The organism is Oligoflexus sp. (assembly GCF_035712445.1).
Taxonomy (GTDB): Bacteria; Bdellovibrionota_B; Oligoflexia; order Oligoflexales; family Oligoflexaceae; genus Oligoflexus.
In genome coordinates, this window is record NZ_DASTAT010000022.1 from 1 (window position 1) to 57,671 (window position 57,671).

Sequence of the window (57,671 nt, forward strand, 5' to 3'; positions counted from 1 at the left end):
GTCTCATCGCCGTGAATGCCGGCGTCTTCGCGCTCAGCTTCAGCGCGAGCTATGGTTTCCTCACGCAGGCGGTCACGCAAACGACTCTCTTCACCAGCCTGATCCTTATTTCCTCGGGTCTTGCTGCCGCCTGGCGCGGCTATCGACCGGCAATTTTCTATACGCTTGGCTGGACCTGCCTCCTCATGGGCAACATGGCTTTGGCACTCATGTTCAACGGTCTCTTCCCTTTCAATTTCTTTGCGCAGTGGGGCAACCTTCTGGGTGGAGCCATGGAAGTGGCGCTCATGTCGCTTGCCCTTGGCAGTCGCGTCAACGATATGCAGGCTCGCTCGGAGCAGACGATCAAATCATTGAACGCGGCCCTGACCAAACAGATTCAGGAAGTGGAAAGCATAGTCGCCGAGCGCACGCAGACCATCCGTTCGATCATTGATCATGTGAAGAGCGGATTTTTCACGATCAACAGCCGACTGGAGGTCGAGGCCGGCTTTACCCGCTCCTGCCAGCGTCTTCTGGGCGATCGCATTCAGGATCAGGCTTCCCTTCTTGATGTCCTGGGACTCAGCGGGGAACGGCGCAGTATCTTTCAAATGACCGTGCAGCAAGTGTTTGCGGATAGCATGCCCGAGGAAGTCAGCCTCGCTCAAATCCCAAGGACCTTCCGCATGGGCGAGAGCGTCCTGATCCTTGAAGGCGGCCTCATCCGTGATCCCGATGGCAGGCCCAAGGCCATCCTCTTCACCGTCAACGACATCACCAAACTCCGCATGAAGCAACGCGAGGCGCATCGCAGCGCAATGCTCATCAAGATCCTGCGCAACATGGATGCCTTCCGTTCCTTCATCAAGATCACGCGCGAAAATCTGCAGCACCTCGCCCATTCCGAGGTCCGCAGCAAAAGGAAGATGGTGGCCTTCATCCTGCATACGCTCAAGGGCAATTGTCTCATCTTTAACATGAAGGCGCAGGCTGATCACATCCATAAGCTGGAAGGCAAAGGCGAGCTGAGCGTCGACGACATCCAGGCGCTTGAACGGAGTTTCCAGCACTTCCTTACACGCCATGCGGATATTCTGGGCCTGGAGTGGGACGAGGAGCATGATGAGGACGTCGTCCTTAAGCATTCGAGCCTTCTGGAGCTTCGCCAGGAGCTGATGCGACTCGGTGTCTCCTTCGACTTCGTCAAGTTCTATGATGCCTGGGTCCGCAGCATTACCGCTCGCTCCGCGAACAGCCTCCTCGGTCCCATCGTCGATGACGTGCAGCTCCTGGCGAGGCGCTGCGGTCGCAAGGTGGATTTTGAACTGCAGGGAGCCGCGGTCAAGATCTACTCGGATCAGGAAAAGCATCTCATCAAAAACCTCGTTCACCTCGTTCGCAATGCCGTGGTTCATGGCATTGAACAGGACCGTGGCACCAAGCCGGCCTCGGGCAAGGTCACGCTGCGCTTCAAAGAAACGAACCAGGGACTGGAAATCCTCTGCATGGACGATGGTCGCGGCATGGATCGCCGACAGATCGTGCAGATGCTCATTGAAAAAGGCCTGGCAGGATCGGGGGACATCGAAACGAAGAGCATCTCGGAGCTTATCGAGATCCTTTCGTCCGAAGGCTTCACCAGCACGCGTGAGGTGGATCTCTACTCAGGCCGTGGGGTCGGCGTGGCTTCCGTCTACGCCGCTGTTCGGGAGTGCCAGGGGGATATCGAGATCAAAACGGTCCAAGGGCAAGGAACTGAGTTTGTCATTACCTTGCCAAGAGGCAAGGAGTCTGAAGGCAGGAATCGCAAGGTCGGATGAATTACAGTTTACGTCTTCGTTCGCATGGGGACAGCTTTGACTCCGTAAGCTCGGGTGGAATCAAATTTCGCTTCAAAGCTGTCCTGCACTTTAAAACCATGAGCCCCCAGTACTTCCGGGAGGCGACTTTTAATCTTATTCAGCTGGTCGAGATCAGGCGGCGTGTAAAAGAAAAAAGCCAAGGCTCGGGGACGCAGCAGTTCCCGCAGACGCTCCAATTCTTTCCCGGGTTTCAACCAGAAGACATTGACATTGAACGCCAAGGCCTTATGGAACAGCTCTCCATTCCATTCAAGATCAGACAGTGCAACCGCACGGAACAGGACCTGGCCGCTCTCCATCGGCTTTCTGTTTTTCATGATAGCTTTTTGAATCATCGTCGACGAGGCATCGATGGCCAGCAAGTGACCACTCTTTAACTTCTCGCAGACCCAAGGAACAGCAGAGCCTGTGCCGCAGCCAATTTCAAGAACCTGGTCCCCCGGCTTAATCGCCATGCACTCCACGGCCCACTTTTGCCGCTGCAGGCCCTTATCCTGACTCATGGCCTCGCCCCCCTCTTTGTGGCCGACCGCCGCCTGGCCTTGACTGTCGAATTCTAGCACAAAGGCGAGGTCGGATTCACAAAAGAAGCTCAGTTGTCACGATGCCTGAACCCTGAGACGAGACATTGTCTCTGCGCTGATTCCCAACTCCCGCTGATCGGACGAGCCCACGTCGATAAGAATTTCCAGAGGCATTATCATTTCGACAGCAAAGGAACGATAGCCAGTGACGGACACTTCCCCTGTCCAAACCAACTGCACGGCACCTCCCAAAGATTCCACTGTCTCACGTACGGCGCTGGTGCCAAGCCCGCGGCCAGATATCTCCGAGGCTTCGTCCCGTTTAGGAATCATGGATAAGGACTCCGACACCTCGTTTTCCAGGATCGTTCCAGGGCTCGCGCCCTGCACCAGGACGCGCACGCGTGATCGGTTGTGATCGGTCCATCCTATGCGAGGCGCGCCAATGCTTGAGGTTGGCGAGGCGCTATGGATGCACGCAGGTTCACCTGGTACTGGAACGAGAAGGTGACAAAAGTATCCGGCTCGGCCTTCGATTTGATCCGCTTCAGAGTCACCTCATCCACCTCATGATCCAGCACCACGCGGAAAGTCCCGCCGAGCGAATGGCAATAGTGCCGAATCGCATCCATGCCTATGCCACGCCCTGATATCAACGTGGTTTTCCTGGCTGTTGAAAAGCCCAGCTGGAAGATGACTTCCACCATATCATCGACGGTCGCCGCTTCGGTCAAGAAGCCTTTTTCCAGCCCGAGCTGATAGACCCGGGACAGGTTCAAACCCCGTCCATCGTCGCGATAGATGACTGTCGCATTCTTCGCGGCATCAATGCTGACGTCGACCGTGATCTCGCCGAAGGTCCGCTTGCCGAGACGGCTTCTTTCATCAGGGCTTTCAATGCCATGATCAACGGAATTGCGGATCAGATGATGAAAGACATTCTGAGCAATATCTTCAATCTCATCACTCAAGATCATAAAACCCTGCGGGTTCCGAATGGTCACGACCGGCACCAGCTTGCCCGTGTCCTTGGCCACCTTTTCCAAGGAAGGGGTAATCAAATCCGCGAAGAAGCTTTCCAACAGCCGACCCTTCTGCTTTTTACTGGTATCAAAGAAGCGGGCGAACTTATCCATGAACACCGTCTGATAGGACTTGACCAGGTTTTGGCAGGAGTCCGATGCGGCGATCAGCTTCTGCAATTTGTCTTCGCGCGGTCCTTCACCAAACTCTTTCAGGAGACTTTCCACATCATGCACGGCATCAGCGATGCGGGCAAAGCCCAGCGACCTTGAGTTGCCCTTGATGGTGTGATACGCCCGGAAAAGGACGGGATACGCCAGATCCCGATCCGTAGCCAGACGCTTCAGGTTGGCATCGATTTCCAGCCAGGCGCTGACCGTCCGGTTGATGAATTTCTGCGTCTTCTCGATATCATTGGCCAGAATTTCCAGCAGCATGGCCGCTTCCAGCTCATTCTTATGGGCGCGGGCCCGGAGTTCTTTCAGCTCAGTGACATCGCGCAGCGCCACCAGCACCTTGTCCACTTCACCATCTTCATTCGCAATCGCGCCCCATTCCGCTTCGATATGCATGGTGCGGCCTTCGTCCCGCAGCTGGAATTCACGAATCAATCGGGATTTATTGGCTTCCCAGCCCAGTTCAATATCCTGGCCGAACGAGAATTCCAGACAGCTCAAAATCTGGGAGACCTGGTTGGCGGAAAGGTCGGTGTGGGCAAAGATCGCCTCGTTCAGGGCCTGTCCTGAAAGGTTGCCGCGACCGATCATCTGCACGAGGTGGTCGGAGACTTCCGCTCCCAGCTTCATGTCCGCGCGGAAGGTGAAGATGCCCTGATTGATGTTGGCGAGGATCTCGCGAATGTCGCGTGTGCGCTCGCGAACCTTGCCGTCCAGGGTTCGGATGTTTTCCTCCTGCGTGGCGATCAGGGTCGCTTGCAGCTGCTTTTTCTCCTCAGCCTCTTTCAGCATCTGCCGCTCGGCTTGAAGCTTCTGATGCTTGATCAGGTTGATGCGCGCACCCAAGGCAAAGGATAGAAGGATCATTTCCACGTTGGCGCCGATCAGCTGGCTCCAGGTCGTCAAGAAGTTGCGCTCCAGGACACCGGCTCCGGCCATCATCACCATGATGTTGCCTCCGATCACGAAGACCCAGGCCAGGGTATAATAGGTGGCCGGAATATAGCCCTTCAGAATCATGCGAAAGCCAGCCGCGATCATTGTGATCCCGGACACCAGCGAGAACGCAAGGGTCAGGCTCAGCAGCTGATGATACCGTCCATAGAGGACGAGCAGGTTGCTCATGGAATTAAGAACGGCGATCGTCGCCATACCTGCGAGCAGGTAGAAGAATACCGGCGATTCCTTCTTCAGATTCAAAAAGCCAATGGCGAAGAGCGAGGAGCCGATCGTGATGAAGTCGATCATCACATAAAGATCCCAGCCTGTCAGCGGCGCTCGGGCCCAGGTCGTGAAGACGATATAAGGGGCGATCCCGTAGTAGGCCATGGCAAAGACGAAGTAACTCGCTACGTAGATGACATAAAGCCCGTAGTTCCGGTCCCTTGTTGTGACGAAGAGAAAAAGGTTATAGAGAAAGATCGTGAGGATACCACCCAACAGCAGACCGACCATGATGAGTTCTTTCATCTTGGCATTCTTCAGAAGGGTTTCATTGTAAAGCGTCAGATCGAAGACGACGCTGGACGTCGTTTCCATCTTGATCAGGAAATGGTTGACGCCTGGGTCCAGCTGCAGCAGATAAATTGGGTGACGGTACTGAATAGGGCGGTCCGAGAACGGCAGCATATCCCCCAGCTTTTGCTCGCTCAGGATATCACCAGCCTCGCTGACCTTCATCACGGTCAGGAAATCAATCGCACTGTAGCTGGCTTCCATATAAATCTTCTGAGGAGCGGGACCAGGGTTGGTCACCGTGAAATAACCCCAGTGCGGCCACCGGCGGTTATACCCATAAGATAGGGTTTTCTTATCACCATGGGCTTCAAAACGGCTATCGAACTCACCCCGCATGATCGTGGAAGGAGTCATCTCTGAACGATCATCCGAAGCTGTGATAACAAAGCGGCCGATAGGTTCCTGTTTTTGAAGGAATTCATCGCTCAGAATGATGCTGGGGCTGGTCAACGCAAAGAGGCTTTGGCTGGAAAGAACGAGCAGCAAAGCCCAACATCGAAAGAAAACAACTCTTATATCATTCATAAAAACCACCTTATCCAATATCAAGTCTCCCTATCGACAGGAGCAGTGGGGGATTGAACCTCAACTTTCAAGGCTTCAATTTCACTGCGGGACTTGACTCTATTGGATGGGAGGCAGCTTCAGGGAACGATGCCTTTCAGCTTCCAGCGACCGATTTCACTGATCGCCGCTATCCATTCATCAGCAGGGTGTTCCAGGAGGGCGGCCTGCGCGGTGCCGAGGCTCAGGGGGGTGCCGCATAGGGTGGTGGCGGCTTCGGACCAGCCGGGATTGTGACCAATCATGAGGATGGTTTCCATCGCATCATCTTCATCACCGCAGGCCTGGATCACGGAATGATCATCGGCCAGATAAAGGTCGGCCTGAATCTTGGTTGCGACGCCCACAAGGCCTGCGCTTCGCACGACAGCATGCATGGTGGCCACGGCGCGTTCCGCATCGCTGCAAAGGATAATTTCCGGGCTGAATCCCAGCGCCCTGATCTCCTGACCACAGCGTAACGCGGCGGCTTGTCCCGCGGGAGTCAGACGACGGCGTCGGTCGTCGGCTCCCGCCAGTGCATTTTCCGCTTCGCCATGTCTCATCAAAATCAATCGGCGCATTAGCTGGCAGCCTTATCCTGGGAACGGGCTTCGATTTCCTGCAATTTGCGTTTGGCAGCTTCAAAGTCCGGATGTTTTTCAATGCAACGCTTCATCAACTTGATCGCTTCATCATGCTGACCCTTGGCCGAGAGCATCACACTCTTGTTGTAGAGTGCCGCTTTGTTCGTCGGGTCGAGCTTGATGACTGCGTTATAGGTTTTCTGGGCCTCATCAAATTGATCGGATTCCTTATAACAAATTCCCAGTTGATTAAGGAAGGTTATATTTTCCGGTTCCACCGAAAGGGCGGACTTGATGTGGCGAATGGCCTTTTTATAGTCTTTCAGCGAATAGAAGGCCTGGCTCAGATAGTTATGCAGACTCGGGAACGACAGGTTTTTATCCAAGGCCATGGTCAGTAGCGTCGCGGCTTCCTGATAGCGCTGCTTCTTGAACAGGAGTTCCGCCGCTTCTTCATAGCGCAAGGGATTGAGCGGAGACAGCTCAATCGCATGCTTGAATTGGTCGATGGCCTCTTCAATTTTATTTTCCTTGGTAAAAATCCGTCCTCGTTCGACATAAGCCAGAACGTAGAACTTATTCCGCTTCTCCGCTTCCGCCAGAAGCTTCAGGGCTTTCTCGGTATCCTTCTTCTCCGACGCGATACGGGCCAGGCCCACGACGGGCCTTGCAGCACCTTTGGCCGATTGCGCGAGGCGAATGAAGATATTCTCTGACTTATCAAGGTTTCCCGCCCGCAGCTCAGCCTTGGCCAGCTCATACACCTGCTCGGGATTGTTCGGGTTATAGAATTTCTTGTAGGCATTGCGTACTTTGGGCACCAGATCTTTGAGCGTAAAGGGCTTGACCAGGATCTCATCCACGCCGTTTTCCGTGGCGAGCATGATATCTTCCTTGTCCGGATTGACCAGCTCTATGGTGAATGATCCGCGGGAGAAGGCGGGGTTTTCCTTGATCTCGGTAAGGAAGTCATAACCTCCGAGGACCGGCATCTCCTTGTCACAGATGGTGACGGGGAAAACGAGATCGGGGTTGTCTTTCATGAAGTGCAGCGCTTCATGGCCATTGGCGAATTGTTTAATGGTCGAAAAACCCAGCTTGCCCAGATGATGAGCCACGATCAGGCGGAGATCCTGCTGATCTTCGATCAGCATGATAGGATCTTCATGCTCAAGCTGCTTGCCTATCTTGATACCGTATTCTTCGGCCAGACTCTTCTTATCGCTCATGTATGCGACTCCCGGTTCTGCGTACCGAGTCACCATCGGCACCCGACAAGCAAAGTTAACGCGTTTTTGGGCGAGTCTGGCAAAGGCGTTTTAAAGGCAGAAGTTGCGGGAGCTTGCCGCACATGGGCCGGACACTCTTACCGAAAAGTCAGAGTGTCCGGGCTCATATCAAAGACGGGCCATGGCTTTCAGGAAGATATCATTTTCTTCGGCTGTACCGATGCTTACCCGCAAGCAGCCTTTCAATCCGGGACCGCTCGAAACATTGCGCAGAAGGATGCCGTGTTCTTTGAGTCCAAGATAAACGCGATCGGTATCCTTCTGATCCGGCCAGCGCATCAAAAGAAAGTTGGCCTTGGAATTGATCACCTGCATGCCGTGGCAGGGAAGGCCTTTCAGGGCCTGGAAAACCCGCTCGCGCTCCCGGCGCGCGTTGTCGATGTTCCGCGCGACGAAGGCCTTCATCTCGGGATCGGTGAGCATCACGCGTGCGGCTTCCATCGTGAAGTGATTCAAAAGATAGGGAAGGCGCAGCTTGGTCAGAAGGCTGATGAGTTCCGGCGAGCCGATCGCATAACCGAGGCGCACACCTGCGGCGCCCATGGTTTTCGACAGCGTGCGCAGGATCAGAAGGTTTGAGAATTCGCCCAGGAGATCGGTATAGGGTTCGTCATCGAATTCATAATAGGCTTCATCGGCCAGGAACATGACCTTCGGAAACTCTTTCAGGAGAGCCCGGAATTCCGCCTTCGGAAGTCCCGTCCCGGTCGGGTTATTGGGCGACGCGAAGACCACGAGGGATCCATCTGGCAAGGCCGGCAGACGATCGCGGCGATAATGGAAATTTTCATCCAGATCCCAGGTCTCGAAGGGAATGCCTGCGTAGTGGCAGTGCGATTCAAAAAGTGCGAAGGACGGACGGGCGATCACGACCTTGCCGGGCAGTTTACGGCCCAAAGCATCGAAGATCAGCGCGATCAGATGATTGGAGCCGGGACTCGTGATCAAACATTCAGGACGGACGCCGACGTACTGAGCGAGGATTTCCGTCAGCGAAGCCGCCATGGATTCGGGATAACGGTTCCATTCCTTCTGTTTCAGGCTGGCGAGAATCTTATCCTTCAGCTGCGCGGGCCAATCCCATGGGCTTTCGTTCTGATCGAGCTTGATCGTGATGCCCTGGGGCGCATCAATTTTATAGGGTTTGGCGGCCAGAAGACTCGGCTGAAAATAACTGCCGAGCCAATTCATGTCAGGGCTTTTGGGTTGCAGCACATTCGGGGATACCATGACTCACCTTTTCTCAAGCAAAGAGGCCGCGGCGCTGCAAGAGATCGTAAACCACGATCGAGCAGGCGTTGGCCAGATTCAAACTGCGCACATGAGGATGGAACATCGGGATGCGGTAAAGCTGGTCTTTGAAGCGCTCGTGAAATTCCGGCGGAAAGCCCGATGTCTCACGGCCGAAAACCAGGACCTCCGTATCAACGGGCATCTCGTTATAAAGTTTGGTGGCAAACTTGGAAAAAAAGGCCACGCGGCCGGGATAAGCCTGCACCAATGGATCTATGCTGTCATGGATTTCCAGGTCCAAAAACGGCCAGTAATCGAGCCCCGGGCGCCGTAGATTTTTATCGCTGGTGCCAAAGCCGAAGGGCTTGATCAGATGCAGGCGGCACGAGGTGGCGGCCGCCAGGCGACCGATGCTGCCGGTGTTCTGGGGAATCTCGGGTTGAAAAAGACAGATCTGCGGGTGTCCTGGTTTCATGCTTTGTTGGCTTTTTGTTTGCTATGGGTTGCCACAAAGCGGCGGTATTGGATTCGAAGGGTCAGCATGGAAACCGCGTTCACCAGGAAGTGGCAAATGAGGGAAGGCCAAAGGTTGCCCGTGGAATCGAACATCCAGCCCAGCATCAGACCCGAGATGATCGCCCACAAGGTCCACACCGAAATCAGACCCTGCGGTCCCAGGTGCAAAAGACCAAAGAGCAGCGAGGTCCCGATCAGGCCAAGGACGGGCTGCACCGCCGCGCGGAATAAAAGTTCCTCGCCGATGGCTGAAATAAAGGCTAAATAAAGCGCGACAGGAATCGTCGCGCTGCCGATCATCTGCATCAGCACATGACGAAAAATCTTGAAAGATGGAAACTGCTCTTCGAACAGATAATTCGCAATCAAAAGGACTGCGGCACCCAAAAATCCAAGACCCACGAGGGTCGCCAGAGCCGGCATCTCGGCTGGCAGCGTCAGGATCTTTTTCAGAGAATGATGGCGGTAAAGACTGACCATCGCGCCAACGCCGGCCATTCCCACATAGAACACCGAGGAGGACAGTACAAAGTTACCCATCTGTTCGATGTTACTGGTCTCGTTGCCAGCGTCATTTTGATCTTGCATAAAGTGCCTTTATGACCTTGAGTGCGGCTATCTGCAGGCTGCCCCCTGGTTTAATCAAAGTCCCTGGCTTTTTTCCAACGAAAAATGCCGTAAGGCCGGGTAATATCCGGCGTCCAACAATGTCTGGAGGTCGACCTCATGCATTCCGCCCCACTGACTCGAATTCTCGCAACGATCTGGCTTCTTTCCGCGGCCGACCTTAGGGCTGTGTCCAAACCCCAGCCTTTGACCGAGGCCGCAGGCGAGGTCATCACCTGGATTGAAAGCGTCGACCCGTCGACCCAAACGCAAAAGGAAGTCTGGGATAAGATTCGCAAGGCCCTCGAAACCGCAGGTCGCGAAGCGGAATCCGAAGCCGGCCTGAAACTGAGCGTCAGCAGCATCCTGGAGCACTGGAATGGCAAAAGCTTCCGCATCCTCGACGAGGCCGATCCCCAAAGCTGGGCCCTCTCGTCGCAAGACCAGGCCTTTCCTGACTTAGGTGCCGCATGGAAGGCCCGCGGCAACAAATGGACCGTGCAGTATGTCGGGCGTCACGGTCAAAAGCTTTTTCGTCGCGGCGATGCGGTGAAAACTGTCGGCTTTCATCCTATTCAAAGTGCCAGGACTCAAAAGCTCAGTCTTGAGGTCCAGAATAATCCTATGAGTGCGCCGCGCAAGCTGGAATTGAATGTTCGTCCTCAGCCTTTTGCGGATTACGTTCTGGCGGAAACTCAGGCCGCGGGCACCATGATGACCCAGGAAAAAAATCGCATCTGCCTGCAGAAGGCCTGGTTCTGGATGAACGATGCGGTGAATGCGCATCTGCTCTCGCGCGTCAGCTTTCAAACGGCGAACTGCACGGCCCAGCTCATAGATCTGCGCGATGCTTTTGGCCTGGAGCCGACCGGCCCCTTGAAAATCTCGAAAAAAATCCCGACCGTCGTGCTCATCAACCACGACACGCGGGAAGGTGCCGCCCGTTTTGCTCTGCGTTTGAAAAAGGAGCTGAATGCTCGGATCATCGGTGAACCCACGGGCCAAACCGTTCTGCCGGAAAAACTCCAGACTCTTAAAAGTCTTCCCTGGACGGTGATTGCCTATGCCGGCACGGGCGCTCCGGTGGAACCGGATGCCGTGGTCAAGGATTCGCTGGTTTATGCGGATGGACTGGACGCCGCTTTCGAGGAAGGCCTGCGTTGGATCCGCGGCGAACTCGGTCTGCGTTAAAAGACAGGACCTTCATCCTGCCTCGATAAAGGCATCCGGCTGCTCGCGGCCGGATCTTTCGTTCGCAGCGTATAAATCCTCGCGATCATCGTAAACAGAGCCGCCCAAAAAAGCCCCGCGCACCAGCCCGCGATCACATCACTCGGATAATGCACACCCAAATAGATGCGGCTCAGGCCGACGATAAACGATAAAAAGAGTCCCACCAGAAGAAAATAACTCTTCAATCTCTTGCGCGTGACGAGTTCGGTCAGGAGTGCGCCCAAAGTCAAATAGACAACGGCGGACAGCATGGAATGCCCACTCGGAAAACTATAGGTCAGGACATTCGTGCCATGCGAAACGATATCCGGGCGCGGCCTCGAAAAAAAGAGTTTCAGCGAATGACTCACCAGCACACCGCTGCCCGCGGCGCCGAGCACGAAAAGTGACGCCTTGTAGCGGCGAATCAGGATCAGAAAGATCATAACGAAACTGACAAAGAGCATCAGAACCACAAAGCTGCCCAAAGCGGAAATATCCCGAACCGCCCCTTCGAGCCACAAAGGCCCGATGGGATCGTTAAGGTCCTGAGGTTCCCGCAGACTGACAATAATGCGTTCATCGAGACTCTGGGTTTCGCCTTCCATCACCTCGTCAGCGATTTCTAAAAAGACGAAAAGCGAAGCCGCGGTCAGTAGAGTCGCAAGGAGCAGCCGCGCGTCGAATTCCCGAAGCCAGGATAAGATGCGGCGCCCGGTTTGATAAGAAGTTTTCAGCATGCGTTTCCCGCTTATCGAGGCCTGACCACCAGGACCGAGTGAGGTGTATGCAGCACCTGATGCGCGGTGACGCTGCCCAGGCTCAACCCTTCGAGCATGCCATGCCCCTGCGCTCCCAGGATCACAAGGCCTGCTTCATGCCGTTTCACGCTGCTTTCAATCGCCTCATGAATCGGTTCTCCACGCACCTCCGCCACCGCATGGAAGCCTTCCTGCTTCAGGCGGCGCACGACCCCTTCATTTTCCTGATGAAGTTTTTCTTCAATCCAACGACTGACGTCCAGTCCCAGCTGCGTGACAAAAGGCGCCAGAGCCGACGTTAAATTCTGGGGATACGCAGTCAGGACTGTAATATGCTCAAGACCCAGCGGCCTGAGGCTGATCAGACGATCCAGGGATTTTTGGGCAAAGGGGGAATGATCCGTCGCAAACACCGCACGTTTCAATGCTGCCGGAGCCGTGGTCGGTTTATAGACGAAAAGATTGGTGGGGCACTGAAAGATCATTTTGCGACCGACCGAACCGAAGAAAAAATGCCCCAGGGTTTCCTGAGCCTTCAGGCTGACGACCACAAGTTCGGCTTGGGATTCCTGCGCCTCGGCGATCAGCTCGTTGACGACGTGCCCTTCGCGCAAGGAGGCCTTGCTGGTCAGACCACGCTCCTGAAGTTCCTTGTCGAAACTCCTGAGGACTTCGTTCGCCTTCGCCTCTTCCGTCTTGATGTATTGGGCGTAATATTCCGTCTCGGTCACGGTCAGAAGATATTTGCCGAGGGTGCTCCCCACATGTTCCATCACATGGGTCGGCCGCAGCTCAAGATCCTTGAAACCTAGCTGGAGTAGTGCCTTTAGCGCCTGATGTGCGGATGGTAACTGGTGAACTCCTAGAACTGCACGCATAAAAACCCCCTTGCTCATCACCCTTAAGCTATACCTGATAGCCGTCGGGATCAAGCAAGGCGGTTTATCCAGGGTTTTTACCCAATAGTCTGCTTGGCGCGGTTACTCGTTATTGATCTTGATCTGGTATAGCGAGAACTGCACCTTGGCATTGCCGCTGACGCCCGTGCGGAACTCAGGATTAAACTTTTCAATGGTATTGATCGTATCGACGTAGTCATCATCATCGGTGAGCGCTCCGGACGGCAGCGCGTCAATCACCTTGGTCGCCAGTTCCGAAACGATCCCGGCCACCGCAAGGGTCGTGGTCTGCGTGGGGTTCACCACCGCGCTCACCACGCTGGCGGCCGCGGTCACGAAAATCTTGCTCAAACCCGCATAATTATAGCCCGAATCATGCTCAAAGAAAGCGATGTTCGCAATCTGATACTTGTTCTCGGGCCACAGATGAACGATCTGACGAAGGTCATATTTGGTATTTTTCCTGTCGACCGAAGGCAGCTCCACCAGCGCCGTGGCGCCCTTGCCATCCTTGCCGAAGAAGCTCACCACCGCATACATTTCCGCGGCGCCTTTGATCCAGGGCTCGTGAACATTGCTGAATTCCACGGTGTTCATCATCAGGCCGCCGTCAGCAGGGGCTTCGGCGAGGCGCAGGACGGTCGCGCCTTCAATACGCTCGGAATAAGACAGGGTGATGATCGGATAATCAATGTGCTCGGGATCTTCAATACCGTCGATGCTCTCGGTCTGCCCGCTCTTGTCGACGACTTCAATCGTGCGAAGGGCATCGGCCTTGTCATCAGAAACATTCGGGATGAAGGCCCAGCGCGGCTGCGCGCGTCCGCGGAAATTATTAGGATCCACGAACTTCAGGACGAGGCGGGAATATTCATCCTCGGTGAAGGACTCGCGAATGATTTTCACTTCCTTCTCGCTCAGCCCATAATATTCCTTCTTCGCGATGACATCGCTCAGCTTCATTTCTTTTTTCTGGCCGTCGATATCCTTATCCATCGCCTCGACATCGGCGATCAACTTGTCATTCGCGGTCGACGCAATGCTCTGCACGACGCTGGTCTGATTGGAGCCTTTTCCGCAGGCGGTGACGGCCAGGACGAGGATTCCGGCAAAGATTGCTTTCATGGTTCTGTTCCTTATGCAGGGAGGTCTTCTGCACATCGGATGAGCAAGGACCATGCCCTGCAAAGGGAGCGTGATTTCAGGAAATTAGGGGGAGCCGCAGTGTCGAATATCATGACAGGGATTTCAAAAAGACTTCGCTAGTTCCAAATAGAAGTCGGCATCGACCGTGTAATCGGGATTGCGGCGACGGAATTCCCGATCGTTAGCCGTCTTCGCAACGAAGTTGTTCGATGTAACCGTATAGGACCCCGAGAGTCGAATCCATTCGGCAAAGGAGATCACGGCCCCGGCCTGGTAGATGATCTGCTCCACGTCGGTGACGTAATCCTGCACGGGAAGACCTGTGGTATCGAGTTCTGTATAATGATAATCCGTGAGCAGATGGTAAGCCGCCGATCCTGTGATGCTCGCGCTGTCACCCAAAGGTATATTCAAACTGACCAGCGATTTGCCAGCCCCATAGGCGACCGACTCCACGCTATCCACACTCCGCAGGCGATTCAATCGCGCGCCATTCAATGGCTCCCGCTCCAAGCCTTCGAGTCTCAGCTGGATCGTGGTTTCGCTGAAGACGTTCAGAAGCAGGCCCGCTGCGGCGCCCACTTCACTGACAAAACCCGTGCGATAACGGAGCGTGGGATCAGCCAGGATCAGGCGGAAGCGGTTCGGGCTCAAAAAGCTCGCGTGATCGGTTTGCCAGCCGTAGGCCTGGAAGGTAAGGCGCAGATCACCGAACTGCTGTTCGACGTCGGCGCGCCCGGCCAGATCCAGGGCTTCTTTTTTCTGCTGTTCATCAAAGGGCTGCAGGGCCGTTAACTCAAGGCCCAGTTCGGTATCCGCCCCTTCATAGCGCAGACCAAGCTCCTGGGAACCCTGACCCCAGGCCTGCTGATAATCATACTCAGGAAAGTAGCCGCGCACCCCGACGGTCAGATCCAGGCGCAGATTCTCGCTGAGATAAACACCAAGGCTCGGTTCGAGACTGACAAAGCCGCTCGTTTCATTCTGCTCGGAACGGGCCTGGGAAAGAAACACACCCGAGGTGTCTTCCAGCGTGAAATACTTCACCTCTTCCAGCTGCGCGGCAAAACCAATATCGCCCAGGCTATACGAAATGCCGCCGACGAGGCCGCCGCTCTTCCGCCCGGAATCATAATTCAGAAGACCACTGACACCCTCGCGATGGGCGAAGAGATTCACGTTGTCATGATTCAGCCCATGATTATCCGCCAGCTGAGTCTGCTGGGCCAGCATCAGGGAAGGCCGAAAGCTATGGCGCCAACCCTTGGCATCATCGCGTTCCACCTGAAGGGCATTGGCCAAGGGCGCCGTCAGATCCTCTTCCGTTCCGCTATCCTTGGGGGGCATGGGCGTGGCCACAGGCACCTGGGGACCGGACAGATCCTGACCGCTTTGACTCGCGCCCCCGATGATGGATTCGAGCAGCTTATCCTGCTGCTTTTTGATATCCGCAAGATAACGGCGTCGATTGACGCGCAGCGATACCGTCAGGTCTTCAGGATTCACCTTCTGAAAATATTTGCGGGCCTTCTGCCACTGTGCGGCCTTGTAGGCGATCACGCCCAGATAATAGGTGGCAAAGGGACGAAAAGGTGCCCTGTTCTTGATGATGTAGCGAAAACCCAGGACGGCTTTCTTATCCTCATCGAATTCCAGATAAGTCGATCCCCAGGCAAAGGCGTTGTCCGCATTCAAAAGGCTCGCATCGCCCTTCTCAAAAAGGTAGTAGGCTTTTTTCAGCTTATGGTTTTGATAGTAGATGGTCCCAAGGAGCATGGCCGCTTCCCGGTTTTTCGGCTCTTTCAAAAGGATCGCCTTCAAAGCCCGGGCGGATTCCCGGATGCGGTTGGCCCGAAAATCATTCAACGCGGACTCATAGGTGATTTCGCTTTCCGCGTGCAGGGCAGGCAGGCCCGCTGTCAGCACGAGGGTCAACCATACCAGCAGTTGAATCAGCGCATGTTTCATCGCTGCATCCTAATGATCAAAATTAATGGCAGGATATTTCTGCTGGATCAGATTCCGCGCTTCCCCGAGATTACCCTTCTGCTGCAGGATTTCCTGATAGTATTTCAGCTCGGGTTCACGCGGCAGGTAGTAGGACGGTGCCCGATTGCCAAAGTCATTGACCAGAGCTTCAAAGCTCTTCATCGCTTCATCATCAAGGTTTTTGTTGCCGGTCAAAGCCAATTCGATCTTCCGATGCAGGACGCCCACTTCAAAGGCCTCGCGCCAGCCCTGCTTGGGATTCACCGAACCCAGGCAGTTTTTAAGGGCGCTGTCTTCATGCGCATCTTCGATGCAGCTCAAAGCCCAAAGCGTGCCGGACATTTCAAAATCCTCGTCCGGCACCTGCGCATTGATCACGCCCAGCTGCCAGCGCATCCGCGAGACGAAGATCTTGGCTTCGAAGGACATATTATCGCCGGTCAGGCGCTGCATGGCCTTGATTGCCATGCGCAGACAGCCTTCGGCATAGCTGCCCGGATTCAGCCAGCCCGGGGCCGGCGAACGGCTCTTGATCCATAAGGGATCCATGGCCAAAAGATAAGCCCACTCTTCCCGCGGGAATTCACGGCCATCAAGGAAGCGGGCCCATTGATCCTTGCTCTGCGTCCAGCGCTGTTCCCACGCGCCCATGGAACAATCCTGAGGCAGAAAGCCCTCGGCCTGGCCGCGCAGTTTCTTGGCGGAAAGACCTTCCCAGCGACCATCCTTTTCAAAGGCCACGGCCCGCACATACGGCAGCCATTGGGCGCTGCTTTTCTTCTTTTTCAAAGCCCCGTTGATAAAATCGCGGTTGCGATCCATGTAGGCTTCGAACTTCGCGTTGTAACGATCACCGTATTGAACTTTCGCGCCGTGCAGCTGACGATCCTTGACCATCCCGATCACATTGCTGAGTTCCCCGTCCTTATAAAGGGAGAAACCCACCGCGCCCACGACGGCCACCATGAGCAAGAAGAGAATCAGGAAGGCCGGTGGACCACTGCGCCTGACTTTAGGCGCTTTCACCTTGGCAGGAAGCGGCGAGCTTCCCATGGTGGAATGCGTGCTCATGCCCCAGCCGGACAGCATCTCGCGCTGCACGAGCTGCACCAGCTCCGGGTAATGTTTGCGAATGCTTTCGAAGTCATCAAAGGCCACCCACTGGCGCAGGCTGCCTGAAATCTCATCCTGGAGTCCAAACTCCATGCGACCATAGGCTTCCTTAACCTGCTTGAGCGAATAGGGCCCAAGGAAGCGTTCCATGTCGACTCGTATGAGATAAAGTTTATCCACTTAACCCCGCATGATCGAAGAAATCACGACCGTTACATTATCCTGGCCACCAGCTTCGTTGGCCTCCTGGATCAACCTCTGCGGCAGCTCATAAAGCTTGTTTTCATATTCCTTGATGATGCGCAGGATGCGGCGATCATTCACCATACCCGTGAGCCCATCCGAACAGGTCAGCAGTATTTCACCCGGCTGCAGCTTGAGTTCGTAGATATCCACTTCACATTGGGCGGAAAGTCCCAGGGCCCGCACCAGAGCTCCCGGCTTGGGATTCACAGCCAGGGAACCATCCGGCAGCCAGCCGCGTTCCACGTAGTTTTCAATGTTATGATCGAGCGTCAATTGCCAAAGGTGCTGCTTGAAATAAAGGTAGGTGCGCGAGTCACCCATGTGGCAGATGAAAGCCTTTTCACCGACGAAGAGGATGGCATTCAGAGTCGTCGCCATGCCTTCGAGTCCTGGCGTTGCGACGCCTTTGGCAATGATATCCTTGTTCACCTGGTCGATGCTTTTGATCAGGAAGGGTTCCACTTCCTCGTGCCTGAGACTGTCACAGTTCAGATAGGCTTCCTTGATGCCGTTGACGGCCGTCGCCGAGGCAACCTCACCGCCTTTTCTTCCACCAATGCCATCAGCAACGATCAAAAGCCCCAATTCAGCATTGAAGAAGAGACTGTCCTGATTGTTTTTGCGGACTCGACCCATGTCGGTCGCGCCATGCATTTCGATACGCAAAGGCTACTCCTGAGTTGACTCGTTTCGTTATCGGCCAATTCTTGCAAAACCTAAGGATTCTCAATAGGTGGGTGGATGGAGGGTATGAAAAAATGCGAATTTTCTGGCCCTTTTTCCCGAAATTGATCACACTACCCAAAGCGTGATCCGGGGAGGTTCGAAATGCTGCCATGGATGGATGCACACTGTCACTTAACCAGCCGCTTTCATCCCGAGCCTTTGCCGGGAGTACTGGCATCGCTGCATGAAGCGGGCTGCCAGGGCTTTATCCTGGGAGGCGTCGATCCCCTGGATTGGCAGGAGCAACTCGATATCCCCGCCTCGCCTTTGCGGATGATCTATGGCTTTGGCATGCATCCCTGGTCCGTGCAGGCCCGCGAGGACGCGCAGCTCGAAGAGGATTTCAAAACCCTGGAAACCATGCTCCCCAAGGCCGGCGCTTTAGGGGAATGCGGTGTCGATTTTTTTCGCTGCAAGTCCGAGGACGAGCGGCAGAAGCAAAGTCATTGGTTCGAGCGTCAGCTGGAACTGGCGGCCGCTCAGAATAAACCGCTTATTCTTCACATCGTAAGGGCCCATCACGAAGCCCTGCGTCTGATGAAACCCTATGCGGGCCGCCTGACGGGAATGGTCCATAGCTTCTGGGCCAACCATCAGACGGCTCAATCGTGGCTCGACCTTGGCTTTTATTTATCGGTGCCACCGCGCATCATGAAGCTCGATAATCACGGGCTGCTTCAGTACGTGCCCCAGGATCGCATCCTCTTCGAATCGGATAGTCCCGAGGTCTTCGAAAACGGTTCGGCGTCGGATCCCCGCCTCGCCCTGGATGTGATGAAGCATGTAGCATGGACGCAATGTATACCTGTAGACAGAATTCTGGAGCAGCAAAATCAGAACCTTTTCCGCCTCTTCCCAAGCCTAAATGACATCCATAAATCCCTGTAGGACCTCGGAATAACTAAAGAAATCAGCGAATCCCACTTCATAGATATTTTCTATAGCATTATAAAAACATTAGATTTTACTTATTGAGGCAAAGGCCCGATACTCTCCCTTGTCAGCGGTGATGAGGGTGAAATGATGACCCCCCTCGCCGGACTCTCAAACGATTAAGGAGTAATTCATGATTACACTCATCAATTCGAAAGTTCCAGATTTCAAAGTCCAGGCTTATCACAATGACAAGTTTGTTACCGTGTCGCAGAACGATCTGAAAGGCAAATGGTCGATCTTCTTCTTCTATCCAGCGGACTTCACCTTCGTGTGTCCTACCGAGCTGGGTGACATGGCTGACAAATACGCTCAATTCAAAGAACTGGGCGTGGAAATCTATTCGGTGAGCACCGACACGCATTTCACCCACAAGGCGTGGCATGATGCTTCGGATACCATCAAGAAAATCAAGTTCCCCATGCTGGCCGACCCCACCGGTCACCTGTCGCGCGCTTTCGGTGTGCACATTGAAGAAGAAGGCCTCGCTTACCGCGGCACCTTCCTTGTGAACCCTGAAGGCCAAATCAAACTGGCTGAAGTCAACGACAACGGCATCGGCCGTAACGCTGACGAACTCTTCCGCAAAGTGCAAGCGGCTCAGTATGTCGCTTCCCATGACGGCGAAGTCTGTCCTGCGAAATGGACACCAGGCGAGAAAACTCTGAAGCCTGGTCTGAACCTCGTCGGTAAAATCTAAGTCGACCCTTGGGCGACAAGCTGGGGGCTTCGGCCCCCTGACACGAAGGAGCAAGAGTCATGCTGGATAAAGATCTAAAAGAACAACTTCAAGGTGTTTTCGCTGAACTGAAACCTTCCATCGAACTCGCTGTGGATGCCAGCGATCACAATCAGCAGGCTGAACTTTTGGACTTTTTAAGGGACCTTGCTTCCACCAGTCCGAAGATTTCGGTCAAAGTCGGAGCTGAGAAATCGCCTGTGCCGCGCTTCCGCATTCTGCGCGATGGAAGCTCCACGGGCATCAGTTTCCGCGGGATTCCCGGCGGCCATGAGTTCACCTCTTTGGTCCTCGCCATCCTGAATAGCGCCGGTCAGGGCAAGCTGCCTGACAGTGGTCTGACCAACAGGATCCGAAGCCTGCCGGACGGAACGCACATCCGCACCTATATCAGCCTGAGCTGTGAAAACTGCCCGGATGTGGTGCAGGCTCTGAACCAGATCGCCCTCGCACATGGCAATCTGAGCCATGAAATGGTCGATGGCGGAATGGTTCCCGAGGAACTGGAAAAACTGAAGATTCAAGGCGTGCCCAGCGTCGTCGTGGGCAATGAACTGATCCATTCGGGTCGTTCGAATCTTGCCGAGCTTCTGACCAAGCTCGAAAGCAAACTCGGCACCCAGAAAAAATCGGTCAAGCCGGTGAACCTGGGACACTATGATGTCGCCGTGATCGGCGCTGGCCCAGCCGGAGCGTCCGCGGCGATCTACAGCGCGCGCAAAGGGCTGAAAACGATCGTGATCGCCGAAAAAATCGGCGGCCAGGTCCAGGAAACCAAGGATATCGAAAACCTCATTTCGGTGGTCAAAACCGAAGGTCCGATCCTGGCTGCGGCCCTTGATAAACACATGGCCGCGTATAACATCCAAGTTTTGGAACACCGCCGCGTGGAAGAAGTGAACACGGGTAAGAAGCGTGAACTGATTTTCAACAGCGGCGAACGTTTGACGACCGACACCCTGATCGTGGCCTCAGGCGCCAAGTGGCGGGAACTGAATATTCCTGGCGAAAAGGAATACATCGGCCGCGGCGTGGCCTTCTGCCCGCACTGTGATGGTCCTTATTACAAAGGCAAGAAAGTTGCGGTCGTCGGCGGCGGCAACTCCGGTGTCGAAGCGGCGATTGACCTCGCGGGCATCTGCTCTTCGGTCGTGCTCTATGAGTTCCTGGACAAGCTCAAGGCTGACCAGGTCCTCATCGATAAGCTGAAATCGCTGCCCAACGTCAAGATCGTGATGGAAGCGCGCACCACTGAAGTCGTCGGCAACGGTGAAAAAGTCGTGGGCCTCCGTTACGAGGATCGTCAGACGAAGAAAGAGCACGAGGAAAAACTCGATGGCATTTTCGTTCAGATCGGTCTTTCGCCCAACAGCGGCTTTATCAAGGACATCGTGACTGTGAACCGCTTCGGCGAAATCATCGTCGATGAAAAAGGCCGCACCTCGATGCCTGGCATCTATGCCGCTGGGGATGTGACCACGGTCCCCTACAAGCAGATTGTGATCGCCATGGGCGAAGGAGCCAAGGTTGCTCTGGCCGCATTTGAAGACCGCATGCGCGGTGAAATATGACCCTGACGCAGCTGAGTTACATCGTTGCGGTGGCCACGCACGGAAGTTTCGGAATGGCCGCTCGCAAATGTCATGTGACCCAGCCGACGCTCAGCATGCAGATCCAAAAGCTTGAGGATCTGCTCGGCGTCCTTATTTTTGATCGTTCCAAGCAGCCCGTGGTCCTGACTCCCATCGGGGCCCGGCTGGTGGAACAGGCTCGTATCATCCTGAGAGAGGCCGAGCGCCTCCAGGAAATCGTACGTGAAGAGTCCGGACAGATTCAGGGGGACTTTCGCCTGGGAATCATTCCGACGATCGCCCCCTATCTGCTGCCACTCTTTCTGCAAAAATTCATGGATCGTTATCCGACCGTGAACCTGACCGTCGAAGAACTGGAAACCGCCGCGATCGTGCAGCGTCTGAAAGAGGACACGCTCGATGCCGGCATCCTCGCCACGCCGCTGCATGACAACAGCATCCTGGAAAATCGGCTCTATGATGAACCCTTCTTCGTCTGCTTCTCCAAAAAGGACGAGCTGGCCCAGAAAAAAGTCCTGCATGAGAAAGATTTGCCATTGGAACGCATACTGCTGCTGAACGAAGGCAATTGCCTGCGGGATCAGATGATCAACCTCTGTCAATTCAAAGCGCAGTCCCAGGAGAAAACGCAGCGGCTGCATTTTGAAAGCGGAAGCTTGACCACGCTGATCCGTCTTGTGGAACAGGGGTCAGGCTTTACCATCGTCCCTTATCTGGCGCTGGATACCGTCCCTGTCGGCAACTGCATCACCCGGCCTTTTGCCGAGCCCCAGCCGATGCGGGAAATCAGTTTGATCGTACGCCGCACTTATGTGAAACATAATATCCTCGAAGCTCTGCGCAAAGAGGTGCTGGCCCATCTTCCGGAGCAGCTTCTCGAATATCAGAAGCACAAGGGTCGCCTGATCGAATTCCAATGGGCGTGAGGCCCCTTGACGGGCGACAGCCTCAAACCTCGGCCTCTTCGCGCGGCCAAGGGCAGCAGAGCTCCGGCAGGTACACCCATCCCTGTTCCAAAAAGAAGGCGTTATCCGGCTTCGATGTGAAACCGTAGAGTTCCAAAGCGGCAACTATAGCCGCGATGGCTGCGGAAAAACTTTCCACGCTGCTCGCGACTTCATCAATGTCGTCCTCTTCCAAAAAACCATGCTCGTGCAAGGCTTCCAGAAAAGCGGTGCGGCGATCCCGTCCGACTTCAAACGCACGATACTGATAGGCCAGTTCGCGATCGAGTCCAAGCTGATCGACAAGACAACTCACCGCATGCGGCACTGAAGTTTCCCACAGGCGAATCGGCCGCGGCAGACTGTTCAGACGCCGCTGCAGAGTCATGGCGCGAACCACGAGTGGTGCCTTGTTCGCGCTGTAGGTCGGTTCCTGAAGGGACGGTGCCCATTGGAACCATTCTTTGACATCCCAAATCCGCTGGGTCTGCGGATTCATCACACGTTTCCGTCGGCGTCCGGCGCCGCTCTCGGCGAGTTTCTGCATATAAGCCACCGCTATGTCCTCGCAGGCATTCACACCTGGGCACACAGGGCGGGTGCAGGCCACGCAGGGTGGAACAGTCAAAGGACTGTCGATCATCACCCGATCCGGTGCCTCCATTCGCAAAAAATCAAAGAGTCGATCGTCCGAAAACAGCCGATGGAGGGCTCCCATACGGTCCAAAACCGCGTTGATCTTTAGGTTGCCTTCCCATGGGCGACCTGTCATGATCACGACTGTTGTTTTGGTGGAGTTGGGCCCTGCAAGGTGTATCCCAGCTACTTTGACAGTTTTTTCTGCTTGCATAACAGGCCCCCAGCCTTGGCGCTACTGTTGAAAGATAAAGGTCGAGATTGTTATTTATGGGTATCCGTCGCCATCATTTCACCTGCCTTCTCCTGATTCTTGGGTCACTTGCCTTAGGGACGAATCACGGTTGGGCGCAAAACGCTGAGCCGGGCAAACAGGATTCTAGCGTACTCGTGAAGGCACAAGAAGAGTTTTCCCAAAGACGTTTCGTTGAAGCCTTGCAAATCTATCGCAGCTATCTGCGCGAGCATCCGGAAGATCAGGATACCTGGACACGATTCGCAGCCACCTACTATCACACAGGCCAGGCGCGTCAGGCACTGGATTATTTGCGGCGCTCGAAACCATCCAATCGCCTGCGTGGCTTTAATCTTTATTATCAGGCTCTGTGTTTCGATGCGACAGGGGATCGCATGCGCGCCAAACGTTATTTGGCGCGGGTCAGTAAATTGGACGAGCCTCTGGCCGAGGATGCGCTCTTCGAACTCGCCGCGATGGAATTTGAAGATGCCGATACCACCGCCGCACGGGCCGCGGCCGAAGAGTATATGAAACGCTTCCCACAAGGTCGCTTTCGCGCGCCTGTGGATTTGATTCTGAATCGCATGGCTGTGGCCGGTAAAATCGAAGTGCCGGGAACGCAGCATGCGCGTTATCGCACCAGCTTCTTCGAACAGCATCCGCTCTCGCTCCTCTCGGTTCCGCATTTTTGGTATTACCAGCTCGGTTATTACTACGAGCGCAGCGAGCGTTCGAATCCTGGTTACGAACGCGAAACGCCTGTCGTCAAAACCGGCATCGCTTCGGAAGCTTTTAAGATCGTCGCCAATGCCGGACTCGGGCTCGGGCCTTTCAAAGGCAACGGCACCGAAAGTTACGTGGGTTACATCTATGAGCAGGATTGGTTGAGCGATGGTGATCGGCTCAAGGTTTGGACCGAGGATCCAGGTGATGTGCAGTACTTTCCCTTCCGTCCGGATCTGATGGAGCGGCGTCATCGGTTGTTCGTCGAAACATCGGGACAGTCGGGCGACTTTCTCTTCGGTGTCTATGGTCACTGGCAGTTTTACCGCTCGGGCTCCGAATATTTTCCGGCGCCTGAACGTCCTGAAATTCGCCAGGCCTTTGATGTCGGCACGGAGAATCTGCTCGCGCCCTGGGTGGAATGGAGCTATCACCCCCAGCACAGCGCTCGCTTTTATCTCCTCTTCAGAAAGTATCTCGATCGGCGCGAAAGCGATTCCAGCTTCAAGACCTATAGCCTTTTCGGTTCGAGCATCGACCCCTTCGTCAGTGGAGCGCTGGAGCATAACAGCAACTTCCCGAAACTCTGGGGCATGAAGCTGACCGCCGAACTCTTCCAGCATCAGTACGCCTTCAACGACTTCTTTTACAGCTATACGAGCCGCGGGGTCGCCGGCCTCGTCCGCGTCAGCCCTTGGCCCTTCCTGCACCTCAGCGGGCGCGCTGCCTACTCGCAGGAGGACTATACCTATGACACGATCCAGAGTCTCGGCTGCGGCCGGACCGCTGGGACCGCGGCCGTCTGTCAAAGACTCGAAAAAACGATAAATTTCGGGGGTTCGGTCAGCTATATCAATAACAAGCAGCAGGCTCTCAGTTTGATAGGTCACTACCGCGACCACAAAAATGATACATTGAAGGTATACAATGAAAGCCGGTTCGATGTGCTCTTCCAGTTTACCCAGGCCTTCCCAACGCTGAATCAGGCCGGGCCGTACATCGAGCCGTTCCGCGGTATCGCTGACTCCAGGGGAGCCTACTGATGTCCATTGATGAAGCTTCGCTAGAATTGATCCAGGAATGCGTCCAACGCAAGTCGCCGGTATTTTTTTCGGCCAGCGAAGTGAACATCGTTTTCCAAACCCATATCATGGTGATCAAAAACCGCTCGATCGTCCTGGCGAATACCGTTCCGCCCGAACACATCACGGCGGTGGCGCAATCCCAGCAGTATTTTCTGAAGATCCATGCGGTCCGCTTCGTTTCGGATCGCATCACGACCGATGGCGTTCATATCCTTTTCCCACTGGAAGGCTTGCGCCTGATCGAAGACAGCCGCAGCGCCAAGCGTTTCATGTTTGATGCGAGCGAGCGCGTGGTGATGGAAGTGGTCAATCCCATTGACCAGGAAACCGTCCTGCGCAAAGCCATCCTCGATATGTCCACCACCGGGCTGTCCATCCGCACGCCCATGCAGTCCAAGCTCTATTCACCCGGCCAGCGCTTTGAGAAGATGAAAATCATCATGGATGGCAAGGTGTACAATGAAGTCGACGGCCACGTCGTCTATCAGCAGACCTTCCTGAATCAGAAGGGCAAGAGCTATTGCCAGGTGGGTTTCAAGTTCGATAACGCTCCCTGATCGCCAAGGCCAAGACACAGCATGCAAAAACTAAAGAAACATCAGAAAATTTACGTCAACCGTTCCCTGAATATGGCATCCATCAAGTCCATCGGCTTTGATATGGATCATACCCTCGTGCTTTATAACCGCGAGAATTTTGAAAACCTCGCCTTCCATGAAACCGTGAAAAAATTCGTGGCCAACGGTTATCCCGAGGAACTCCTGAAGCTCAAGTTCGATCCCGACTTCGTGATCCGGGGCCTTTTGGTCGATCGCGATCGCGGCAACCTCCTGAAAGTCGATTCCCATAAATATGTTAAGGTCGCGTTCCACGGTCATCGCAAACTCGATAAGCAGGAACGCTACGAACTCTACAACGCCAAGAGCTTCAAGGCTGACGATTACCTGACCGTCGACACCTTCTTCGCCCAGAGCGAAGTGCAGCTCTTCACCGAGATCGTCGACTACATGCGGCGGCATCCGGGCCAGATTCAAAAAAGCTATCGGCAGGTTTACTCCGATCTGCGCGAATGGATCGACCTCTCGCATCAGGATGGTTCGATCAAATCCCGCGTGCTCGCCGAGCCGGAAAAATATATCGACCGGGATAAAAACCTGGTGGAAACCCTGGTGAAGCTTCTGGATGGCGGCAAAAAACTGTTCGTGATCACCAACTCGGACTGGTCGTACACCAATGCGGTCATGACCTATCTGCTCGACGGCCTGCATCCCGACTTCCCGAGCTGGCGCGATTATTTCGAGCACATCATCGTGAGCGCGGGCAAGCCCAATTTCTTCACCGGCAGCAATCCCTTCTATGAGGTGGTGACCGAGAAGGAAGGGCTCCTGAAGCAGCATCGCGGCAGCTTCCTGCCGAAGCAGGTCTATCACGGCGGCAATGCCATCCTCTTTGAACGGCTGACCCAGCAGAAGGGTGATCAGATCCTTTACTGCGGTGATCACATCTACGGCGATATTCAGCGCTCCAAGGAGCTTTTCAACTGGCGGACCCTTCTGGTCGTCCAGGAGCTTGAGGATCAGCTGAGCAAGCAGGAAAAACTGCAGCCGGACTTCGAGCGCATCATGGAGACCATCCATCGCGAAGAGGAAATCCAGGACGAGGCGCAGTCCCTGCGCTCCGAAATCGGTAACCTTCAGCGTCGTCTGAAGATGGTCGGCAGCGATAAGCAGAAGGAAGTGAAGCAGCAGCAGAGGCTCAAGGATTACATCGAGCAGCTCGCTAAAAAAGAGCAGCAGCTTGAGGAAATCCATAAGCAGATCAAAATGCAGATTGAAGCGCGGGAAAAGGCCCTGCATCCCATCTGGGGTGAGCTGATGCGGACGAGCCTGGAGAAGAGCCGTTTTGCGAAGCAGGTCGAGTCCTACGCCTGCCTTTACACCAGTCGTGTGACCAGCCTGCGCTTTTATTCATGCAGCCAGAAATATCGCTCCTATCGCGATATGATGCCCCATGACATGTAAGCGGGAGTCAGAAGTTCCTGGAAGTGCTCGATGAGCATGACCATGGCCAGGGTATCGAGTTCACAGTAGCGCAAGAGACCCTGGCGCAGACTTTCAAACTCCAGATCGTTCATTTCACTGAACTGCATCCGGGCGAAAGCCATCATCGCCGCACCACCGTCGGCCACCTCATCCGCATCCGATAAAAACGTATCCAAAAGCTCGGGATCCACGTCCGTGAACAGCGGCGGCAGCTGCTTATAGGGATCCAGCAGACGGCCTGCAGCGTCCTTCTGCAGCCAGGTGTGGTTTTTGAAATTGCGGGACGCGATAACGCCGCCATAGATCGGCTGGCTGTATTTTTTCTGCAGGACCTGGGAATCCTCCAGGACCGCGGGCAAAACCTTTTTGATGCTGTTGGAACCCTTGGTCAGGGGATTGTAATAGGCCTTCTTCACGATCTCCAGAAGGTCGATCATGCAGCGCGCGCCGTGCCAGGAATCAGCGATTTTTTCCCCGGATTTGGTGATCGTGCGGATGAACTGCATCAGCTCATCCTTGTCCGCCTCCTGACTGTCCCGCAGCTGCTCGTGAATCGCGCAGAGTATCGTATTCTCATGATTGGAATAGCGAAAGATGCTGCCCTGGTCGCCCTCCAGTTCCTTTTTCAAAGCGCGGACGAATGCGAAGTTGGGAAACTCGCCTTTTTTCGCGTGCAGATATTCGCCGGCATGAATCACCTGGCCGTCTTCATGAATGATGTGATGCGAAAATTGAAAGGCGATCTGCTCATAAGGCCGGCGCCCTTCATGAAAGGGAATGGCCACCGCCGTGGTTTCAAAGTCGATGCAATGCAAGGGATACTTCCAGGCGTCCATCGCCTGCCGCAGGTACTCGTGATCCGCAAAGGCTTGACCTTCCACCTGCAGCCACTGCCTTTGCCCGGTCGTAAGTCCCTGATCGTCGCCGTCGATCTTCAGATCCTCCTCGGTGATCTCATGAAGCCAAAGGCGTCCTTCGGCGATCAGCCGATCAGCATCGCGATAGTTCCAAAGATCTATAACAAGGCGTCCCGGCTCCGGGTCTTTTTTCAGGCGGGCCTTCCAGCATTCATGAAAGCCGCTCTTGAGCCCCTTGCTGCCATCGCTCCTGTATTCGCAGGAACTGCAGGCCTTGCTGAGTTCCGCCTCCAGCTTGGTTTGCGATCGGTAGGCCGCAGCCCAGGCATCTGCTTTCTTTTGAAAGTCCGCATCCGCGAGGAGCCTCGTCACATGCTCGGACATGGATAGGGTATAAAGTATCTTCTGCCCGACATTCGCCAGCGAGGTTCCCTCAGCGACCTTGATTTTGTTGCGGCCGTTGCCTTTAGCGATCAGAAATCTTTGATTGAGTCCCGAAACGCTCGTCAGTTTGCTTTTATCGGCGAAGATCAAATGCGGAACGATTTTGTATGAAGGAAAGGCCTTTTGACAAACCATGGTTTGAAAAGCGATATCCTGGAAATAAGAATCCCACTTCGATTTCAGCTTATAGATATTCTTTTTCAAAAGGCGCTTATCGTAAAAGTCGTCTTCATCATCGGGATGAATCGACTTCGCTTTCACTTCATAGAGCCGCAGGGTCGAGCCGCTTTTCACCAACACATCCGCGCGAATCAAAAAGGGTCCGCTGCGAACAGCCGCTTCAAAAAGCGTCACCTCATCCTTCTCCAGGTGCTTTTCGGTTTCCGCCACGGCCGCATCCGGCGACAGGGATTCCACTTCAATTCCACCAGGGAAATAGATGCGCGCCAGCTCTCCGACCTGAAATCCGCCATAGGCCAGCGCCCGCAAAAAGGGGTCATCCAGGCTCCGGTTTTCATACACATCGGGCTGGGCGTGATAATAAAGTTTGGTGGGACATTCCAGGGCTTTTTTATGCAAGGACTTCGTGAAATAACGCTGCTTGGTCATGCGCGGAGCCACATATAAAAAGGTGAGAACGATTCTTTTTTCAGTGTAGCACTGCGCTATTGACGGGCCCTAAGGGTGGGCATAGAATGCCTACTGGGCCCCGATTTGGGCCTTTGTCCATTTTGGGAAGGAAGGTGAATACGTGCTCGTGCATCAACGCAGCGAAATCGAAAAAAGAACGGCCGCACCGGAGTATGTTCGCAGTGTGGCCACAGACATCATTCTCACTCTCATCACCTGCGGCCTATGGAATATTTGGGTTCAGGCGCGGCAGATGCGGGCCGTGAACTTCATGATCAATAAAGAGAAGTATAAATTTTGGATCTGGGCGGGACTGACTCTCATCACCTGCGGTCTCTGGCACATCTATCATGAATTCCGCTTGAGTCAGGATATTTCGCTGGCCATGGGCAAGGGGCCGTCGGACATCAGCCCGGTCGTGCATCTGCTCCTCTCCATTTTTGCGCTCAGCATTATCGCCGATGCTCTGCAGCAGGCGGAGATCAACAGCTACTTCGGCAGCCATGAACTCTAAGCGTGTGCTCGCGGGCAGCGGCCTCCTGCTCTTCTGGATCGGCATCGTCTCGGTCCACGATGTCCCTTTATCCACGCAGGGCTGGGCCTCTTTGGTTCCCTTGCGCTGCCCCCTCAGCTTTTTTTTCGATATCCAATGCCCCACCTGCGGTCTCGGTCGGTCCCTGGTCGCCGCCGCGCTGGGCCACGGACAGGAATCCTTCCGTTACCATCCTCTGGGTTTGCCACTCTTCTGGGGAAGCCAGGCTCTGCTTTTATGCTGGATGTTCTGGTCGCGTGGGTGGGAAAGAGTCCGGCGGTTCGGACAAACGTTCATCCGTAACCGGCCGGTGATTTGGGCTGTGATCGCGTTTTACACGATCTGGGGCTTTTGCTGGCGCGCGCCAGTCTAAAAAACCCTGTTCAGTTCCACGCGGAAACGTTCATCCTTCGCATCCAGTTTCACGCGTCCAAAATGCTTTTTAAAACGATAGGACTGGGCCGCGTCGCGTGGAATCTCGGTATCAAAGGCTTCCAAACGGCTGCAGTGAAGATGCGTGGCGGGACCATAGCTCGCGTTATAGGGGATATCAAAACGTATGACAGGTCCTTTCTCGCCTTCCTCCTGATAGTAGCCGATATAATTGTTGCGATTGCAGGTGAGGACAAGGCTCAGCGGCTGAAAGTCGAGCGTTGGCAGTTCGACGAGCACGGTTTTATTCTGAAAGAGCACCCAGGCCGGACGGCGACTTCGCTCGTAGCTTCCCTCGATGGAATTCGTCTCCTGATAGGAAGGCTTCAAGGTGAAGCTGGTTTTCAGGTATTCTCCGCGCGCCGCAGGATTTTCAATGCTGATACCATCGCAGACAAGGTTGGAGGCCGGCTTCATTTCAATCGGAAACGTTTTGTTCGTGACGAATTCGCGCAGCTGATCCCCGTCCAGGTAAAATTCCCAGCCGAAGCTGCGGAAATTTTCATAGCGGCAGGCGAGTTCCAGATTCAGCCAAGGTCCGCCCGTATCGTCCGATGAAGCGGACTTCATGACTTCATAGTCCGCGCCCAGATAATCCTTGAGCAGCTCATCGCTCAGGGTATCCAGACGCATCGAATAATCCTTCTCGCAGTAATGATAGGGACGCGAATCAAAAGCTTTCAGCTGATCATGCTGAATCTCGCAGCAGGACGCCAGATCATCCTCGCGCCACTGATGGCCGTCCCGTTCACAGGCTTTTTTCCCAAGGGAAACATCGACGGCGTAGTAAACGCGAAGGGCCAGCACATCCCAAAAGCTCAGCTCGGGCCTTTCCTTGCTCAGAAGAATCTGCAGATCGTTGGCACAGTAATTCATCACGGAATCCTTGTCATAAGGCGTGATGGGCAAGGCTCCTGCCTCACCAAGACCGGCGGACTGATCCTGGGCGCAGAACGAATCGATGCGGCTTTGCTCGTGCCTTAAACCCAGAGCATGACCAAACTCATGCAGCGCATCCTCTTCCACGCAGCGGATGATATCGTCCCCCGTGCAGCCATAGAATGAGGTGTCTTGAAAACTCAGATTCAGCTGCAGGCCATTCGGAACACCATCCAGCCTTGCACCAAACGCGAGCACCTGCCGCACATCGGTATCGGCTTGAAAGACGCGAATGCCTTTGCTTTCCGCAGTGCAGGTTTCCCAGCCGGTAAAATGAATGCCGGCCCTCGCGTACTCCTTGACCACGATGTCCTGGGCCGCTTTTTGAGCCGCAGCCGTGGCTTCCGTGGGATTTTCCCAGCAGACGGGAATGAAAGGACTCGGCCAGCGGTAGCTGAGACCATCGCTGATCGTGCCCTGAGTCGTCGATGGAGCAAGGCGTCCATCACACGAACTGGCCAGGCCGGCAAAACATAGCAAAACGAGGAGATGCTTCATGACCAATCCTTATGACAGTGAATGGTTGCCTGCGAAAAGCCTGCTTTGCAATTCCTGCAACCCATGCTAACTATGGCGTCTGGATCCTATATCATAATCAATATCCCTCGCAATGAAGCAGGACAGCATGAGCCCACTTCCTTATCCCCGATTCTGGCGCCTGGCTCTTTTGGGTAGTCTCCTTGGACCAGGTTTCGCGGTCGCTGAACCCGGGCCGACAGCGGCCGACAGCAGCTGGCAGGACCTTCAGCAGCAGCTCCGCAGCACACGGTCTTTCCGACTCGGTGCGCCCTTTAACGTACGTATTCTGGATGGGGGCGAACGCGTCCTTTATCAAAAAGCGATACCCCCTTCGACCGCGGCCGCGGTTTATGAATTCAATCGCATCACCGGCGTCGAAACCAAGGTTTTGGATGCTGAGATGTTGGGTGCGGGCGAAGGGCCTGTGTCCGCCGAAGAGAAAGCGCTGCGCGAACGCCTGCGTCTTCTGACCGGCGGCATCAGTTTTTATGACAATCATCCCAAAGGCGATTGGATACTGACGCCGGTCAAAGGCAAACTCTTCCTTTATGATCGCACGACGCAAAAATCCCGCGAGATCGGTGCAGGCAAAGGCCCTGCTTTCGGCCCTAAAATCTCGCCGGATCATAAGCAGGTGGCCTTCGTTCGCGCCAGCAATCTTTATGTGGCGCCTGTGAGCGGGGGTCCTGCTGTGGCTGTGACGCAAGGCGGCACCGAGGAAAAAAGTTTTGGCGTTGCCGAATTCATCGCGCAGGAGGAATTGAATCGGAAGGATGGCTTCTGGTGGTCACCCGACAGTCAAACTCTTTTGATGCAGGCCGTGGATCAAAGGCATGTCGAGCGCCTGTCCATCGCCGATCCCTTCCGTCCTGATGCCGAACCGCAAAGACCTTATTATCCGCGTCCGGGCAAGGCCAATGCCACCTTCCGCTTTGGTTTCGTTTCCGCCAAAGGCGGCAGGGTCACGTGGATTGATTTCGGCAAAGAGCCCTTTGAATATGTCGGGCCCGTGCAATGGAGCAAGCATGGCAAACCCAGTTTCCTTCTTCTGAATCGCCTGCAGAATGAAGCGCGCCTTGTAACCGCGGATCCCAAAACCGGGCGCACCGAAACGCTTATCAAGGAAACCGATGCGGCCTGGGTGGATATAGATCGCTCTGTTCCGCTCTGGTTGCCTGACAATCAAGGCTTTTTGTGGACCTCGGAAAGCTCGGGACCCAAGCGTTTGAATCTGCATGATGGCAAGGGTCAATTCATTCGCAATGTGAGTCCGGCCAACATTCAGGTCCGCAGTGTGCTGGGTGCCTCGAAGGATGGCAAGACCGTTTACTATGAAGGCGCCACCGACAGCATCGCCTCGGCCGTCTATGCTTCACAGATTGCCGATGGCACGACCCGCACGGTTCTAGCCCAGGACAATGGCAGCGTCGGCGTTTCCAGCAGTTTCAATGATCAGCTTTTCGCGGCACGCGTCACGACTCTGGACGGAGCGGATCGCACCGCGCTGCGCAGCTGGACGGATGACAAGGAGCAGGTGATTCCCTCGGCCGCTGCCGAACCCGTGATGAAAGCCAATGCCACCATCGTCCGCATAGGTCCCCAGGAGATTCGGACTGTCATCGTGCGTCCCAGCAATTTCAATCCGAAGAAAAAATATCCGGTGGTGGAACATGCCTATGGCGGCCCCAGTTCCCTCCAGGTCCGCGCCTCGGGTCGGGCCTACCTTGAAGACCAGGTGCTGGCCGATGCGCTGCAGGCTGTGGTGGTGCGTATGGATACCGCCGGCACACCGGATCGCGGTCGCGACTGGGAGCGGGCCATCTTTAAAAAATTCGGCTCGTTGCCTGTGAACGATCATGCCGAGACTCTGAAACTCCTCTGCGCAAAATATCCCGAGCTCGATGCGAATCGCATCGGCGTTTACGGCTGGTCCTATGGTGGATATTTCGCAGCCTACGCGGTGCTCGCGCGGCCGGATGTTTATAAAGCCGGTGTGGCCGGAGCGCCGCCTGTGGATTGGGTGGACTATGATACGGCTTATACCGAACGTTATCTCGGTCTTCCTGAAAAAGACCAGGAAGCCTATCAATCGAGTTCCATCCTCACGCTGCTGCAGCCTGAAAAACGCAGCAAAACCCCGAAGCCGCTCCTCGTGATTCATGGAACGGCCGATGATAACGTCTTCTTTTTCAATTCCATGAAATTGATCGACGCTCTGGAGCGAGCGGCCTGGCCTTATGAGTTCCTGCCCCTGATGGGCCAGACCCATATGGTGACCGATGCGGAATTGGATGCGCGACGCTTCGATCGCACCCTCAACTTTTTCCGTCAGCATCTCAATTCCACTCCTTAAATCCTGAATCTTTCCGGCCGAACATGCGGCCGGATTTTCCCGCCTTCGCTTAAAAACACTTACATATCAACATCTTACCGACTCTCTGCCCCGCAAGAATGATTCAAGGCCGCATTTTGACAGCCAAAACTCCCAGACCCTTACTTAAGGGACGGGCTTTTCGGACCGATACGAGGACCGGAAACGAGCGCCCACTCGCGAAAACCAGGCTGGGAAAATTTTCCCTGCAAGCACAGAGACATGGCCCGGATGCAGAAACAGCTGATCGGCAATCGCTATCGAATCAAAGGCCTCATCGGAGAAGGGGGCATGGCCTCCGTGTATGCGGCGCTTGATGAAAAACTCGATCGGCGGGTGGCCGTAAAAATTCTGCATCAGCATCTGGCTCGAAACCCCGATATCCGCGAACGCTTCCTTCTCGAAGCGAAAACGGTTTCGAATCTGGATCATCCGAACATCATTAAAGTCTATGATTTCTCGGGACTCGACTCGGAACAGCTCTGGATGGTCTCTGAGATCCTCTATGGGGTGGACCTTGCCGAATATGTGAAGCGTTATCCCAAGAATCGACTGCATCCCATCGTTGCGATCCTGATCGCGCGTGAAGTCTGCCGCGCTTTGCATGAAGCCCATAAACTGAATATCGTGCATCGCGATATCAAACCGGAAAACATCATGCTGCTCGATACGGGGCAGGTGAAGCTCATGGATTTCGGCATCGCCAAGGTGCATCGCGCGAAAGCCACGCAGACCGGGACTTTCATGGGCTCTCCGAGTTACATGTCGCCCGAGCAGATTCGCGGCAGTGATGTGGACGTCCGGGCGGATATCTATAGCCTGTCCGTCCTCTTTTATGAAATCGTCACGGGCGTTCTTCCCTATTCAGGTCAGACGACGGCGGAAGTCATCAATAAGATCATGGTGGGGCGCTATACCGCAGCGAACCTTCTGGCCCCCGAGCTGCCTTTCGTGATCAATGAGATCATCAATAAAGGCATGAAGAGCGCGAAAGAGGAACGCTTCCAGGACATCCTGGAAATGGCCGGCGCCTTGGATCACTTCCTTCAGGGTTTTGGTTTTGGCGAAAGCTCCAAGGAACTGGAGCAGTATACGCATAATCGCCTGGCCTTCGACGAACGCCTGGCCAAACTCAAAATGCCGAAGACCACGGTTCCGAAGATTGAATCGCACAAAAATATACTCGATCAGAGCAAGCCCTATAGCTCGCGCAGTCAGCACACGTCCATCAAACGTGATGCCGTCGATCCCATGGCGGAAACCAAGGCCCTGAGCCAGCCGAAGCCTTCACGCGGAGCCACGACACCGCCGCGCAATGCGCGCCCTGCGGATGGCAATCATGGCAACACCGGAACGCGCGGGCATGCCCCGCAGCAGAAGCATACGAATCATCGTCCCGGAACCATGGGCGATTTGCCCACGCAGCTCCTGCCGCAGCAGCCTTCGCCCCAGGCTCCGCAGCCACGACAGCCGTCGTCACACACGCAGCATCCGCAATCCTCGATGCGGCCATCTGCGACCGTGCCTCCTCAGTCGCAGCATTCGCAACACGCGCCTCATTCACAGTCCTCACGCGCGCGGACTCCGGCGCAGAAGGTGATCATTCGCGAAGTCGGCGGCATCGACAAACGCAGAAAGTCCAGCACCAGCACCTATGTGATGTTTGGACTGATCGCGGCCATCGTCCTCGTCTTCATCTTCGGCGGCGATAAGCTCATGAATCAGGTGAAGCGCGACAGCTCCAGGGTTGCTCAGCAGATTGATCCGTCCAAACAGAAAAAACCGACAGCGCCCCGGACCGAACCTGCAGCGCCGCGTCCCGGCAAAGCCGAGCCGGCTCCTGTGGAAATGCCCACGATTCCGGCCGTGGAAAGTCAGACGGTGGTGATCGATCATAATAAGCCGCCGGTCGTCAGCGAGAAGGAAACCGCGACTTTCAAAACGGGTCGTCCGGTGGTGACCACCAATAAAGTCCTGAATGCCTCCAGTCGTCCGAGTCGTCTGGCCATTCAAACGCCACCACCTGAGACGAGCAAACCCAGGAAGGAACCGGATCCGACACCGGATCCCACGCCTCAGGCGCCGCCTGCCAATGAAACAAGGCCGCCTGTGCTGGCTTCCGTTCCCGAAAAGCAGATCGTGACGGATCGACTGCCGCCCGAGCCGCCCCGAAAAGGCGAACCGGGAACACTGCGCGTCTCAGCACTGCCCGCTGCTGAAATATTCATTGATGGCAAACCTTACGGCACCACCAATGATCCCGAAATCGCCGGCCAGGGCATACGCCTGGATCCGGGTTCCTATTCCCTGCGCCTGAAGCGCAAGGGTTACAAGATTGATGAACAGCAGGTTCAGATCAAAGCCAGTGAGCAAAAGAATCTGAACGTCACGCTCTTAAAAACCGTGGATCTCGTCGAACTGAACATTCGGTCCAACCGCAACCCGGCCCAGCTGGTTATTGAAGATCTGAGAGATGGCGGGCGGCGGAAGGAAATGAATATGACCAAGTCGTCCCTGATCTTGAACCTGAGACCGGGGACCTATCGGGTGGTTGTAACCTTTGAACGGGAAGTTGTGAGTCGTGTGTTTGAATTAAGGGAGAGTGAAGGATCTCAGACGTTTACTGCTGACTTCAAGTGAAAGCCATGGAGCCGTCACGTCCTACAAAGAGAAGGTCAAACCTGAGACGGATGCTCACGTTCAGTCTCAGCCTGCTTCTTATTATCTTTCTTCCCGTATCCGCCAGTGGAAAAACGCCTGTCTATAAGCAGGGCCTGCAGCATTACGCCAAGGGCGAATTCGATAAGGCCGTGCAGAGCCTGCAGAACGCCTTGAAAAAGAAGCCGAGCAAGGCTGAGAAAGTCAAAATCTATAAATACATTGGCCTGAGCCTTTATACCCTGGGCCGCCAGGCCGAGGCCGAGAAAAATTTCGAGCAGTGTCTGGCCACCGATTCGGCCTGCAGCATCGAAGCCAAGGAAGCCCTCGATGAATCCGTTCTGCCCTTCTTCCAAAACATCAAGCGCGGCGTCAACGAAAGAAAGAATGCACCGAAACCCAAGACCCGCATTCTGGTCAAAACACCGATCAAGGACGCTGAAATCCTGATGGATGGCATCCTCCTGGGTCCCGCCAATGCTTCACTCGATGCGAACCCAGGGACGCGCGAGATCACCCTGCAGGCGAAAGGCTATCGGCCTCGCCGCGTGAAGATCGCCGTGAATAAGAACGTTGAGAACGTCTACGAAATCTCTCTGGATAAACTGCCGCCCAAGGTGGATGCCAAGGCCCTGGAGCGGGAGAAGGAAAAGGAAAGAGAGCGCGAGCGGGACAAAGCCAAACAGCAGAAAATCGCGCGCGAAAAGGCCAAGGAAAAGGAACGTGATCGGGAACGCGCAGCCCGCAAGCTTGAGGCGCGCAAGGAAAAGGAAAAGAAAGAGAAAGAAAAGGAAAAGGTTCCGCCTGTCCTTCCGAATGAGGATGAAAGCGCGAAAAAACTCGCGGATCCCGGACCGGAGCCGAAGAAGGAGAGCCTTGAGATGCCGGAAGAAAAAGGCCCTCCGGTCACAGCCGCAGCCTCGTCCCCAGCGGATGTTCCCGCCGAGCTGGAGCGCGAACCCGTGAGCATCGCGCACTTTCTGCCGCTCGGCGTTGGTCAGTTCTATAACGGCGATTATCTCCTGGGAACGCTGTTCCTGACCACGCAGCTCTATGCCGGAGCCGTCATCGTGCAGGCCAATCAGGATATTCAGCAGGCCGAGGACAATGAGCAGGCCGCGATTCGGCGCGCGCAGGTCGATCCCACCGTGACGCCCGACGATCTTCTCGCGTTCTCACAGGCCAAGCAGGCTTTCGTGAAAGATAAGCAGGAGCGATTGAATCTCGCTTTGGGAGCTGCGGCGGGCACCTATGTCTTCGGCGTGGTGCATGCACTCATCATGCGGCCTTACGTTTTGCCCGCCGCGGTCAGCATGCAGCTCATGCCCACCGGGAATCAGGGCCTTGAGCTGCAGGTTCACTGGGATTTTTAATGAGTCGTCGCGGGTGGGGTGGGCTGCCCCGTCCTATCCTTCCGCAGGGAATTGCCATACTGCACCAGAGTCTGCATCAAAACCTTGCGGCTGATAGGCTTGCTGATATGGGAATTGAAACCGCTCGCAAGGCAGCGCTGCCGCTCCTCGCCCATCGCATGCGCGGTCAATGCCACAATCGGTTTGCCATAACCCTGACGTCTGAGTTCCTGCGCCGCGGCATAGCCATCCATCTCGGGCATCTGAAGATCCATGAGGATGCAATCAAAGGCGCCACCAAGAGCCTTCTGCACACCTTCGCGACCGTTCGAGGCCGTCTCCACTTTCACGCCGCTCATCTTCAGCATGCGCGTGACGAGCAGCTGATTGTCCTGACTATCTTCCACCAAAAGCACTTTCAGATGATCCAAAGAGATGCTGACTTCCTCGGGCCGCACTTCGGCACCGGCGCGGATCGGAGCCACAGTGCGCATGGTTTCACCCGGATCTATCGTCACAGTGAATTCACTGCCGACACCGGGAACGCTGCTGGTCAGCTCCACATCCCCGCCCAGGGAACTGGCGAGTTTTTTGGAAAGGACCAGTCCAAGTCCAGTTCCACCGAATCGCCGCGTGGTCGAGCTATCCGCCTGGGCAAAGGGCTCGAACAGCCGGGTCGCCTGTATGCTGCTGATCCCGCGACCGGTATCCCGAATGATAAAGGCCAAACGCTGGCGACCATTGTCGCCTTCCGTTTGCCGGATGGTCACCGAAATCAGACCATGATCGGTGAACTTGATCGCATTGCCCACGATATTGAAGAGCACCTGGCGGAGACGCAGGGGATCGGTCGTGATATGCGAAGGCACCTGGCCCTCGGTCGTGACCGTGAGCCTGAGGCCTTTTTCCCTTGCTTCCAGCGACAGCAGCATATTGATATCGGTCAGGATATCATCCAAAGGCACCAGCACTTTCTCGACATCGAGCTTGCCCGCTTCGACCTTCGAGAGATCCAAAATATCGTTGATGATATTGGAAAGGAGTTTACCGTTCCGCTTGATGACTTCCACGCAGTTCATGCGCTCGGAAAGCGGCTGATTCTCGTCCAGCATCAGCTCGGAAAAGCCCATCACAGCGCCCAGAGGCGTGCGGATTTCGTGGCTCATGTTGGCCAGGAACGCGCTCTTCGCCTTGTTCGCGGCTTCGGCCAATTCCTTGGCCGCGACGAGTTCCTCCTGCTTTTTACGCAGAAGGCGCTCGATCCGCTCCCTTTCACTGATCTCGGCCCGCAAAGCTTTGTTGGCCTGCTCCAGTTCCGCCGTTCGTTCCTTCACGCGAATATCGAGGATCTCGTAAGCACGCTGCAGGGTTTCATCGGCCGTCTTGCGATCGGTGATATCGCGGGTGACGATGGCAAAGCCCCGCAATTGATCCGAAGAGTCCCAAAGGGCCGTGATCACCGAGTTGGCCCAGAACATGGAACCATCGCGACGAACGCGCAGAGCTTCCTCTTCAAATTTGCCGTCTTCGATGGCCTTGTAAAGACCCAGTTCGGGAATGCCCTGCTCGATGGCCTGCGCCGTATAAAAAACCGAGTGGCTCTGGCCGATGATTTCCACGCTGTCGTAACCTTTGATGCGACGCGCCCCATCATTCCAGGTCCGCACATTCCCCTTCTGATCCAGCATATAGATCGCGTGATCCTTCACTCCCGCCACGAGCAGGCGGAAACGCTCTTCGCTTTCCTTCAGGGTCTGCTCCGCTTTCTTGCGCTGAATGAAAAGGCCGACGCGTGATCCGATATCCACCAGCGCGGAAAGGACAAGGCCGTCCTCGCTGCCGATCGAGGCATCAATGAATTCCACGACGCCGACGAGCTGATCGCCTTCCCAAATGGGAAGCGCGACGATGCCCCTCTCCTGCTTATCGCTGAACACGCGGCCGCGCTGCAGATGCTGGGAACCTTCCCTTATCCACATGGGACAGGCTTTTTCCCAGGCGATTCCTACTCCGTCTTCACCTTTTTCCAGCTTCACGCCCTGGGTGTGTTCCGCGAGTTCATGCATGGCTGGGGACTGATCGTGCCAGATATGATGGACCTGCATAAGCTGGGGGTCGCCATCAATCGACCAGATCGCCGACCAGCTCCATTCCAGACCGCGGCCGACGATTTCCAGGAGGCGCGGCATCGCCTCGACGATGCCATTGGATTCCGCCAGGATGCGGGTCACATCCAGCTGGATGCGCTGCATCTTTTCGATACGCTTTTTATAGGCGTTTTCCAAAAGGGCTTCACGGATCTGCTGCGATTGGATGGCCGCCTGCTGCTTCAGTTCTGCGATGCGATATTCTTTTTCGCGCCTTTCGCTTTCCAGAAGCTCCGCGACCTGGCTGCGGATCAGAAGCTTTTGGCGGAAGAGCTGCACGAACACAGCGACCTTCGCCTTCACCACTTCCGGAGCCAAAGGCTTTTGCAGATAATCCACGGCGCCGACATCATAACCACGGAAGATATCCGCGACATCGGCTTCCATGGCTGTCAGGAAAATAATGGGAATCTCGCGCAGGCTATCCGATTTTTTGATTCGAGTCGCCAGCTCGAAACCATCCATGCCCGGCATCATCACATCCGCGAGGATGACGGCGAATTCTGCGCTCTTCAATTTTTCCAGAGCCTCAAGCCCCGACGTTGCCATGACAAGGTTATAGTCCGGCATGCAAAGAAAAGATTCGAGGGCAATCAAATTGCTCGGCTTGTCATCGACCAACAAAATATTCACTGTTGGCTGCGTCTGAGCCGCTGCCGAATCCATACAGACTCCCTTAGTTCACCGAAGCTTTTTTTATCTGTAACCAAGCATACATGACTGAGAGCAGTTTTTCCGGATCAACGGGCTTGGTCACATAATCCGAGGCACCAGCCTGAATTGCCTTATCACGATCGCCTTTCATGGCTTTGGCTGTCAAAGAGATAATGGGCAAACGGCTGAAACGCGGGTCCTGCCTTATGGTCCGGGTCGCCTCGATGCCATCCATTTCCGGCATCATCATATCCATGAGCACCAGATCCACGTCTGGATGAGCCTGCAGATGTGAAATAGCGACCTTGCCATTTTCAGCATGTATGACTTGCATTTTGCGTTCTTCAAGAACCGAGTCAATCGCAAAGATATTGCGGCTATCATCATCCACAACCAGAATCTTGGCGCCATTGAAGTCGGCATCCTGCGGTAAAGCCGGAATGTGGGAGTTGTTTTCCGTGCTGGACTCCACAGACACAGGCTGTGTCAGTTCAACGCCATTATAATTCTGCGGTAAATAAAGGGTAAAGGTGCTGCCCTGATCCGGAGCACTGACGACTTCCAGCCATCCCCCGAGGAGGCGCGTGATCTCGCGACTGATGGTCAGACCAAGGCCTGTTCCGCCGTACTTCCGGCTCGTCGTTCCATCGGCCTGCTGGAAGGCTTCGAAGATGAGTTTTTGTTTTTCAATCGGAATGCCGATGCCCGTATCCCGCACGGCGAAGGCCACCACGGTTCCCGACTGGGGGATGATGCCGTGACCGATGCGCTGCTCTTTGCTGACCGGACTCACCGTCATGACCACACGGCCACGTTCGGTGAACTTGAAAGCATTCGACAGAAGATTTTTGAGAATCTGCTGCAGGCGGTTGACGTCGGTGAACATCGTCCGCGGCAGGTTCTGGTCCATGATGATCTGGAAATCCAGGCCTTTTTGTTCCGCCATATGACGGAAGGTGCGTTCCACATAGTCCTGAACTTCCGGCAGATCGAACTCTTTCGGGTTGATCGGCATCTTGCCCGCTTCGATTTTGGACAGATCCAGAATCTCATTGATCAGGGCCAGAAGATCGTTACCCGATGAGTAGACGGTGCTGGCGAATTTCACCTGCTCCGGCGTCAGGTTTCTGTCCTTATTATCGGCCAGCATCTTCGAAAGGATCAAAAGGCTATTCAAAGGGGTACGGAGTTCATGCGACATGTTCGCCAGGAACTCCGACTTGTACTTGGAAATAAGCTGCAGCTGCTCGGCTTTTTCTTCGACGCTGCGCGACGCCAGTTCCACCTCGCGGTTTTTGACTTCGAGGAGCTTGGCTTTTTCGTTCAGCTCGTTCGCCTGGGCTTCGAGTTCGGCGTTGGACCGTTTCAGCTCCTGCAGCAGTTCTTCCGTCCGCATCGAGGACGAGATCATGTTCAAAATCACGCCGATGGAATCCATCAGCTGATCCAGGAAACTCAGATGGTTTTCGCTGAAGATCTTGAACGAGGCGAGTTCGATGACGGCCTTGATTTCCCCTTCGAAAAGAACGGGCAGCACCACCACGTTGCGAGCGGGCGCATCGCCCATGCCCGAGGTGATATGAATGAAGCCCTCGGGAACATCGGACATCAGGATGCGCTTTTTCTCGAAGGCGCACTGACCGATCAGGCTCTCTTTCAAACGATAGGTATGCGAGAGGCTCTTTCTGACTGAATAACCATAGCTCGCGATCAGATTCAGAACCGGAGTGGTCCGATCGTCGGCGGTTTCCATCATGAAAAAGCCGCCATGCTGCGCGCCGACCAGCGGGGTCAGCTCGGACATGATCAGCTGGGCTACCGAGATGATATTGCGCTGACCCTGCATCATACCCGAGAACTTCGCGAGGTTGGTTTTCAGCCAGTCCTGCTCGTTGTTCTTCTGGGTCGTGTCCTTCAGGTTCGCAATCATCTGGTTGATGTTGTCTTTCAGCGCGGCCACCTCGCCCATCGCTTCGACGTTGATCGAACGGGTCAGGTCACCCTTCGTTACCGCGGTCGAGACTTCGGCAATCGCACGCACCTGAGAGGTCAGGTTACCGGCGAGCTGGTTCACGTTATCGGTCAAATCACGCCAGGTGCCGAAGGCTCCTGGGACTTTCGCCTGTCCACCCAGCTTCCCTTCGATCCCGACCTCGCGGGCCACAGTCGTCACCTGATCGGCGAAGGTGCGGAGAGTATCGGTCATGCTGTTGATGGTTTCCGCGAGCGCGGCCACCTCGCCTTTCGCTTCCAGGACGAATTTCTCGTTCAGATTACCATTCGCAACGGCCGTCACGACCTTCACGATACCGCGCACCTGGGTGGTGAGGTTCGAGGCCATGATATTCACGTTATCGGTCAAGTCCTTCCAGGTACCGGCCACACCAGGCACGCGGGCCTGGGCTCCCAGCTTCCCTTCGATCCCGACCTCACGGGCGACCGTGGTCACCTGATCGGCGAAGATGCGGAGCGTATCGGTCATGCTGTTGATGGTTTCCGCGAGGGCGGCCACCTCGCCTTTGGCTTCGAGCACGAATTTCTCGTTCAGGTTTCCGTTGGCCACCGCGGTCACGACCTTGATGATACCGCGCACCTGTTTGGTGAGGTTACCAGCCATGAAGTTTACGTTATCGGTCAGGTCCTTCCAGATGCCTGAAACGCCCTTCACTTCCGCCTGGCCACCGAGTTTTCCTTCCGTGCCCACCTCTTTCGCCACACGGGTTACTTCGGCTGCGAAGGAGTTCAGCTGATCCACCATCACGTTGATCGTGTTCTTCAGCTCCAGGATCTCGCCCTTCGCATCAACCGTAATTTTCTGGGACAAATCGCCCTTCGCAACGGCTGTTGTCACTTTTGCGATGTTACGCACCTGAGCGGTGAGGTTTCCTGCGAGACCGTTCACGTTATCGGTCAGGTCCTTCCAGGTTCCCGACACACCCTTCACTTCCGCCTGGCCACCGAGCTTCCCTTCGGTACCCACCTCTTTCGCCACACGGGTTACCTCGGCTGCGAAGGAGTTCAGCTGATCCACCATCACGTTGATCGTGTTCTTCAGCTCCAGGATCTCGCCCTTCGCGTCGACTGTAATCTTCTGCGAGAGGTCACCCTTTGCAACAGCCGTGGTTACTTTTGCAATGTTACGCACCTGGGTTGTCAGGTTAGCGGCCAGACCGTTTACGTTATCAGTCAGGTCTTTCCAGGTTCCCGATACGCCTTTCACATCCGCCTGGCCACCGAGTTTTCCTTCGGTGCCCACCTCTTTCGCCACACGGGTTACCTCGGCTGCGAAGGAGCGGAGCGTATCCACCATCGTGTTGATGGTATTTTTAAGTTCGGAGATCTCGCCCTTCGCATCGACCGTAATTTTCTGCGAAAGGTCACCCTTCGCAACGGCCGTCGTTACGTTTGCGATATTACGCACCTGAGCGGTCAGGTTTGCAGCAAGGCCGTTCACGTTATCGGTCAGGTCCTTCCAGGTGCCGGCGACGCCTTTAACGTCGGCCTGGCCACCCAGCTTTCCTTCGGTACCCACCTCTTTCGCCACACGGGTTACTTCGGCTGCGAAGGAGTTCAGCTGATCCACCATCACGTTGATCGTGTTCTTCAGCTCCAGGATCTCGCCCTTCGCATCGACCGTGATTTTCTGCGAAAGGTCACCCTTCGCAACGGCCGTCGTCACCTTCGCGATGTTACGCACCTGCGCGGTCAGATTTCCTGCCAGACCGTTCACATTATCGGTCAGGTCCTTCCAGGTACCGGCGACGCCTTTAACGTCGGCCTGGCCACCCAGCTTCCCTTCGGTACCCACCTCTTTCGCCACACGGGTTACCTCGGCTGCGAAGGAGTTCAGCTGATCCACCATCACGTTGATCGTGTTCTTCAGCTCCAGGATCTCGCCCTTCGCATCGACCGTAATTTTCTGCGACAGGTCACCCTTCGCAACGGCCGTCGTCACCTTTGCGATGTTACGCACCTGCGCGGTCAGATTTCCTGCGAGGCCGTTCACGTTATCGGTCAGATCCTTCCAGGTTCCCGACACGCCTTTCACATCCGCCTGGCCACCGAGTTTGCCTTCGGTACCGACCTCTTTCGCCACACGGGTTACCTCGGCAGCGAAGGAGCGCAGCGTATCCACCATCGTATTGATGGTATTTTTCAGCTCAAGGATCTCGCCCTTCGCATCGACCGTAATCTTCTGCGAAAGGTCACCGTTCGCCACCGCAGTGGTTACTTTTGCGATGTTACGCACCTGAGCGGTAAGGTTGCCTGCAAGGCCGTTCACGTTATCGGTCAGGTCCTTCCAGGTTCCCGACACGCCTTTCACATCGGCCTGTCCGGCCAGCTTCCCTTCGGTTCCCACTTCCTTGGCCACACGAGTTACCTCGGCAGCGAAGGAGCGCAGCGTATCCACCATCGTGTTGATGGTATTCTTCAGTTCATAAATCTCACCGCGCGCATCCACAGTGATTTTCTGGGAAAGGTCACCGTTCGCCACCGCGGTGGTTACTTTTGCGATGTTACGCACCTGAGCGGTGAGGTTCGCTGCCAGACCGTTGACGTTATCGGTCAGGTCCTTCCAGGTCCCCGATACGCCCTTCACTTCCGCCTGGCCACCGAGTTTCCCTTCAGTACCGACTTCCTTGGCCACGCGCGTGACTTCAGCCGCGAACGACGACAGCTGGTCCACCATCACGTTGATCGTGTTCTTCAGCTCCAGGATTTCCCCGCGCGCATCGACCGTGATTTTCTGGGTAAGATCGCCTTTGGCAACGGCCGTCGTCACCTTTGCGATGTTACGCACCTGCGCCGTCAGGTTACCGGCAAGGCCATTCACATTATCCGTCAGGTCCCGCCAGGTTCCCGACACGCCTTTCACATCCGCCTGACCACCCAGCTTCCCTTCGTTACCGACCTCTTTCGCGACCCGGGTTACTTCGGCAGCGAAGGAGTTCAGCTGGTCCACCATCGAGTTTACCGTGGTGCCAATGCGGAGAAATTCACCACGTACCGGACGGCCTTCGATTTCCAGTATCATTTTTTGCGAAAGGTCGCCCTTTGCCACCGCCGTGATCACGCGCGCAACTTCATTCGTCGGTGCGACAAGGTCACCGATCAGCTGGTTCACCGAATTGACGCTGGTGGCCCACGAACCCTTGGCCGGGCCGACCGACGCACGTTCCGTCATGCGCCCTTCCTGACCGACGATCTTGCCAACCCGGACCAGTTCGTTCGAAAGGTGTTCGTTAAGCCCGATGATATCGTTGAGAAGCTCGCCCACGCGGCCCAGGATATCGCCTTTTTCATAGTCAAAGCGCACCGAGAAATCCCCGGATTTCACCGCTTTCAGGACTTCGACCAATTGCTCGATTTCGTCTTTCTCGGCCAGCGCCACCTGCTCCCATTCGGAGCCCCGCGAAGGCTTGGCGCGATTAGGTTTCGAGGAACGAGGGTCGTGGGAATTGCCTTGAAAAGTTCCCGCTTGTTTAAAACTGCGATGAGCTTTGACTTCTTTTTCAGCCGTGGGCTTCATTCCGAAAACCTCTAAATAAGGCGTCATATTTAAGAAATTATACGAGACTTTGGACAATATGGGTCGTGACTGCGAAACAATCCAGTGATCCAGCTTGGCGGTAAAAAACGATCAGATCCAACTTAGACGCTCATCAGGAAGAACCTCAAGCTAAATCTGACGAGGTCGTCAGTGCGAATCTGCTTCCCTGCATGCCTACACCCTTGAGGGAAAATTCGCAAAAAGCCAAAGAGACCGAAGGCAATTTCCTTCATGTACTTTTAGACCTTCATCTTCAAAAAGGCTGTCTCCAAAATACTACAGTGTAATCAGCATTTTGAAGGTTGATTAATGAGCATAACCCTGCCAGCCTTAGAGCACAGCTTGCTCTGGAACCTTCATCGCATGGGTCACCCTGGGAGATTGGATGACAAGCGCAAGGCTCGACCAGAATATCGAAAAATTCATTTATGCCTGCATCAACTCCGTGGAGCAGCTTGAGATCCTTTTGCTTTTACGCAATAGGCAGGAAAGTGATGCGGATACAATTACCCAGGAATTGCGCACGACATCTTCGTCTGTCGAAAAGCGATTGGCGGATCTTATGCGTAAAAACCTGGTGACTCTGCGTGAGCATGAGGGCAAACGGACTTATGTCTATGATCCCCCGAGCCAGTATGTCGAGACCCTGGATCAATTGGCGTCTCTTTACAACACGCATCGCGTGTCCGTGATCAATCTGATTTTCTCCAAACCACCCGATGCCCTGACCGGCTTTTCGGATGCTTTTCGATTTAAGGAGTGACCATGGCATCCATAGTGTATGCTTTGTCGACCTTGACCTGCATTGCCTGCGCGTATCTCTTGCTGCGGTCCTTCAAGCGCAATGGAACGCGCCTGCTCCTTTGGAGTGGGCTCTGCTTCGTGGGGCTCGCCTTGAATAATGTGCTGGCAACCATAGACGTGAATACGCCCGCAGAACTTATGGACTTGTCTACGCTGCGTGTTATGGTATCCATCATCAGTGTTGCGATATTAATCTATGGTCTGACCTGGGAATCCATCTGAACGCAGATGAGGGGACGATGCGTTTATTCTTATCTGGAATGTTTTCAGCCTTGGCCTTCGTAGTCTCACTGTTCTTTTTGAAATTCTATGTGAGAACCCACGATCGCCTGTTCATTTGTTTCTCGCTGGCCTTTCTTCTGCTCGGCGTGGAACGGGTGATGATTTCCATTCTTGAGATATCCAATGAAAACGTCGGCCTCGTGATCCTCATGCGTCTGGTCTCGCTCTCACTGATCCTGGCGGCCATTATCGACAAAAACCGTCGCGGCGCCCGCGACTGACTCCTCCGCATAGAACTCGACAGACTTCCCTTCATCCACTACGATGAGCCTCATCCACCTAGCACCGAGGCACAGGGCATGAATATACAAGAGGCACTGAAGCAATGGGGCATAGCCCTGACCGGGGGCATTGCCTGTGGTAAGTCGACCATCGCCTCCATCATACGTCAGCAAGGCTATATCGTTCTGGATGCCGACGCCCTCTCCAGAGCGGTCGTGGAACCAGGCACGGAAGGTCTCGCCACGGTCGCCAAAACATTCGGACCGACAGTCATCAATAGCGACGGCAGCATGAATAGGAAGGTCATGCGCGAGCTGATCTTTCAGGACCCCGTGCGCCGTGAGCAGCTCGAATCCATCATTCATCCCCGCCTGCAGGACGAGACGCAAAAAATCCTGGAAACCAAGGGTTTTTTTGACAATCCCCGCACCTGGTTCTATGAAGCCAGCCTGATCTATGAAAGGGACCGCGCGGCGGACTTCAAAGCGGTTTGGGTTGCCTTTTGCCCCATGGAACTTCAGATCACCCGCGTCATGGATCGCGACCGCTGCACCAGGGATCTGGCCGAAGCCATCCTCGCCGCGCAAATGCCAGCGATCGAAAAAGCCAAGCGGGCGGATAAGGTGATCAATACCGATTGCAGTTTTTCCGAACTCGAGCAGCGGGTGCGAGAGGCTCTATTGGACCTTTAAATCAGCGGGTTGAACTTGAAGAAAAAGCGCACAAACGGCCCCAAACGTCGCCATGAGAGTCCACCCATCGTTCTGCGGAATCCTTCGAAACCGCGTCCCCAGGCTGACCCCATCGAGGATCGCATCTCGCCGCAGGACCGGGACGAGATCAAAAAAGCGAAGCAGTATACGGACAGCGCGCTGCAGAAATGGTTGCGCGAGGCGGAGGCCAACGCCCGTAAACCGCGCAAGGACATGAGTCACGTTCCTTTGATCGATCAGCTCGATCCCTGGCAAAGGGAGGCTTTCGATGCGCTCCTGAACGGCGAGCACGTGATCGTCGATGCGCCCACCACGGCCGGGAAAACGCGCGTGGTTGAAGCTTTTTTTGAGATCAACCTCGACCAGCCGCGCTTTCGGGCCGCCTACACCACACCGGTAAAAAGCCTTTCGAACGATAAACTGCGTGAATTCAGCGAGACCTTCGGCAAGGAAAACGTCGGCATCGCGACCGGCGATATCAAGGAAAACCTGGGAGCCCCGATCGTCGTGGCCACCCTTGAGTCCTATCGCAATTCCCTCCTGGGCGTGGAGCCGGACCTCGGCCGCACGCTCGTGGTCTTCGACGAATATCATTTCATGCAGGACGGCAGCCGCGGCAGTGCGTGGGAAGAGGCCATTATCCTGACGCCTCCGACCTGTCAGCTGCTTTTGCTTTCAGCCAGCGTGGATAATGCGGAGCAGTTCTGTGCCTGGATCACCGCCATCAGCGGTCGCCGGTGCCGCCTGATTCAGACCAAGGAGCGGCCGGTTCCTCTGGTCGATCTGATTTATTTTCGCGAGCAGTGGCTGCTGGTCTCGGAAGTCGCGGACATGCTTCCCAAGAAATCGACGGTGCCGGCGCGGTTTCCCCTGGAACAAAGCGAGATCGCCCGCCGTTTGAAATCCATTCCCGGACTTGGCCTGACGCCTTGCATCATTTATGCGGGACGTCGTGCATCGTGCGAGAACATGGCCAATGAACTCTGCAAGCAGCTCGAACCCATTTCGCGCGAGGAATCCCAGCTCATTCGCGATTTGATCGAGAAGGATGCGGAAGTCGAAGATCCGATGAAGTTCATCCAGGTGAATCTGCGGCGCCTTCTGCTCGTCTATGGCGTCGGCTATCATCATTCCGGGATGGCGCCGTATGCGCGCCGGGCTATCGAAAACCTTGTCAAAAACGGTCATCTCCGCTTCTGCGTGGCCACCATGGGGCTCAGCATCGGCATTAACTTTTCCGTGCGCGCGACGCTGATCAGCGATTACACGCGCCCCGGGGAAACCGGCTTCACGCAGTACGCCTCGTCCGAAGTTCTGCAGATGCTCGGCCGCGCCGGACGTCGCGGGAAGGACGTGGTGGGTTTCAGCCTCTGGCCTTCCGTGGCAGCCTGGCAAAAATTCGGCGGCACGCGTCGTGATCGCTGTGAATCGCGTTTGAAAAATGATCCGACCACTTTTCTTGGACTATTGGGTCGAGGCTTCAAACTTCGCGATGTGGAAAATTTTTATGAAAAAAGTTTTCTGCGCTTCGGTGATAAATCGGTTCGCTTTGCTTTGATCCGGGATCAGCCCTTGAAAAAGATTCTGGGTGCAGAGTCCTTGCCCTGTGGGGTTTCTCCGGCCTCGGCCTTCGCTGATTTCCTGGACGAGAAACCCGAGGCTCTGTGCCTCGGCTGTCCACTTCGCGAACGCTGCCATGCGCATATCCAAAAGAATATGGCGAGCAGCCTCGCGCATCTTCACATCCATTTGCATCGCATCGGCTGCATCGATCATAACGAGCAGCTCACGCGTTACGGGGCCATAGCCCGTTACTTCCCGCAGTCGGGCGGCCTGCTCATGGCGCAGCTTATCGACCAGGGCGATATCACCGTCAGCAATCTGCTGGCCGGTCTTGAATTGATGGCAGCCCTCTGCCTCACGCGTTTCAAGGAACCGGATATCGGCCGTGACTATGACTTTCCTTTCGCCTCAGAAAAAGTCGAGGAACGCCTGGAGGAACTTTATCCGCTCGAACTCTTCGAGGAACTCTATGATGCACCGGGACAGCGTCGGGACACCTTCGTCTTCCGTGAATATAATCCACTGGCCGGATCGGTGATCAGCGACTGGGCGCGCGGCATGAGCTGGACCGAGCTGGTGCGCAAGACTACGGATGAACGTTTCGGCCAAGGCGACCTTATGGCTTTGATCTATCGCGCTGCGACCTATCTTCAGTCGCTATCCCAGGCGCGCGTGCCCACACTTGGCTCGGCCGCCGCGTCCCTCCGTGATCAGCTTCTGCGTGAACCTCTGATGCCCTCGTCACATAGGCTCGTTGAAGAGGATGATGAGGAAGCCGAGATACCCGCCATTACTGATGGCGTCTGATTGCGCCCCTGCTTTCATCCTGTTGCTTTCTTACAACGAAAGGCCTTTTGTGCGTAGTTCAACCGCACGAGGCCTTAATCTAAATGAGAGATTTCTAAGAAAGTTTTCGGCCGCGAAGCCAGCTGACAACGCATTTCCCGGGCGTACGCTTTCAGAATTTTTGGTGGAAAATTCCAAACGGTCAGCTTCCCGATTTCTTAATAGTGTTGAAATATTACGACCGACCCACTGCGCCAGACGGCTTGAAATATGTACGCAAAAATTTTTTGAGACTCACAAAACACTGGTTTATAGGTTGACAACCCAACCCGTTAGCGTTAGAACCAGCGTCGGTCTTCCGGCACTACAATCCGTGTCTTTTGGCGGCTAAACCCGCAGAAAAACAAGGGATTCTCTGCCCTCAAAAACCGAAGCCAAATCGGTGTTTTGTAGACCCATAAGAATGCTCGAAAAGCTCAGGCACTGCATTTTAGAGTCCTTTCTCGTTTTTTTCGGCGTTTTTTAAAAATGCCGCACGTACAGACATATCCCCCTTTTCATCACAAAAAGACCAATCACCTTAGGTGCTATGAGCTTTGAGGGGCCCTTCACGGGCCCCCCATAATTTCCTCTTTCCAATAACTTGCTCTCCTTCCTGGAAAATCCATCAAGTTTTGCGCCGGGCCGCCGATCGCCTCCTAGTACGTTGGCGTAGGAATGGAAGGTTTTAGGCATGATTCCATCAAGGCTTTTCCGGGCTGTGTGTGTACTGGCTTTAACGGGCGGTAGTGCACCTCTGCTTGCCGAGAATCTGGAATTCCATCGCGTCTATCGCAGCCCCTATTACTTAGGGCGTGGCGATACAGGTGTTGCGACCGCGGACTATCAGGAAGCCATCTTCTATAACCCCGCGGGTCTGGCTCAAGGGAAAGGTCTCTACAAAGAAACAGTCCTCGTCTCACCAAGTTTTCAGATCTCTACCAAAACCAAGGATCTCGTTCGCCAGGTTCTGGTGCAGGAGGATAATGATCCCGACACTCTGCGCGGCTATCTGGGACGGAACCTCCATCTCGGTTTCAGTAACTTCACAGGTGTCGTCTTCCGTCGCGCTGCAGTCGGTATCCTGGTGTCGTCGGATACGAACGTAATGCTGGCCAAATCTCCTGAGGAACGGGGACTGGAAACCCTGCATGCGGATACTGTGGCCAATCGCGTCGCCGTCTTCAGTGCCGCGGAAGGCTTTTTCAATCAAAAGCTTTTGATCGGTGCGACTGCGAAATACATCATGCGCAATGAGGCGACGCTGGATGTCAGCGCGCTGGATTCCAGCAATATTTCGGAGCAGCTGAGCGCGAATGATGTGGAAGTTTCCCGAAACGGCATCGGGCTCGACCTGGGTGTCATGTATGATATGGACAGGATCCCTTGGCGCTTTGGTCTTCATGTCGAGAACGTCGGCAGCACCAAACTCTCCGCCGGAGAATCAGGCGTCAGCAGCAAGCGCCTGCCGCAGATTGTGACCTTCGGGACCGCGTATGACCTGACCACCAAAATGAGTTCCCTCGTTCTTCAGGCCGACTTCCGCGATGTCGGAGGAGCGGTGGAAAAGGATGTCTTTAAGCGTCTGCATATAGGCAGTGAACTGCAATTCGCCCGTGTGTTCGGTTTCATGGGCGGTCTGAATCAGGGTTATCCCACAGTCGGTCTGTTCCTGAATCTTTATGTCGTGCGTTTTGATGTCGGCGCCTATACGGAAGAGGTGGGGAGCACCGCCGGCATAAGACCGGATCAAAGGCTTTTTTTCCGGCTTAAGGCCGGGTTTTAAGGAGGGTGACGATGAAACATATCCTCCCAACATTGTTTCTGACGCTGAGCCTCGCGGCCTGTGGCAGCAATATCTTCGCGCCCATCGCCGATCCTGATCCCGCGGACGAGGCCACGGCGGCTTTGGATCAACGCAAGTCCGACGAGGCCATCACCATCCTCGAAAAAGCCCTGCAGAAGGAACCGGAAAACTGGCTCTACGTCTCGCTGCTCGCCAGCGCCAAGGCGCAGAAAGCGGGTGTGGATACCACCGATATCGCCCTGGAAATGGCCAAAGGCGGGGAATCGTCCGGCAATCCTTTGACCGCGCTTTTCTCGATACTTCCCTCGGCCACGGATGATGTGATTACCCTGCTCGGGGAAGCCACGGAACTTCTGTCCAGCATTCCGAGCGATCAGCTGGAAGATGGGGACACCTTTAAGATCTCGATGTTCAATACCGCCTTCACGGCTTTGCAGGCCAAGTACTTCGATGCCGATGGCAGCGGGACGTTCACCGTCGAGGAATTGCAAAACCTCGATGAAGCGGCGGCCATCAATATCCTGAACAGTCTTTTGAATGCAGAAAACGCGGCCACCATCTACCAGTCCTCGGGTGGCACGGGTGATGCGACGAGCAACGTCAGCCAGATCCGGGCACAGATTGATGCGCAGCCCGGGGAAACCCAGGCGGATAAACTGCGCAGTTTCCTGGGTACAGGATCCTGACCGGATCGTGATTCCTCGCCAAATTAAACTTGAAAAGTGACCTGGACCGCGGCCACATAGGAGCTGCATCTGCCTGGAAGGGAGCGGTCCATGCGCCATTACTGTTATTTCACCACCACCATCGGGGCTTGCGGATTACTCTGGAATGAAAGTGCCCTTGAGCGTCTGCAGCTGCCGGAAAAAACCCGGGCCGATTTAGAGAAACGCCTGACCGATCAGATGAATCCCTGCACCGAGGTCGAGCTCGCGGCCGCGCCCCCCTGGGTGCAAAAGGCCGCCGTCAGCATCCAAAGACTCTTGCAGCATGGGAACGCCGACCTCGCTTCGATTCCGATTGATGTCAGTCACATGCCACCTTTTTTTCAGAAGGTTTATGCTGTGACGCGCACGATTCCGCCCGGTCAGACCACAAGTTATGGTGCGCTCGCCGAACGTGTCGGTTCACCAGGAGCCGCGCGTGCCGTAGGCCAGGCCATGGGACGTAATCCCTTGCCCCTGATCATTCCCTGTCATCGCGTGCTGGCCGCCGGTGGGAAAGCCGGGGGTTTTTCTGCATTCGGCGGCCTAGTCACCAAACAGCAGCTTTTAGCGATTGAAAGCAGCGCGTCCCTCGATCCTGCTCAGGCCGTTGATTATCTGAAAACCAGGGATCCTGTCCTGGGTCAACTGATGGAACGCGTGGGCCCCTGCCGTCTGCAGCCCAAGCACGGAACCTCGGTTTTTGCAGCCCTCGCGGAAGCCATCGTGTACCAGCAGCTTCATGGCAAGGCCGCGGCCACCATCTTTGCCCGCTTTCGCGGTCTTTACCCGGAAGGGGCCTTCCCCACACCCGCGGAAGTTCTGCGAACGCCTGAAGAGAGCCTGCGCGCGGCCGGTCTTTCCCGATCCAAAATGCTTTCGCTCCTGGATCTGGCCGATCACATTCAAAGGGGAGCCCTGCCGGAAATGGCGGAACTGGCTCAGATGAGCGACGAGGCCGTCATCGAAGCCCTAACCCAGGTGCGCGGCATCGGACCCTGGACCGCAGAAATGCTGCTGATCTTTGACCTGGGTCGACTTGATATTTTGCCGGTCACTGACTATGGTGTGCGGAAAGGCTTCGCTCTGACCTTCCGCAAACGGGATCTGCCCTCCGCGGAAACACTGATACGTCATGGCGAACGTTGGAAACCCTTCCGCTCCCTGGCCTCCTGGTATCTCTGGCGGGCCGTGGATCTGGAAAAACTGGCAAGTGAGTGAACCATGCCCACGTTTGCAGAACCTCTGATTCAATCCATCCACGAACTTTGGTTTGGTGAACTCGATGCCGCAGGTCGGGCCCAGCCTGATAAAGTCAAACAATGGTTCGGCAAGGACCCGGCATTCGATGCTCTGATTCGCAAGCATTATCTGGAATACGTGGACCCTGCGTTCATGGGCGCCTTCGATCGCTGGCCGAAAACGGATGAAGGCCTCGTGGCGTTGACGATACTCCTGGATCAGTTTCCGCGGAATATGTTCCGCGATACCGCCCGCGCTTTCGCCTACGATAAAAAGGGTATGGCGACATCCTTCCTCGTGTTCCAGGAGGATCGCTACCTTAAAATGCAGCCGCTTTATGCTTATTTCTGTTTGATGCCGACCATGCATGCGGAATTTCGCGATGTGCAGGAGATGGGGCTCAATGCCTTCACAAGGCTTCTGGAAGCCGTTCCGGATGTTCATAAGGAAATGATAGACAAGGCCCAGCGCTACGCCAAGGCCCATCGCGATATCATCGACCGCTTCGGTCGCTTTCCGCATCGGAATAAGATTCTCGGTCGTGAGTCCACACCCGAGGAGCTGGCGTTCTTGAAGGAGCCGGGCTCAAGCTTTTGATGCCTTAAAGAGTCCCTTCCCATTTCAGGTTGAAGAACACCTGAAAACTCCCCGCGTAGCGCGTCCCGGGTTTCTGATCGACGAAGAGTTCCTCTTTGAGCCCGGGATAGTAGAGTTCGGTCCATTGGAATAGAAAGGATGCCGCGCGCGCCAGGCGCAATTCCAAACCGGCCGCGGCTGCAAATCCAAAAAGATCCAGGTCCTCCTGATTCCAATCCCGACGGTAGCGATCCCCGCCGGCCTCCAGACTCAAGACAGGAGACAGGCGGGCCTGCCGCCAGGGATGCGCTTCGAGTCCCAGCATCAACCCATACTGCGTGGCAAAGAGCGCGTTCTCATTGTCCTGGGCTTGATAGCGCAGCGACTGCACCACGGCCAACCAGGGCGAGGCATATTCCAAAAACCGCAGCTGGGCGCCGAAGCCATCGCGCGACATCAGAAGGCCGCCGCGGACCGAGGCCTCGGGGTCACCCGCGGCCATGGGCGTGCGGGTCCGGGCCGGGGTGGATTCGCGTTTTTCCATAGGGATCACGGGCCCTTTTTGATCATCCAGAATTTCCGGATCAGGGGAAGCGGGCTCGATCGGCAACATGGCGGTCGGCATGGTTTTGCGCGCCTGACCATAGCTTCCTTCGGCCCCCAAAATAAGGCTCAAAGCCAGAAGACCCTGGGAAAGACGGGAATAATCGAAGTGCATGCGGAGCCCTCGCCCATTGGATTTATCTAAGTCTATTTTACTCAGTTTTATTCCAAAGAACAGTTTTGAAGGTCGACCTTCGGCCCCAGGCCGCGGCTATAGCTTTTTCCAGGAACCGGGAGTATAAAAGGCCCTGCTGTTTGATAGATAGAAACTGACCAGTTAGGAGTTGGGATCATGACGGTAAGAATCGGCATCAACGGTTTCGGTCGTATTGGTCGCGTGGTCGCGCGTGCAGCGCTCAAACGCAAAGACTTTGAAATCGTCCATATCAATGACCTGACGGATACGAAGACGCTTGCGCATCTTTTCAAATATGATTCGGTGCACGGAACGCTGGACGCCACCGTGGAAGCAGTGGCTGATGGTATCGTCGTAAACGGCAAGAAAATCACCGTTTCCGCAGTGAAAGACCCTCGGGAAATTCCCTGGGGCGATAAGAAAGCAGAGCTCGTTTTTGAATCGACAGGCCGCTTCCGCGATCGTAAAGACGCTGAATTGCACCTGAAAGCCGGCGCGAAAAAAGTTCTGATTTCCGCGCCTGCCAAAGGCGAAGACCTGACCGTGGTTTACGGCGTGAACCATGAAAAACTTAAGCCTGAAATGACTGTCGTTTCGAACGGCAGCTGTACCACGAACTGCCTGGCTCCCGTGGCCAAAGTTCTGAACGAAGCCTTCGGCATCGAGTTCGGTCAAATGACCACGGTACATAGTTACACCAACGATCAGCAGCTGCTGGACCTTCCGCACTCTGATCTGCGTCGCGCTCGCGCAGCAGCCCTGAATATGATCCCCACCTCGACGGGTGCGGCGACTGCGATCGGCCTCGTTCTGCCTGAATTGAAAGGCAAACTCGACGGTATTTCGATCCGCGTTCCCACCGCCAACGTCTCGGTTGTGGACCTGAACGTCATGGTCAGCAAGTCCACGACCAAAGAGGAAGTGAACCGCGTCCTTCGTGAGGCAGCTCAAGGTCCCCTCAAAGGAATTTTGAACTACACCGAAGAACTTCTGGTATCATCCGACTTCAACGGTTCGGCCTACTCGAGCTCGATCGATGCGGATAGCACCATGGTTATGAACGGCCGCATGATTAAAGTCTTGGCCTGGTATGACAATGAGACTGGCTTCAGCAATCGTATGCTGGACGTCGCCGCTCTGATGAGCAAGTAAGTCAAGATCGAAGACGGTGAGGAGCCAGGGGCTTCATACCGTGCAAAACAGCCAGGATGGCTCCGTATAGGATGCCCCCTGGCTGAATTCGTCTTTGCAAAAGCAATCGGCGCATATAAAGTAGACTATCTAATAAATTACGTCGTCGCCCGCACTGTTAGCGAAGCTGCCTGAGGTGGACATGAGCAAGAATTCGGAAAATCTGGTTACACTGACTCGGAAAGAGGTTCTCGAAATCCTGGCCGAGACCAAGGAACTGGTTGGCTATGACATGCGAAAAGCCAATCTTGTGAAGGTGGATTTTTCCGGCTGTAATCTTCAGAAGGCCAACCTCTCTTATGCCAACCTGAAGGATGCATCCTTTCGTGATGCCGACCTGCGCGGAACTTCGCTGTGGAGTGCGAACCTGGAAGGTGCGGACTTCACGGGGGCCAATCTTGAAGATGCGGACCTCGATTATTCCAAGCTGCGTGGCGCTATTCTCTATAGAGCAAACATTCGTCGAGCCACTCTTCCTACAGAGCTGATCTCGCGCGAGGACATCATGGCCTCAGTGCAAACTGGCTGCAAAGTTGGTGTGAAACGGGTTTGATGCCTTCTCATTATGAAGGAATCATCAGGTGAAAGAGACTGCTCGGGAATTCCGCGCCTCCATTGGCCGGATTGAAATGATTGGTCATCGCTATGCGATAATCGAAGCCCTGGTTTCACCCGAATTCATCCATAGTCCCGGTCAGTTCACCAAAGTCATCTTTGAAGATCAAGAGGGCACCTTCGAGCGTTATTATTCCATCGCATCGGCCCCTCGCGGCGATGGCAGCTTCGAACTGTGCCTGATCCTGGATGATCAAAGAACAAGGCAGATCGTCGAAGCTTGGGCGCCTGGCTCAACTCTGCGCTGCACAGCGCCGGCCGGTCGCTTCCCTATTCCTTCGAAACAGCAGCCGATCGTGGGCATCGCCGGTGGATCCGGCATCACACCCCTGAAAGCGATTATTGAAGATCGACTTCAGCACAAGGGTGTGGCGCATACCGCGCTGCTTTACGGCTGTCAGACCGATACCGAAATTCCC

General features: G+C 55.1%; 45 protein-coding genes (1 of these 45 running past the window's edge). 26 read left to right on the plus strand and 19 right to left on the minus strand.

Annotation, left to right across the window (positions count from 1 at the left end; translation table 11 throughout):
• Positions 1 to 1,802 (plus strand): 7TM diverse intracellular signaling domain-containing protein (locus tag VFO10_RS03925; RefSeq protein WP_325137370.1); only part of this gene is annotated, 1,802 nt, incomplete at its 5' end.
• Between the two features lie 8 nt (positions 1,803 to 1,810).
• Here VFO10_RS03925 and VFO10_RS03930 read toward each other — a convergent pair.
• From VFO10_RS03930 to VFO10_RS03960, 7 genes are all read right to left on the minus strand, one after another.
• Positions 1,811 to 2,347: a class I SAM-dependent methyltransferase gene (locus tag VFO10_RS03930; protein WP_325137371.1), complete on the minus strand. Its 537-nt coding sequence runs from the start codon at positions 2,345 to 2,347 to the stop codon at positions 1,811 to 1,813.
• Between the two features lie 449 nt (positions 2,348 to 2,796).
• Positions 2,797 to 5,610, minus strand: a complete 2,814-nt coding sequence (locus tag VFO10_RS03935) for a 7TM diverse intracellular signaling domain-containing protein (RefSeq protein WP_325137372.1) — start codon at positions 5,608 to 5,610, stop codon at positions 2,797 to 2,799.
• A gap of 119 nt (positions 5,611 to 5,729) precedes the next feature.
• On the minus strand, positions 5,730 to 6,212 hold the full coding sequence (locus VFO10_RS03940; protein ID WP_325137373.1) for a SixA phosphatase family protein: 483 nt from the start codon (positions 6,210 to 6,212) through the stop codon (positions 5,730 to 5,732).
• Positions 6,212 to 7,444, minus strand: coding sequence for a tetratricopeptide repeat protein (locus VFO10_RS03945; RefSeq protein WP_325137374.1), 1,233 nt, complete (start codon positions 7,442 to 7,444; stop codon positions 6,212 to 6,214). Before VFO10_RS03945 ends, VFO10_RS03940 begins: the two co-directional genes overlap by 1 nt.
• 168 nt (positions 7,445 to 7,612) lie before the next feature.
• The gene (locus VFO10_RS03950) at positions 7,613 to 8,734 is read right to left on the minus strand and encodes a pyridoxal phosphate-dependent aminotransferase (protein WP_325137375.1); all 1,122 of its coding nucleotides are present in this window, start codon (positions 8,732 to 8,734) and stop codon (positions 7,613 to 7,615) included.
• A gap of 13 nt (positions 8,735 to 8,747) precedes the next feature.
• Complete coding sequence (locus tag VFO10_RS03955) at positions 8,748 to 9,212, minus strand: tRNA (cytidine(34)-2'-O)-methyltransferase (RefSeq protein WP_325137376.1); 465 nt, start codon at positions 9,210 to 9,212, stop codon at positions 8,748 to 8,750.
• The gene (locus VFO10_RS03960) at positions 9,209 to 9,841 is read right to left on the minus strand and encodes a CPBP family intramembrane glutamic endopeptidase (protein WP_325137377.1); all 633 of its coding nucleotides are present in this window, start codon (positions 9,839 to 9,841) and stop codon (positions 9,209 to 9,211) included. Before VFO10_RS03960 ends, VFO10_RS03955 begins: the two co-directional genes overlap by 4 nt.
• 138 nt (positions 9,842 to 9,979) lie before the next feature.
• Between VFO10_RS03960 and VFO10_RS03965 the strand changes: the two genes are divergently transcribed.
• Positions 9,980 to 11,050: a hypothetical protein gene (locus VFO10_RS03965; RefSeq protein WP_325137378.1), complete on the plus strand. Its 1,071-nt coding sequence runs from the start codon at positions 9,980 to 9,982 to the stop codon at positions 11,048 to 11,050.
• Here VFO10_RS03965 and VFO10_RS03970 read toward each other — a convergent pair.
• The 6 genes from VFO10_RS03970 to VFO10_RS03995 all read right to left on the minus strand — a co-directional run bounded on the left by VFO10_RS03970 (position 11,047) and on the right by VFO10_RS03995 (position 17,891).
• Positions 11,047 to 11,811, minus strand: coding sequence for a phosphatase PAP2 family protein (locus VFO10_RS03970; protein ID WP_325137379.1), 765 nt, complete (start codon positions 11,809 to 11,811; stop codon positions 11,047 to 11,049). The genes VFO10_RS03965 and VFO10_RS03970 overlap by 4 nt on opposite strands.
• An 11-nt stretch (positions 11,812 to 11,822) precedes the next feature.
• The gene (locus VFO10_RS03975) at positions 11,823 to 12,710 is read right to left on the minus strand and encodes a universal stress protein (RefSeq protein ID WP_325137380.1); all 888 of its coding nucleotides are present in this window, start codon (positions 12,708 to 12,710) and stop codon (positions 11,823 to 11,825) included.
• Between the two features lie 102 nt (positions 12,711 to 12,812).
• A complete protein-coding gene (locus tag VFO10_RS03980) occupies positions 12,813 to 13,856 on the minus strand; it encodes a DUF3103 family protein (protein WP_325137381.1) in 1,044 nt (347 codons plus the stop codon).
• A 123-nt stretch (positions 13,857 to 13,979) separates the two neighbouring features.
• A complete protein-coding gene (locus tag VFO10_RS03985) occupies positions 13,980 to 15,845 on the minus strand; it encodes a tetratricopeptide repeat protein (RefSeq protein ID WP_325137382.1) in 1,866 nt (621 codons plus the stop codon).
• 9 nt (positions 15,846 to 15,854) lie between these two features.
• Positions 15,855 to 17,129 carry a hypothetical protein gene (locus VFO10_RS03990; RefSeq protein WP_325137383.1) on the minus strand — a complete coding sequence of 425 codons (1,275 nt, stop codon included), beginning with the start codon at positions 17,127 to 17,129 and terminating at the stop codon, positions 15,855 to 15,857.
• 30 nt (positions 17,130 to 17,159) lie between these two features.
• The gene (locus VFO10_RS03995) at positions 17,160 to 17,891 is read right to left on the minus strand and encodes a PP2C family serine/threonine-protein phosphatase (RefSeq protein WP_325137384.1); all 732 of its coding nucleotides are present in this window, start codon (positions 17,889 to 17,891) and stop codon (positions 17,160 to 17,162) included.
• A gap of 162 nt (positions 17,892 to 18,053) precedes the next feature.
• On the opposite strand from VFO10_RS03995, the gene VFO10_RS04000 reads away from it, so the two are divergent.
• From VFO10_RS04000 to VFO10_RS04015, 4 genes are all read left to right on the plus strand, one after another.
• Entirely contained in the window at positions 18,054 to 18,839 is a 786-nt protein-coding gene (locus VFO10_RS04000; RefSeq protein ID WP_325137385.1) for a TatD family hydrolase, read from the plus strand.
• Between the two features lie 178 nt (positions 18,840 to 19,017).
• Entirely contained in the window at positions 19,018 to 19,584 is a 567-nt protein-coding gene (gene ahpC / locus VFO10_RS04005; RefSeq protein WP_349259346.1) for an alkyl hydroperoxide reductase subunit C, read from the plus strand.
• A 59-nt stretch (positions 19,585 to 19,643) separates the two neighbouring features.
• Complete coding sequence (gene ahpF, locus VFO10_RS04010; RefSeq protein ID WP_325137386.1) at positions 19,644 to 21,194, plus strand: alkyl hydroperoxide reductase subunit F; 1,551 nt, start codon at positions 19,644 to 19,646, stop codon at positions 21,192 to 21,194.
• Positions 21,191 to 22,141: a hydrogen peroxide-inducible genes activator gene (locus VFO10_RS04015; RefSeq protein ID WP_325137387.1), complete on the plus strand. Its 951-nt coding sequence runs from the start codon at positions 21,191 to 21,193 to the stop codon at positions 22,139 to 22,141. Before ahpF ends, VFO10_RS04015 begins: the two co-directional genes overlap by 4 nt.
• A 22-nt stretch (positions 22,142 to 22,163) precedes the next feature.
• Here VFO10_RS04015 and VFO10_RS04020 read toward each other — a convergent pair whose 3' ends face one another.
• Positions 22,164 to 23,009, minus strand: coding sequence for a hypothetical protein (locus VFO10_RS04020; RefSeq protein ID WP_325137388.1), 846 nt, complete (start codon positions 23,007 to 23,009; stop codon positions 22,164 to 22,166).
• 176 nt (positions 23,010 to 23,185) lie between these two features.
• On the opposite strand from VFO10_RS04020, the gene VFO10_RS04025 reads away from it, so the two are divergent.
• From VFO10_RS04025 to VFO10_RS04035, 3 genes are read left to right on the plus strand one after another with little or no spacing between them, the layout of a single operon-like run.
• The gene (locus tag VFO10_RS04025; RefSeq protein WP_325137389.1) at positions 23,186 to 24,799 is read left to right on the plus strand and encodes a tetratricopeptide repeat protein; all 1,614 of its coding nucleotides are present in this window, start codon (positions 23,186 to 23,188) and stop codon (positions 24,797 to 24,799) included.
• A complete protein-coding gene (locus VFO10_RS04030; RefSeq protein ID WP_325137390.1) occupies positions 24,799 to 25,398 on the plus strand; it encodes a PilZ domain-containing protein in 600 nt (199 codons plus the stop codon). Before VFO10_RS04025 ends, VFO10_RS04030 begins: the two co-directional genes overlap by 1 nt.
• A gap of 21 nt (positions 25,399 to 25,419) precedes the next feature.
• Positions 25,420 to 26,862, plus strand: a complete 1,443-nt coding sequence (locus tag VFO10_RS04035; RefSeq protein WP_325137391.1) for an HAD-IG family 5'-nucleotidase — start codon at positions 25,420 to 25,422, stop codon at positions 26,860 to 26,862.
• On the opposite strand, the gene VFO10_RS04040 is transcribed toward VFO10_RS04035, so the two are convergent.
• The gene (locus VFO10_RS04040) at positions 26,832 to 28,793 is read right to left on the minus strand and encodes a DUF2779 domain-containing protein (protein WP_325137392.1); all 1,962 of its coding nucleotides are present in this window, start codon (positions 28,791 to 28,793) and stop codon (positions 26,832 to 26,834) included. The two genes, VFO10_RS04035 and VFO10_RS04040, sit on opposite strands and share 31 nt — an antisense overlap.
• Before the next feature lie 142 nt (positions 28,794 to 28,935).
• Between VFO10_RS04040 and VFO10_RS04045 the strand changes: the two genes are divergently transcribed.
• Both VFO10_RS04045 and VFO10_RS04050 read left to right on the plus strand, forming a co-directional pair.
• A complete protein-coding gene (locus VFO10_RS04045; protein ID WP_325137393.1) occupies positions 28,936 to 29,328 on the plus strand; it encodes a DUF4234 domain-containing protein in 393 nt (130 codons plus the stop codon).
• A complete protein-coding gene (locus tag VFO10_RS04050) occupies positions 29,318 to 29,719 on the plus strand; it encodes a DUF2752 domain-containing protein (protein WP_325137394.1) in 402 nt (133 codons plus the stop codon). The genes VFO10_RS04045 and VFO10_RS04050 overlap by 11 nt, the downstream gene beginning before the upstream one ends.
• Here the strand turns inward: VFO10_RS04050 and VFO10_RS04055 are convergent.
• On the minus strand, positions 29,716 to 31,215 hold the full coding sequence (locus VFO10_RS04055; RefSeq protein WP_325137395.1) for a M57 family metalloprotease: 1,500 nt from the start codon (positions 31,213 to 31,215) through the stop codon (positions 29,716 to 29,718). The two genes, VFO10_RS04050 and VFO10_RS04055, sit on opposite strands and share 4 nt — an antisense overlap.
• Positions 31,216 to 31,342: 127 nt before the next feature.
• Here VFO10_RS04055 and VFO10_RS04060 point away from each other — a divergent pair, with 127 nt between their 5' ends.
• From VFO10_RS04060 to VFO10_RS04070, 3 genes are all read left to right on the plus strand, one after another.
• Positions 31,343 to 33,589, plus strand: coding sequence for a S9 family peptidase (locus VFO10_RS04060; RefSeq protein WP_325137396.1), 2,247 nt, complete (start codon positions 31,343 to 31,345; stop codon positions 33,587 to 33,589).
• 240 nt (positions 33,590 to 33,829) lie between these two features.
• The gene (locus tag VFO10_RS04065) at positions 33,830 to 36,247 is read left to right on the plus strand and encodes a protein kinase domain-containing protein (RefSeq protein ID WP_325137397.1); all 2,418 of its coding nucleotides are present in this window, start codon (positions 33,830 to 33,832) and stop codon (positions 36,245 to 36,247) included.
• Between the two features lie 50 nt (positions 36,248 to 36,297).
• On the plus strand, positions 36,298 to 37,638 hold the full coding sequence (locus VFO10_RS04070; protein ID WP_325137398.1) for a tetratricopeptide repeat protein: 1,341 nt from the start codon (positions 36,298 to 36,300) through the stop codon (positions 37,636 to 37,638).
• Here VFO10_RS04070 and VFO10_RS04075 read toward each other — a convergent pair.
• Together VFO10_RS04075 and VFO10_RS04080 are read right to left on the minus strand one after the other, a co-directional pair.
• Positions 37,635 to 40,430, minus strand: a complete 2,796-nt coding sequence (locus VFO10_RS04075) for a response regulator (RefSeq protein ID WP_325137399.1) — start codon at positions 40,428 to 40,430, stop codon at positions 37,635 to 37,637. The genes VFO10_RS04070 and VFO10_RS04075 overlap by 4 nt on opposite strands.
• A gap of 10 nt (positions 40,431 to 40,440) precedes the next feature.
• The gene (locus VFO10_RS04080) at positions 40,441 to 45,948 is read right to left on the minus strand and encodes a HAMP domain-containing protein (RefSeq protein ID WP_325137400.1); all 5,508 of its coding nucleotides are present in this window, start codon (positions 45,946 to 45,948) and stop codon (positions 40,441 to 40,443) included.
• A 406-nt stretch (positions 45,949 to 46,354) separates the two neighbouring features.
• Between VFO10_RS04080 and VFO10_RS04085 the strand changes: the two genes are divergently transcribed.
• From VFO10_RS04085 to VFO10_RS04125, 9 genes are all read left to right on the plus strand, one after another.
• The gene (locus VFO10_RS04085) at positions 46,355 to 46,732 is read left to right on the plus strand and encodes a hypothetical protein (protein ID WP_325137401.1); all 378 of its coding nucleotides are present in this window, start codon (positions 46,355 to 46,357) and stop codon (positions 46,730 to 46,732) included.
• A gap of 2 nt (positions 46,733 to 46,734) precedes the next feature.
• Positions 46,735 to 46,995 (plus strand): DUF5985 family protein, encoded by a 261-nt coding sequence (locus VFO10_RS04090; protein ID WP_325137402.1) that lies wholly within the window; start codon positions 46,735 to 46,737, stop codon positions 46,993 to 46,995.
• A 17-nt stretch (positions 46,996 to 47,012) separates the two neighbouring features.
• Positions 47,013 to 47,276: a DUF5985 family protein gene (locus tag VFO10_RS04095; RefSeq protein WP_325137403.1), complete on the plus strand. Its 264-nt coding sequence runs from the start codon at positions 47,013 to 47,015 to the stop codon at positions 47,274 to 47,276.
• A gap of 78 nt (positions 47,277 to 47,354) precedes the next feature.
• Positions 47,355 to 47,969 (plus strand): dephospho-CoA kinase, encoded by a 615-nt coding sequence (gene coaE / locus VFO10_RS04100; protein WP_325137404.1) that lies wholly within the window; start codon positions 47,355 to 47,357, stop codon positions 47,967 to 47,969.
• Between the two features lie 15 nt (positions 47,970 to 47,984).
• Positions 47,985 to 50,360 carry a DEAD/DEAH box helicase gene (locus VFO10_RS04105; RefSeq protein ID WP_325137405.1) on the plus strand — a complete coding sequence of 792 codons (2,376 nt, stop codon included), beginning with the start codon at positions 47,985 to 47,987 and terminating at the stop codon, positions 50,358 to 50,360.
• A gap of 712 nt (positions 50,361 to 51,072) precedes the next feature.
• Positions 51,073 to 52,164, plus strand: a complete 1,092-nt coding sequence (gene traF, locus VFO10_RS04110) for a conjugal transfer protein TraF (protein ID WP_325137406.1) — start codon at positions 51,073 to 51,075, stop codon at positions 52,162 to 52,164.
• Between the two features lie 11 nt (positions 52,165 to 52,175).
• Positions 52,176 to 52,871, plus strand: coding sequence for a hypothetical protein (locus tag VFO10_RS04115; RefSeq protein ID WP_325137407.1), 696 nt, complete (start codon positions 52,176 to 52,178; stop codon positions 52,869 to 52,871).
• Positions 52,872 to 52,961: 90 nt separating this feature from the next.
• The gene (locus VFO10_RS04120) at positions 52,962 to 54,110 is read left to right on the plus strand and encodes a methylated-DNA--[protein]-cysteine S-methyltransferase (RefSeq protein WP_325137408.1); all 1,149 of its coding nucleotides are present in this window, start codon (positions 52,962 to 52,964) and stop codon (positions 54,108 to 54,110) included.
• Positions 54,111 to 54,113: 3 nt separating this feature from the next.
• Positions 54,114 to 54,728 carry a DUF924 family protein gene (locus tag VFO10_RS04125; protein WP_325137409.1) on the plus strand — a complete coding sequence of 205 codons (615 nt, stop codon included), beginning with the start codon at positions 54,114 to 54,116 and terminating at the stop codon, positions 54,726 to 54,728.
• A gap of 4 nt (positions 54,729 to 54,732) precedes the next feature.
• Here VFO10_RS04125 and VFO10_RS04130 read toward each other — a convergent pair whose 3' ends face one another.
• Positions 54,733 to 55,425 carry a hypothetical protein gene (locus VFO10_RS04130; protein WP_325137410.1) on the minus strand — a complete coding sequence of 231 codons (693 nt, stop codon included), beginning with the start codon at positions 55,423 to 55,425 and terminating at the stop codon, positions 54,733 to 54,735.
• A 177-nt stretch (positions 55,426 to 55,602) separates the two neighbouring features.
• On the opposite strand from VFO10_RS04130, the gene gap reads away from it, so the two are divergent.
• The 3 genes from gap to VFO10_RS04145 form a co-directional block, all read left to right on the plus strand.
• Positions 55,603 to 56,598, plus strand: coding sequence for a type I glyceraldehyde-3-phosphate dehydrogenase (gene gap / locus VFO10_RS04135; protein WP_325137411.1), 996 nt, complete (start codon positions 55,603 to 55,605; stop codon positions 56,596 to 56,598).
• Positions 56,599 to 56,779: 181 nt separating this feature from the next.
• Positions 56,780 to 57,190: a pentapeptide repeat-containing protein gene (locus VFO10_RS04140; protein WP_325137412.1), complete on the plus strand. Its 411-nt coding sequence runs from the start codon at positions 56,780 to 56,782 to the stop codon at positions 57,188 to 57,190.
• 28 nt (positions 57,191 to 57,218) lie between these two features.
• A protein-coding gene (locus tag VFO10_RS04145; RefSeq protein ID WP_325137413.1) for an FAD-dependent oxidoreductase crosses the window boundary here: on the plus strand, positions 57,219 to 57,671 show its 5' portion. The gene runs 240 nt beyond the window's last position; 453 of the gene's 693 nt are visible here — the first part of the coding sequence; it begins with the start codon at positions 57,219 to 57,221; the stop codon falls past the right edge of the window.

Coding starts and splice junctions, on each gene's coding strand:
- coaE (WP_325137404.1), top strand. CDS start 47,355: ATGAATATACAAGAGGCACTGAAGCAATGGGGCATAGCCCTGACCGGG.
- VFO10_RS04020 (WP_325137388.1), bottom strand. CDS start 23,009: ATGCAAGCAGAAAAAACTGTCAAAGTAGCTGGGATACACCTTGCAGGG.
- VFO10_RS03965 (WP_325137378.1), top strand. CDS start 9,980: ATGCATTCCGCCCCACTGACTCGAATTCTCGCAACGATCTGGCTTCTT.
- VFO10_RS04120 (WP_325137408.1), top strand. CDS start 52,962: ATGCGCCATTACTGTTATTTCACCACCACCATCGGGGCTTGCGGATTA.
- VFO10_RS03985 (WP_325137382.1), bottom strand. CDS start 15,845: ATGAAACATGCGCTGATTCAACTGCTGGTATGGTTGACCCTCGTGCTG.
- VFO10_RS03945 (WP_325137374.1), bottom strand. CDS start 7,444: ATGAGCGATAAGAAGAGTCTGGCCGAAGAATACGGTATCAAGATAGGC.
- VFO10_RS04015 (WP_325137387.1), top strand. CDS start 21,191: ATGACCCTGACGCAGCTGAGTTACATCGTTGCGGTGGCCACGCACGGA.
- VFO10_RS03940 (WP_325137373.1), bottom strand. CDS start 6,212: ATGCGCCGATTGATTTTGATGAGACATGGCGAAGCGGAAAATGCACTG.
- VFO10_RS04060 (WP_325137396.1), top strand. CDS start 31,343: ATGAGCCCACTTCCTTATCCCCGATTCTGGCGCCTGGCTCTTTTGGGT.
- VFO10_RS03960 (WP_325137377.1), bottom strand. CDS start 9,841: ATGCAAGATCAAAATGACGCTGGCAACGAGACCAGTAACATCGAACAG.
- VFO10_RS04080 (WP_325137400.1), bottom strand. CDS start 45,948: ATGAAGCCCACGGCTGAAAAAGAAGTCAAAGCTCATCGCAGTTTTAAA.
- VFO10_RS04130 (WP_325137410.1), bottom strand. CDS start 55,425: ATGCACTTCGATTATTCCCGTCTTTCCCAGGGTCTTCTGGCTTTGAGC.
- VFO10_RS04140 (WP_325137412.1), top strand. CDS start 56,780: ATGAGCAAGAATTCGGAAAATCTGGTTACACTGACTCGGAAAGAGGTT.
- VFO10_RS04030 (WP_325137390.1), top strand. CDS start 24,799: ATGTCCATTGATGAAGCTTCGCTAGAATTGATCCAGGAATGCGTCCAA.
- VFO10_RS04035 (WP_325137391.1), top strand. CDS start 25,420: ATGCAAAAACTAAAGAAACATCAGAAAATTTACGTCAACCGTTCCCTG.
- ahpF (WP_325137386.1), top strand. CDS start 19,644: ATGCTGGATAAAGATCTAAAAGAACAACTTCAAGGTGTTTTCGCTGAA.
- VFO10_RS04040 (WP_325137392.1), bottom strand. CDS start 28,793: ATGACCAAGCAGCGTTATTTCACGAAGTCCTTGCATAAAAAAGCCCTG.
- VFO10_RS03930 (WP_325137371.1), bottom strand. CDS start 2,347: ATGAGTCAGGATAAGGGCCTGCAGCGGCAAAAGTGGGCCGTGGAGTGC.
- VFO10_RS03980 (WP_325137381.1), bottom strand. CDS start 13,856: ATGAAAGCAATCTTTGCCGGAATCCTCGTCCTGGCCGTCACCGCCTGC.
- VFO10_RS03975 (WP_325137380.1), bottom strand. CDS start 12,710: ATGCGTGCAGTTCTAGGAGTTCACCAGTTACCATCCGCACATCAGGCG.
- VFO10_RS04065 (WP_325137397.1), top strand. CDS start 33,830: ATGGCCCGGATGCAGAAACAGCTGATCGGCAATCGCTATCGAATCAAA.
- VFO10_RS03955 (WP_325137376.1), bottom strand. CDS start 9,212: ATGAAACCAGGACACCCGCAGATCTGTCTTTTTCAACCCGAGATTCCC.
- VFO10_RS04125 (WP_325137409.1), top strand. CDS start 54,114: ATGCCCACGTTTGCAGAACCTCTGATTCAATCCATCCACGAACTTTGG.
- VFO10_RS03990 (WP_325137383.1), bottom strand. CDS start 17,129: ATGGAACGCTTCCTTGGGCCCTATTCGCTCAAGCAGGTTAAGGAAGCC.
- VFO10_RS04050 (WP_325137394.1), top strand. CDS start 29,318: ATGAACTCTAAGCGTGTGCTCGCGGGCAGCGGCCTCCTGCTCTTCTGG.
- VFO10_RS03935 (WP_325137372.1), bottom strand. CDS start 5,610: ATGAATGATATAAGAGTTGTTTTCTTTCGATGTTGGGCTTTGCTGCTC.
- ahpC (WP_349259346.1), top strand. CDS start 19,018: ATGATTACACTCATCAATTCGAAAGTTCCAGATTTCAAAGTCCAGGCT.
- VFO10_RS04090 (WP_325137402.1), top strand. CDS start 46,735: ATGGCATCCATAGTGTATGCTTTGTCGACCTTGACCTGCATTGCCTGC.
- VFO10_RS04070 (WP_325137398.1), top strand. CDS start 36,298: ATGCTCACGTTCAGTCTCAGCCTGCTTCTTATTATCTTTCTTCCCGTA.
- VFO10_RS04000 (WP_325137385.1), top strand. CDS start 18,054: ATGCTGCCATGGATGGATGCACACTGTCACTTAACCAGCCGCTTTCAT.
- traF (WP_325137406.1), top strand. CDS start 51,073: ATGATTCCATCAAGGCTTTTCCGGGCTGTGTGTGTACTGGCTTTAACG.
- VFO10_RS04085 (WP_325137401.1), top strand. CDS start 46,355: ATGACAAGCGCAAGGCTCGACCAGAATATCGAAAAATTCATTTATGCC.
- VFO10_RS03970 (WP_325137379.1), bottom strand. CDS start 11,811: ATGCTGAAAACTTCTTATCAAACCGGGCGCCGCATCTTATCCTGGCTT.
- VFO10_RS04115 (WP_325137407.1), top strand. CDS start 52,176: ATGAAACATATCCTCCCAACATTGTTTCTGACGCTGAGCCTCGCGGCC.
- VFO10_RS04075 (WP_325137399.1), bottom strand. CDS start 40,430: ATGGATTCGGCAGCGGCTCAGACGCAGCCAACAGTGAATATTTTGTTG.
- VFO10_RS04095 (WP_325137403.1), top strand. CDS start 47,013: ATGCGTTTATTCTTATCTGGAATGTTTTCAGCCTTGGCCTTCGTAGTC.
- VFO10_RS03950 (WP_325137375.1), bottom strand. CDS start 8,734: ATGGTATCCCCGAATGTGCTGCAACCCAAAAGCCCTGACATGAATTGG.
- gap (WP_325137411.1), top strand. CDS start 55,603: ATGACGGTAAGAATCGGCATCAACGGTTTCGGTCGTATTGGTCGCGTG.
- VFO10_RS04055 (WP_325137395.1), bottom strand. CDS start 31,215: ATGAAGCATCTCCTCGTTTTGCTATGTTTTGCCGGCCTGGCCAGTTCG.